At 73.7% G+C, this 57,671-nt stretch carries 40 protein-coding genes (1 of these 40 running past the window's edge); 19 read left to right on the top strand and 21 right to left on the bottom strand.

The features are described 5' to 3' along the window. Positions 1–433, top strand: the 3' portion of a protein-coding gene (locus ACZ6C1_RS19520; RefSeq protein ID WP_469242361.1) for an FAD-binding oxidoreductase. 1,205 nt of this gene lie to the left of the window's left edge; the window shows 433 of its 1,638 coding nt (coding positions 1,206–1,638); its start codon lies beyond the left edge, outside the window; its stop codon occupies positions 431–433. Between the two features lie 112 nt (positions 434–545). After that, a complete protein-coding gene (locus ACZ6C1_RS19515; protein WP_469242360.1) occupies positions 546–1,340 on the top strand; it encodes a VOC family protein in 795 nt (264 codons plus the stop codon). A 91-nt stretch (positions 1,341–1,431) separates the two neighbouring features. Here ACZ6C1_RS19515 and ACZ6C1_RS19510 read toward each other — a convergent pair whose 3' ends face one another. The 3 genes from ACZ6C1_RS19510 to bdeA all read right to left on the bottom strand — a co-directional run bounded on the left by ACZ6C1_RS19510 (position 1,432) and on the right by bdeA (position 13,102). After that, complete coding sequence (locus ACZ6C1_RS19510; RefSeq protein ID WP_469242359.1) at positions 1,432–9,060, bottom strand: SDR family NAD(P)-dependent oxidoreductase; 7,629 nt, start codon at positions 9,058–9,060, stop codon at positions 1,432–1,434. A 146-nt stretch (positions 9,061–9,206) separates the two neighbouring features. After that, positions 9,207–11,957, bottom strand: coding sequence for a LuxR C-terminal-related transcriptional regulator (locus tag ACZ6C1_RS19505; protein WP_469242358.1), 2,751 nt, complete (start codon positions 11,955–11,957; stop codon positions 9,207–9,209). Positions 11,958–12,169: 212 nt separating this feature from the next. Next, positions 12,170–13,102, bottom strand: coding sequence for a bis(hydroxyethyl) terephthalate hydrolase (bdeA, locus tag ACZ6C1_RS19500; protein ID WP_469242357.1), 933 nt, complete (start codon positions 13,100–13,102; stop codon positions 12,170–12,172). A 184-nt stretch (positions 13,103–13,286) separates the two neighbouring features. Between bdeA and ACZ6C1_RS19495 the strand changes: the two genes are divergently transcribed. The 5 genes from ACZ6C1_RS19495 (at position 13,287) to ACZ6C1_RS19475 (ending at position 22,058) form a co-directional block, all read left to right on the top strand. Continuing rightward, positions 13,287–13,952, top strand: coding sequence for a TOPRIM nucleotidyl transferase/hydrolase domain-containing protein (locus tag ACZ6C1_RS19495; protein WP_469242356.1), 666 nt, complete (start codon positions 13,287–13,289; stop codon positions 13,950–13,952). A gap of 174 nt (positions 13,953–14,126) precedes the next feature. Next, on the top strand, positions 14,127–16,463 hold the full coding sequence (locus tag ACZ6C1_RS19490) for an NACHT domain-containing protein (protein WP_469242355.1): 2,337 nt from the start codon (positions 14,127–14,129) through the stop codon (positions 16,461–16,463). A 158-nt stretch (positions 16,464–16,621) separates the two neighbouring features. Further along, positions 16,622–16,975, top strand: coding sequence for a hypothetical protein (locus tag ACZ6C1_RS19485; RefSeq protein ID WP_469242354.1), 354 nt, complete (start codon positions 16,622–16,624; stop codon positions 16,973–16,975). Positions 16,976–17,207: 232 nt separating this feature from the next. Continuing rightward, positions 17,208–21,074, top strand: coding sequence for an nSTAND1 domain-containing NTPase (locus tag ACZ6C1_RS19480; RefSeq protein ID WP_469242353.1), 3,867 nt, complete (start codon positions 17,208–17,210; stop codon positions 21,072–21,074). 138 nt (positions 21,075–21,212) lie between these two features. Then, the gene (locus tag ACZ6C1_RS19475; RefSeq protein WP_469242352.1) at positions 21,213–22,058 is read left to right on the top strand and encodes a C40 family peptidase; all 846 of its coding nucleotides are present in this window, start codon (positions 21,213–21,215) and stop codon (positions 22,056–22,058) included. 64 nt (positions 22,059–22,122) lie between these two features. On the opposite strand, the gene ACZ6C1_RS19470 is transcribed toward ACZ6C1_RS19475, so the two are convergent. The 9 genes from ACZ6C1_RS19470 to pgfA all read right to left on the bottom strand — a co-directional run bounded on the left by ACZ6C1_RS19470 (position 22,123) and on the right by pgfA (position 33,245). After that, a complete protein-coding gene (locus ACZ6C1_RS19470) occupies positions 22,123–22,509 on the bottom strand; it encodes a VOC family protein (protein ID WP_469242351.1) in 387 nt (128 codons plus the stop codon). A 9-nt stretch (positions 22,510–22,518) separates the two neighbouring features. Further along, positions 22,519–22,740 carry a Trm112 family protein gene (locus ACZ6C1_RS19465; RefSeq protein ID WP_469242350.1) on the bottom strand — a complete coding sequence of 74 codons (222 nt, stop codon included), beginning with the start codon at positions 22,738–22,740 and terminating at the stop codon, positions 22,519–22,521. After that, the gene (locus tag ACZ6C1_RS19460) at positions 22,727–23,638 is read right to left on the bottom strand and encodes a hypothetical protein (protein ID WP_469242629.1); all 912 of its coding nucleotides are present in this window, start codon (positions 23,636–23,638) and stop codon (positions 22,727–22,729) included. The genes ACZ6C1_RS19465 and ACZ6C1_RS19460 overlap by 14 nt, the downstream gene beginning before the upstream one ends. Positions 23,639–23,646: 8 nt before the next feature. Further along, positions 23,647–24,378: a class I SAM-dependent methyltransferase gene (locus ACZ6C1_RS19455; RefSeq protein ID WP_469242349.1), complete on the bottom strand. Its 732-nt coding sequence runs from the start codon at positions 24,376–24,378 to the stop codon at positions 23,647–23,649. A 29-nt stretch (positions 24,379–24,407) separates the two neighbouring features. Then, a complete protein-coding gene (locus tag ACZ6C1_RS19450; RefSeq protein ID WP_469242348.1) occupies positions 24,408–25,718 on the bottom strand; it encodes a condensation protein in 1,311 nt (436 codons plus the stop codon). Beyond that, positions 25,715–30,013, bottom strand: a complete 4,299-nt coding sequence (locus ACZ6C1_RS19445; RefSeq protein ID WP_469242628.1) for an alpha-(1->3)-arabinofuranosyltransferase domain-containing protein — start codon at positions 30,011–30,013, stop codon at positions 25,715–25,717. Before ACZ6C1_RS19445 ends, ACZ6C1_RS19450 begins: the two co-directional genes overlap by 4 nt. Beyond that, positions 30,010–30,735, bottom strand: a complete 726-nt coding sequence (locus ACZ6C1_RS19440) for a class I SAM-dependent methyltransferase (protein ID WP_469242347.1) — start codon at positions 30,733–30,735, stop codon at positions 30,010–30,012. Before ACZ6C1_RS19440 ends, ACZ6C1_RS19445 begins: the two co-directional genes overlap by 4 nt. A 4-nt stretch (positions 30,736–30,739) precedes the next feature. Next, the gene (locus tag ACZ6C1_RS19435) at positions 30,740–32,065 is read right to left on the bottom strand and encodes a glycosyltransferase family 4 protein (RefSeq protein ID WP_469242346.1); all 1,326 of its coding nucleotides are present in this window, start codon (positions 32,063–32,065) and stop codon (positions 30,740–30,742) included. A 211-nt stretch (positions 32,066–32,276) separates the two neighbouring features. Then, entirely contained in the window at positions 32,277–33,245 is a 969-nt protein-coding gene (pgfA, locus tag ACZ6C1_RS19430; protein ID WP_469242345.1) for a cell envelope lipid trafficking protein PgfA, read from the bottom strand. Between the two features lie 190 nt (positions 33,246–33,435). Between pgfA and ACZ6C1_RS19425 the strand changes: the two genes are divergently transcribed. The 4 genes from ACZ6C1_RS19425 (at position 33,436) to ACZ6C1_RS19410 (ending at position 38,657) form a co-directional block, all read left to right on the top strand. Further along, on the top strand, positions 33,436–33,588 hold the full coding sequence (locus ACZ6C1_RS19425) for a hypothetical protein (RefSeq protein WP_469242344.1): 153 nt from the start codon (positions 33,436–33,438) through the stop codon (positions 33,586–33,588). A 6-nt stretch (positions 33,589–33,594) separates the two neighbouring features. After that, a complete protein-coding gene (locus ACZ6C1_RS19420) occupies positions 33,595–34,830 on the top strand; it encodes a PucR-like N-terminal domain-containing protein (RefSeq protein ID WP_469242343.1) in 1,236 nt (411 codons plus the stop codon). Between the two features lie 660 nt (positions 34,831–35,490). After that, the gene (locus ACZ6C1_RS19415; protein ID WP_469242342.1) at positions 35,491–37,557 is read left to right on the top strand and encodes a galactose-binding domain-containing protein; all 2,067 of its coding nucleotides are present in this window, start codon (positions 35,491–35,493) and stop codon (positions 37,555–37,557) included. A 62-nt stretch (positions 37,558–37,619) separates the two neighbouring features. After that, positions 37,620–38,657: a lactonase family protein gene (locus ACZ6C1_RS19410; protein ID WP_469242341.1), complete on the top strand. Its 1,038-nt coding sequence runs from the start codon at positions 37,620–37,622 to the stop codon at positions 38,655–38,657. Positions 38,658–38,659: 2 nt separating this feature from the next. Here the strand turns inward: ACZ6C1_RS19410 and ACZ6C1_RS19405 are convergent, their stop codons facing one another. Both ACZ6C1_RS19405 and ACZ6C1_RS19400 read right to left on the bottom strand, forming a co-directional pair. After that, a complete protein-coding gene (locus tag ACZ6C1_RS19405; RefSeq protein WP_469242340.1) occupies positions 38,660–38,887 on the bottom strand; it encodes a hypothetical protein in 228 nt (75 codons plus the stop codon). A gap of 90 nt (positions 38,888–38,977) precedes the next feature. Next, a complete protein-coding gene (locus tag ACZ6C1_RS19400) occupies positions 38,978–40,819 on the bottom strand; it encodes a glycoside hydrolase family 15 protein (protein WP_469242339.1) in 1,842 nt (613 codons plus the stop codon). Between the two features lie 225 nt (positions 40,820–41,044). Between ACZ6C1_RS19400 and ACZ6C1_RS19395 the strand changes: the two genes are divergently transcribed. Continuing rightward, positions 41,045–43,312, top strand: a complete 2,268-nt coding sequence (locus tag ACZ6C1_RS19395) for an MMPL family transporter (protein WP_469242338.1) — start codon at positions 41,045–41,047, stop codon at positions 43,310–43,312. 38 nt (positions 43,313–43,350) lie between these two features. Further along, positions 43,351–43,980, top strand: coding sequence for an NIPSNAP family protein (locus ACZ6C1_RS19390; RefSeq protein WP_469242337.1), 630 nt, complete (start codon positions 43,351–43,353; stop codon positions 43,978–43,980). A gap of 60 nt (positions 43,981–44,040) precedes the next feature. Here ACZ6C1_RS19390 and ACZ6C1_RS19385 read toward each other — a convergent pair whose 3' ends face one another. Further along, positions 44,041–44,718: a hypothetical protein gene (locus tag ACZ6C1_RS19385; RefSeq protein ID WP_469242336.1), complete on the bottom strand. Its 678-nt coding sequence runs from the start codon at positions 44,716–44,718 to the stop codon at positions 44,041–44,043. Positions 44,719–44,943: 225 nt separating this feature from the next. On the opposite strand from ACZ6C1_RS19385, the gene ACZ6C1_RS19380 reads away from it, so the two are divergent. Next, positions 44,944–45,840, top strand: coding sequence for a GNAT family N-acetyltransferase (locus tag ACZ6C1_RS19380; RefSeq protein WP_469242335.1), 897 nt, complete (start codon positions 44,944–44,946; stop codon positions 45,838–45,840). 110 nt (positions 45,841–45,950) lie between these two features. Continuing rightward, the gene (locus tag ACZ6C1_RS19375; protein ID WP_469242334.1) at positions 45,951–46,745 is read left to right on the top strand and encodes a hypothetical protein; all 795 of its coding nucleotides are present in this window, start codon (positions 45,951–45,953) and stop codon (positions 46,743–46,745) included. A 75-nt stretch (positions 46,746–46,820) separates the two neighbouring features. Here ACZ6C1_RS19375 and ACZ6C1_RS19370 read toward each other — a convergent pair whose 3' ends face one another. Both ACZ6C1_RS19370 and ACZ6C1_RS19365 read right to left on the bottom strand, forming a co-directional pair. Then, the gene (locus ACZ6C1_RS19370; protein WP_469242333.1) at positions 46,821–47,702 is read right to left on the bottom strand and encodes a diacylglycerol/lipid kinase family protein; all 882 of its coding nucleotides are present in this window, start codon (positions 47,700–47,702) and stop codon (positions 46,821–46,823) included. A gap of 42 nt (positions 47,703–47,744) precedes the next feature. After that, on the bottom strand, positions 47,745–49,343 hold the full coding sequence (locus tag ACZ6C1_RS19365) for an FAD-binding oxidoreductase (RefSeq protein WP_469242332.1): 1,599 nt from the start codon (positions 49,341–49,343) through the stop codon (positions 47,745–47,747). A gap of 73 nt (positions 49,344–49,416) precedes the next feature. Between ACZ6C1_RS19365 and ACZ6C1_RS19360 the strand changes: the two genes are divergently transcribed. The 3 genes from ACZ6C1_RS19360 to ACZ6C1_RS19350 all read left to right on the top strand — a co-directional run bounded on the left by ACZ6C1_RS19360 (position 49,417) and on the right by ACZ6C1_RS19350 (position 52,427). Then, complete coding sequence (locus ACZ6C1_RS19360; protein WP_469242331.1) at positions 49,417–50,016, top strand: TetR/AcrR family transcriptional regulator; 600 nt, start codon at positions 49,417–49,419, stop codon at positions 50,014–50,016. Continuing rightward, the gene (locus tag ACZ6C1_RS19355) at positions 50,013–51,590 is read left to right on the top strand and encodes a glycerol-3-phosphate dehydrogenase/oxidase (RefSeq protein ID WP_469242330.1); all 1,578 of its coding nucleotides are present in this window, start codon (positions 50,013–50,015) and stop codon (positions 51,588–51,590) included. Before ACZ6C1_RS19360 ends, ACZ6C1_RS19355 begins: the two co-directional genes overlap by 4 nt. A gap of 330 nt (positions 51,591–51,920) precedes the next feature. Next, positions 51,921–52,427, top strand: a complete 507-nt coding sequence (locus tag ACZ6C1_RS19350) for a hypothetical protein (protein ID WP_469242329.1) — start codon at positions 51,921–51,923, stop codon at positions 52,425–52,427. 52 nt (positions 52,428–52,479) lie between these two features. On the opposite strand, the gene ACZ6C1_RS19345 is transcribed toward ACZ6C1_RS19350, so the two are convergent. The 4 genes from ACZ6C1_RS19345 to ACZ6C1_RS19330 all read right to left on the bottom strand — a co-directional run bounded on the left by ACZ6C1_RS19345 (position 52,480) and on the right by ACZ6C1_RS19330 (position 55,228). Further along, on the bottom strand, positions 52,480–53,346 hold the full coding sequence (locus ACZ6C1_RS19345) for a DMT family transporter (RefSeq protein WP_469242328.1): 867 nt from the start codon (positions 53,344–53,346) through the stop codon (positions 52,480–52,482). A gap of 180 nt (positions 53,347–53,526) precedes the next feature. Beyond that, complete coding sequence (locus tag ACZ6C1_RS19340) at positions 53,527–53,904, bottom strand: phage holin family protein (protein ID WP_469242327.1); 378 nt, start codon at positions 53,902–53,904, stop codon at positions 53,527–53,529. A gap of 244 nt (positions 53,905–54,148) precedes the next feature. Next, positions 54,149–54,568 (bottom strand): VOC family protein, encoded by a 420-nt coding sequence (locus ACZ6C1_RS19335; protein WP_469242326.1) that lies wholly within the window; start codon positions 54,566–54,568, stop codon positions 54,149–54,151. A gap of 87 nt (positions 54,569–54,655) precedes the next feature. Then, entirely contained in the window at positions 54,656–55,228 is a 573-nt protein-coding gene (locus tag ACZ6C1_RS19330) for an antibiotic biosynthesis monooxygenase (protein ID WP_469242325.1), read from the bottom strand. Between the two features lie 533 nt (positions 55,229–55,761). Between ACZ6C1_RS19330 and ACZ6C1_RS19325 the strand changes: the two genes are divergently transcribed. Further along, on the top strand, positions 55,762–57,555 hold the full coding sequence (locus ACZ6C1_RS19325) for a S8 family peptidase (protein ID WP_469242324.1): 1,794 nt from the start codon (positions 55,762–55,764) through the stop codon (positions 57,553–57,555). Positions 57,556–57,671: the final 116 nt, after the last annotated feature.

The following is a 57,671-nucleotide window of genomic DNA, read 5'->3' as shown; positions in this document are numbered from 1 at the left end:
GCGCTCCGACTTCTACACGCGCCCCATCCCCGCCGACGGCGTCAAGGCGCTGATCGCCCGTGTGGAACAGCTGGCGCGGCTCAGCGGCGGCGGGGCGGGCAGCATCGCGCTGGACGCGATGGGCGGCGCGGCGAACCGGGTACGGCCGGCCGACACCGCGTTCGTCCACCGTGACGCGCTCTTCCTGGCCCAGTACATCGTCTCCTGGCCCGACCGCGCCCCCGCGGCGACGGTCGCCCGGCACCGGGCGTGGCTGGACACCACGTACGACGTGATGCGGCCGTGGGCGAGCGGGCAGGCGTACCAGAACTACACGGACCCGGCGCTGAGGGACTGGCGCCGCGCCTACTACGGCGCCAACATCGACCGTCTGGTGAAGGTGAAGAAGACCTACGATCCCGGTCGCCTCTTCCGTCACGCCCAGACCTTCTGAGGCACGGCCACGGTCACCGGTTCGCCCCTTCCCGGGGGGCGGATGTCAGTGGTGGGTGCCACGCTTCTGCCGTACGCGATTTCCGTGTCACCCGCGAAACGAGGCATGCGCCGTGATCACCACTGACTTCGCCCCCGGTTCCCCCTGCTGGCTCGACCTCGGCGCGCCCGACGTCCCGGCGGCGGTCGATTTCTACGGCTCGGTGTTCGGCTGGGAGTTCCAGCCGTTCAGCTCCGAGGAGGGGGACTACGGCTCCTTCAAGCTGGACGGCAAGACGGTCGCCGGGCTCGGGAAGCTCACCGAGGAGGGCGCCCGTTCCGCCTGGATGATCTATTTCTGCACGCACGACGCCGATGCCACCACCGAGGCCGTGCAGCGGTCGGGCGGCACGGTCAGGGTCGCCCCGATGGACGCCGACGGCGAGGGCCGGATGGCCCAGTACACCGACCCGCAGGGGGGTCAGTTCGCCGTGTGGCAGCCGGGGTCGTACAAGGGTGTGGAGGCGGTCGACGGCCCGGGGAGCCTGGGCTGGATCGAGCTGTACACGACGGACGTGGCGGCGGCCAAGGAGTTCTACGGGAACCTGTTCGGCTGGGAGACGCAGGACATGGACCTCCCGGGCGGTGGCGGGACGTACTCGCTGATCAGCCCGTCCGGCCTGCCCCCGGAGCGTATGCACGGCGGTCTGATGCAGCTCCCGGCGGACGCCCTCACCCTCACCGGCGGCCGTCCGTACTGGCACCCGGTCTTCGGCTCCACCGACTGTGACGCGACGGTCGCCAGGGTCAGGGAGAAGGGCGGCACCATCCAGATGGGCCCAGAGGACGCGCAGGACGTCGGGCGTCTCGCCGTCTGCGTCGACCCGGCCGGAGCGGACTTCGTCGTCCTCACCCCCGTCCAGGGCTGAGCCCGTCGCCGGGCCCGGGGGCGGAAGCCCGTCCCCGGCATCCGGGGCGGGAGCCCGTCCGGAGGCCTCGGGGCGCCGCCGCCCCCGGGGCCTACTGACGGCTGGTGTTCAGCCGTTGGTGGACGAGGCGGGCGACGTCTGCCAGGGCCAGGCCGTTGCCCATGAGTTCGGCGGGTGAGATGACGAGGTCGAAGCGGTTGCGGACGGCCACGAGGAGTTCGGCGCCCATGAGGGAGTCGAGGCCGTAGTCCTCCAGACGGCGGCGGGGGTCCAGTTCCTCGCTGCTCATGTGCAGGACCCCCGCCAGCAGGCTCGCGAGGACGGAGGTGACCGCGGCCTCGGCGGCCTCGGGCGTCATCTGGGCGAGGTCCCGCAGCACATCGGCCTGGGACCGGTGGTCGCCGTCGGTGTCGTCCGGCACGAGCGGGCGGAAGCGGGGGCCCTTGAGCAGGGGGAGCAGGTCCTTGGCGCGTCCCCAGTCGCAGCGCTCCACACCGGCGACGGCGGTGCCACAGGCCAGCAGCGGGCCGGCCGCGGTGAGCGCCTCGCCCGGCGCGAGGGGGACCATTCCCAGGCGTGATACGGAGCGTTCCAGACCGTGGCGGGCCACATAACCGGTCTCCCCGATGGCACCCCAGGCGATCGTCGTGGCGGGCCGCCCGGCCGCCTCGCGGTGGCGGGCGAGCGCCTCCAGGTAGGCGTTGCCGGCCGTGTAGGGCGCCTGTGTCACGTTGCCGATCGCGGCGGTGAGGGAGGAGTAGGCGACGAAGAGGTCCACCGGCCGGTCGCGGGTGAGCAGGTCCAGCAGGGCTCCGCCCGTGGTCTTGGGGGCGAGGACGGCGTGGACGCGGTCGTCGGTGAGTTCGACCAGCGGCGCGTCGTCCAGGTGCATGGCGCAGTGCACCACTCCGCGCAGCGGGTGGCCCGTGGCGTCGATGTCCCGCAACAGCCGCCGCACGGCGTCCGGGTCGGTCACGTCCGCGGCGTACGCGGTGGCCGTCACACCCCGTTCGGCGAGGCGGGCCAGGATGTCGGCGGCTTCGGGGGCGCGGTCGCCCCGACGGCTCACCAGGGCCAGGTGCCGGGCTCCGAGGCCGGCGAGCCGGCTCGCGGTCTCGGCGCCGAAGCCGCCCAGCCCACCGGTGATCACGTACGTGCCGGAGGGGTCCGGGCGGAGCTCCCGGGCCCCCGAGGTCACCGGTACCGGTTCGTCCAGGGGGTCGAACGTGACGACGACCTTGCCCATGTGGCGGGAGTGCTGGAGGAGGCGGAAGGCCTCGTCGACGCGTGCGGCGGGGAAACCGGTGTACGGCAGGGGCCGGTACGTCCCCGCCGTCACCCGGTCCGCCACGTCGGCGAACAGGCCGTCGTTGCCCGGCGTGTCGGGCGGGAGGGTGTTGAGGTCGACGCCGAAGAAGGCGATGTTGCGGCTGAAGGGGCGCAGCGACAGCGGCTTGTTCTCGTAGATGTCGCGTTTGCCGAGTTCGATGAAACGCCCGCCCGGCCGCAACAGGTCCATGCTCCGGGCGATGGCCTCACCGGCGAGGGAGTTCACCACGACGTCGACCCCGGCTCCGTCGGTGATGCGGTGCACCTCGGGCGCGAAGTCCAGGCTGCGGGAGTCCAGGACGTGGTCGACGCCCTGGGCGCGCAGCCAGTCCCGCTTGGCCTCGGTGCCGGCGGTGGCGATGACCCGGGCGCCGTGGGCTTGGGCGTACTGGAGGGTGGCGAGGCCGATGCCGCCGGCACCGCCGTGGACGAGGACCGTCTCGCCGGGTGCGAGGCGGGCGAGCCGGTGCAGGCTGTGGTGGATCGTGGAGTGGACGACGGGGAGGGTCGCCGCCTCGGCGAAGCTCATCCGGTCGGGGACGCGGCCCAGGCACTTCGCGCTGGTGACGGTGTGTGAGGCGAGCGCGGCGGGAGCGAGCCCGTAGACCCTGTCCCCCACCGCCCATCCGGTCACCTCGGGGCCGACCTCGGTGACGACACCGGCGCACTCCATGCCGGCTCCCCGGGAGGTGGGGGTGCCTTCGACCGCCTCCTGCGGCAGCAGGCCGTTCGCCTCCAGCGTGTCGCGGTAGTTGAGTCCGGCGGCACGTACGGCGACGGTCACCTGTCCGGTTCCCGGCCGCGGCACGGTGGTGGCTTCCCAGGTGAGGCGGTAGGTGAGGCCGGGGTCGCAGACGCGGAGCGTGAAGGCGGCGGCCGGCGTGGTGAGCGGGGTGAGTCCGGGGCGGGTGTACGTCTCGCGCGGTACGAAGCGGCCGTTGCGGGTGAGCACGATCTCGTCCTCGTCGCCGGGGGCGAGGAGTTCGCCGGCCAGGCGCCGGGCGTCGGCCTCGGTGTCGCCGCGGCGCTCCTGGCTGATCCGGCGGACGGAGAGCCGGGGCTGCTCGTTGGCCAGGGTCCGGGCCACGCCCCAGACCGGGGCGTCGCCGGGGAAAGCGGGGTTCTCGGGAGCGGGGAACAGCCCGCTCGGCCGGGTGACCAGCCACAGCCGGGCGGTGACGCCTTCGGGCAGGCCGTTCTGGCAGGCCGAGGCGATGGCACGCAGGAGGGCGGTCCTGCGGGTGGTACGGGCGGTCAGGCGGGCCGGGCCGCCGTCCGGTCCCCTCTCCGGGCCGGCGTCCGGTTCCCCCTCCGGGCGGCTCTCCGGGCCGGTCCCCGGATCGGTCCCCAGGCCGGTCCGTGGGCGGCTCTCGGGGCCGGTCTCCGGATCGGTCCCCGGGCCGGTCTCCGGTTCGGCGAACAGGACGGTGAGGGCGACCTCCCTGGTGCCGGCCGCCAGCAAGCGGGCGAAGGTCTCGGCGGCGTCGTCGACGCCGACGACGACGGGGTCCGGGCTCTCGGTGGCCCGGCCCAGCCGGTCGGCGAGCGCACGGCCCGTCGCGGTCTCCCGTTCGCTCTCGACGGCGACGACCCAGGCGGTGGGCCCGTTCGTGGCGCGGTTCGTGGCGCGCGGCGGCTCCACGGCGGCGGGACCCTGGGCGGCCGGTGTGGCGGCCAGCAGGACGGAGCAGTCGTCCCGGGCGGGGTGCCGGTCGTCGCCGGTCCGTACGACGTCGGTGAAGCCGCACTCCTCCAGGAGCGGCGGCCACTCGTCGCGGGCCAGGAGGATCGAGTGCGGGCGCAGGTGAAGGTCGCCGCGCTGCCAGAAGCTCTCCAGGGTGCCGAAGACGCCGCTCAGTTGCTCCGTGTCGTGCGGTTCCAGGGCGAGCAGCAGCCCGCCCGGTGCGAGGAGGGCGCGGACCCGGCGCAGCGCGGCGGCCACGTCGGTGGTGGTGTGCAGGGCGTGCGCGGACACGACCAGGTCGAAGGCTCCCTCGGGGAAGCCCTGCGCACCCGGGTCGGCGTCGAGGTCGAGGGTGCGGTACTCGAGGAAGTCGTAGGCGGCGAAGCGGTGTTCGGCGCGGGTGAGGAAGGCCGGGGAGACGTCGGTGTACGTGTAGTGGGTGCGTTCCGGCGGCAGGTACGGCAGCAGGGCGGCCGTGGTGCCGCCGGTGCCCGCGCCGATCTCCAGGACCCGCAGTTCCCGGTCGGCGGGCCAGGCCTCCGCGAGGGCGCGCACGATGCTCCGGGCGACGCGGTTGTGGAACCGGGCCACCGGTGCGAGGTCGTAGAACTGTTCGTAGACGGAGCCGTCGGAGGCCATCAGCTCCAAGGGGTCCTCCGTGTCCCGCAGGAGCGCGTCGAGGTGCTGACCGCGCCGGGCGATGAGGGCCGCCTCGGCGCAGAAGGCCGGGTGGTCCGCCACGAACGCGCGCAGCAGCTCCTGGGTGGGGAGGTCGCCGTTCGTGAGGCGCCACCGCTCGTCGGGGAGGGACGCCAGCAGACCGTGCCGTTCCATCAGGGGCAGCATCAGGGCGGCCAGCGGCCGGTGCCGGGGGTGCATGCCGTTCTCCGTGAGCGTCGCCATGGTGAACGGCCGGGCCGGGTCGGGCAGGAAGCCGCGCAGTGTCCCGGCCCAGAGGTGGGCGAGGACGTTCTTCGAGGCGGTCACGAACCGGTCGTAGGGCGTGTCCCGCCAGGCGGTGCGCAGCGCGGCGATCGGTTCGGCGGCCGCCGCCAGGATGCCGGACGGGGTGGGCGGCGGCGGCAGGGACGGGAGCGGGGGGTTGTCGGGGCGCGGGGCGGCGCGCAGCACGGTGTGCCGGAGCATGACCGGGGCGGGCTCCGCCTCGGTGAGGCGGCGCAGGCGGCATCCCTCCATCTCCACGGTGACGGTGCCGTCCTCGTCGGTGACGGTGATGTCCCAGCAGACCTCCGCCGCGGCGCGGGACCGCTCCCGTACGTGCACCAGGCCGGTCGGGGAGGGGGTGCGCCAGAGGCGTACGGCCGCGATGGACGACGGCAGGTGGGCCGCCGTGACCGCCGGGTCGTCGTACAGCAGGGGTGCTCCCGCTTGCAGGGCGCCGTCCAGCAGGGCCGGGTGGGCTTCGTACGACCGTTCCGCGGGATCGGCGCCGTCGTCGTGCCGGTAGCCGGCCAGCACTTCGCCGTGGCCCACCCGCAGTTCGGTCAGGACCTGGAACGCGGGCCCGTAGGCCAGGCCCGCCCGGTTGCAGGTCCGGTAGTGCTCGGCCGCCTCGACGGTGCGCGGGCAGCGGTCGCGTACGGCCGCGGTGTCCAGGGGGCCGGGGCGTGCGTCGAGCAGGGCGCGCACCCGGGCCCGTACGTGGGTGCGGGGTTCGTCGCCTCGGGCGTCGGTGCTGGTGACCGTGAGCACTCCGTCGTCCGGTGTCACCGCCACCTGCGTCCGCAGGGCCTCGGGGTCGGGCCAGGGCACCGCCAGGGGCCGGTGGATCTGTACGTGGGTGACGTCGGCCGGGGAGCCGAGGGTGCGCCGTGCGGCGGCCAGGGCCATCTCTACGTAGCCGGTGGCGGGCATGACGACGGTGCCGGCCACCCGGTGGCCGGCCAGCCACGGGACGAGGGCGGGGTCGACCGCGCCGGACCACAGGGGGTGCGGTGCGGGGATCCGCTCGCCGAGCAGCGGGTGGTCGATCCGGCCGTCGCCGCCGGTGCGCAGCACCCAGTCCTGGGGGGCGCCGTTCCAGTGGCGTTCGCGCTGCCAGGGGTACGCCGGCAGGTCGGCGGGCCGCCCCGGCTGCGGGAAGTGGCGCTCCCAGTCCACGGCGGCACCGGCCGCGAGCAGTGCGGCCAGTGCGGTCTCCACGGCGGCCACGCCGTCGGTGTCGCGGTGCAGCGTCGGGACGTACGCGGCGGGTGGGTGCGCCGGGCCGGCAGCGCCGCGCCGCAGGTAGGAACGCAGTACCGGGTGGGGGCCGATCTCGAGGAGGATGCCGGTGCCGTCGGAGAGGGCGCGGTCGACGGCCGGGGCGAACCGTACGGGTTCGCGGACGTTGCGCCACCAGTAGTCGGCGTTGAGTTCCTCGCCCGGCACGGGGGCGCCGGTGACGGTGGAGATCATCGGCAGCCGGGTGGGGGCCGGTGCCAGACCGGTGAGGGCGCGTGCGAGGGGTTCGCGGAGCCCGTCCATGGCGGCGCTGTGGAAGGCGTGGTCCAGTCCCAGGTCGCGGAAGAAGACCTGGCGGCGGCCGAGTTCCTCCCCGAGGGCGGTGAGCGCGTCCGGGTCTCCGGCGACGGTGACGTCCCGGCCGCTGTTGATCCCGGCGATCTCCAGCCGACCTGCGTACGGGGCGAGGGCCTCGCGCGCGTCGCCCTCGCTCAGGCCCACCGCGGCCATCCGTCCGCTGCCGGCGGTGGCGGCCTGGGCGCGGCTGCGTTCGGCGACCACCCGTGCGGCGGACGGCAGGTCCAGGGCCCCCGCGGCGTGGGCGGCGGCGACTTCACCGACGCTGTGCCCGATGACGGCGGAGGGTCGCACGCCGCGCTCGGCCAGCAGGGCCACGAGGGCGGCCTGCACGGTGAACAGCATGGGCTGGGCGATCTCCGTGCGCTCCCACTGGGGGTGTTCGCCGCTCTCCAGCCGCTTGGCCACCGACCAGCCCAGGTGGGGGGCGAGGGCGGTGTCGACCTCGTCGACGGCAGCCCTGAAGACCGGCTCGTGCGCCATCAGGTCGGCGGCCATGCCGGGCCACTGCGAGCCGTTGCCGGAGAAGACGAACGTCACCGCCCCGGACCCGGCCCTCTCCCCCACCGCCCGTGCGGTGGCGGTGTGTTGGGGGTCGCCGTCGCTCCCGAACAGCTGTCGCAGCCCCGCCGCCGCATCCCGTGAACCGCCCGCGAGGACGACCGCGCGGTGCGGGTGGGCCTCGCGGCGCAGGCACGCGGTGCGGGCCAGGTCGTAGAACTCCCCCTGATCGGCGGTGGCGAGACGCTCCGACACCCGGGCCGCCGCTTCGCGCAGCGCCTGCGCCGACCGTGCGGAGACGAGCACCGGCAAGGGCCGGCCGCCCGGTCCCGTGGCCTGCCGGGGCAGCGGGGCGACGGCGGGCGGGGCGGTCAGGACGACGTGGGCGTTGGCACCGCCGAACCCGAAGGAGTTCACGCCCACGGCGGACCGCTCGGTCACCGTGACGGGGACGGGCTCGACGGCCGGGGCCAGGCCGAGGCCCGGGAAGTCGATGTCCGGGTGGAGCGGCGCGGCGTGCAGGGTCGCGGGGACGTGCCCGTGGCGGAGGACGAGCAGGGCCTTGAGCAGGCCGGCCATCCCTGACGCGGGTTCCAGGTGGCCGAGGTTCGACTTGACCGAGCCGAGCGGCAGTGCGCCGGTACCGCGGTGCCGCCCCAGCGCCCGGCCCACGGCGCGGGCCTCGACGGGGTCGCCCGCCTGGGTGCCCGTGCCGTGTGCCTCGAAGTACACGAGGTCGTCGGGGTCCACTCCGGCCTCCGCGTAGACGGAGCGCAGCAGTTCCTCCTGCGCCGTCGCGCTGGGCAGGGCCACCCCCTGTGTCCGTCCGTCGCAGTTGGTGCCGGAGCCGCTGATCACCGCGTGGACGCGGTCGCCGTCGACCAGCGCGTCGGTGAGGCGCTTGAGGACGACCACTCCCCCGCCTTCGGCGCGTACGAATCCGTCGGCCTCCGCGGAGAACGCCGCGCACCGTCCGCGTCGTGACAGCATGGCCGCCTGGGAGAACCCCACGTAACCGAGGGGGCTGGTCAGGACGTTGACGCCGCCCGCGAGGACGGTCCGGCCACCGCCCTCCACCAGGAAGCGGTACGCCCGGTCCAGTGCCACCAGGGAGGAGGAACAGGCCGTGTCGATCACCATGCTGGGTCCGCGCAGATCGAGGAAGTGCGACAGGCGGTTCGCCCCGAGGGAGCTCGCGGCACCGAGCATGGTGTAGGGATTGACGTCGGAGATGCGCGAGAGCTGCAGAGTCCCATAGGAGTGGTCGGACATTCCGATGAACACGCCGGTGTCCGAGCCCGCCAGGGAAGAAGCTGGAATTCCCGCGTCGTCCAGCGCCTCGACCGCCATTTCCAGCAGCAGTCGGTGCTGGGGGTCCATCTGTGCCGCTTCCCTGGGAGAGATGCCGAAATAGGAGGCGTCGAATCCGGCGACGTCGGAGAGGAACCCGCCCGCGGCCGTGTACGACTTGCCGGAGCGGGGCTCGGCCCGGTCCACGAACCGCCGCGCGTCGAAACGGTCGTCCGGCACCGCACCCACCAGATGCCGGCCCTCGTCCAGGGCGGACCACAGCGCCCCCAAGTCGGCGATGTCGCCGGGGAGTCGGCACCCGACGCCGGTCACGGCAACGGCGGTCTCACAACCATCGACGTCGACAGATCCCATGAGCATGCCTTCCGTAGGAATCAACGGCCGTGGGGCATCACAGTCCTCGGACCTGCAACCTACGGCCGACGCCGGAAGACATTCGGCGCACACGCCGGGCTCACCCGGATCGGGGGACTACCCCTCTTTTGGAGGGAGAGCGGTGCTCAGCCGGCGGTGACGGACTCCTCCCGGGCCACCAGCCGGGACAGTTCGACGCGGGAGCGGACCCCGAGGGCCGCGAAGACGTTGCGCAGGTGGTGGTCGACGGTACGGGGGCTGATGGAGAGCCGCAGCGCCACTTCCCGGTTGGTCGCCCCCTCGGCGACACACCGGGCGATCCGCAGTTGCTGCGGGGTGAGACACGCCAGCGGACCGGCCGTTCCGGTCGCGGCAGCCTCGCCGGTGGCCCGCAGTTCGGCCCGGGTCTGCTCGGCCCACACGGCGGCACCGGAGCGTTCGAAGGCGTAGAGGGCGTCCTTGAGGCGGCCCCGGGCCTCGCGCGGTCTGCGCCGGCGCCTCAGCCACTTGCCGTACAGCAGCAGGGTGCGGGCACGCTCGAAGTCGCCGCCCGCCCGTTCGTGCCGGGTCAGCGCGTACGCGTACAGCGCCTCGGTCTCCGCCGCCGGGGCCAGCAGGGCGCGGCAGCGGGCGAGCTGCGCGGGGGCCTGCGGGTCGACGCCACGGGACGCCCAGAGGGCGAACTCCTCGACGGCGGTCCCGGTGTCGGCCCCCCGCCGGCCCGCGAGCACGGCGGCCTCGACGAAACAGGGCGCCATGAGCATCCGTACGGCGAAGTGGCCGCGCCGGTGGCCCGGCCGTACCAGGGGCCCCAGCCGCGCAGCGGCGTCGAGGACCATCCCCCGACCCAGGTCGGCGCGGGCGCGGGCCCATTCGGCGAGGCTGGCGGCCTGGGCGAGGCCGTGGGGGCCGGCGACCGCCAGGGCGGCGTCGGCGTGCGCGGTGAGCGCGCCGCGGTCGCCCTCGATCGAGGCCACCAGGGCGAGGACGGCGTGGTGGTGGGCCACGACGTTGCGCTGGCCCGCGAGGTGCGCGGCACGCAGGCCCTCTTCGGCGTGGACGCGTGCGCGGGCGTGCCGTCCGGCCCGCAGCTCCGCGTAGGCGAGGTGTTCGAGGGCCTGCGGGACAAGGGTGGTGAGGTCGCGCGCCCGGGCCGCCGCCAGTGCCCGGGCGTTGACCCGGCACGCGGCGGCGATGTCGCCGAGGACGAGCGCCGCGGCTCCGGCGCGCAGCAGCCGCACCGGGTCGTCGTCGCCTTCCGCCCGTTCGAGCACACGCCGCAGCGGCCCGCCCGCCTCGCCGAACCGGCCGCTCAGCGCGGCCAGCATCCCGGCCCGGAAGTCGTCGTGACCGGGTGCCGTGGCGCGGGGGCCCCGGTCGAGGGCGACCAGGCAGGAGGGGACGTCACCGGCGGCCCACGCCGCCTCCATGGCGGCGAACCGGGCCCCGTCGGCGCTCTCCGGGTCGTAGGGACCGAGCAGGGCGGCCGCCAGCAACAGCGCCTCGTGGGCGTCGCCCACCGGTCCGTCGCGCAGGGCGAGGGTGCCGCGCACGAGTTCGGCGCCGCCCCGCACCGCGTCGTGGCCGGCCGCCCCCTCCCGGGCCGCGGCCAGCAGCTCCCGCGCCCGGCGTGGGCGGCCGCCCAGCCTGGCGTACTCCGCGGCGGCCGTCAGCCGGGCCGCGCGGGTGCCGTCACCGGCCGTCAGGTCGGCGGCGCGGGCGAACGCCCAGGACCGCTGGAGGGGCTCGGCCCGTACCTCCGGGGCGGCCGCCGCGGACGCGAGCTCGGCGGCGAGCAGCGTGTCGGGACCGTCGGCGGCCATGGCCCGGTGCGACAGGTGGGCCAGCCGGTGGCCTTCCCCGTCGAGGGCGGCGGCGAGCAGCGCGTGGGCCGCGCGCCGGCGGGCGAGCGGGGCTCCCCGGTGGACGGCACGGCGCACCAGCGGGTCGTCGAACCGGACGCGGTTCCCCGTGCTGCGCGCCACGCCCGCCAGTTCGGCGGGGTCCAGCGCGGCCGGATCGAGGCCGGCGGCGCGGGCGGCGCGCAGCACCAGGGCCGCGTCGGCGCCGCAGCCGTCCGGGTGGTGCTCGTGGGCCGCGGCCACCAGGAGCAGCAGGTCGCGGGTGGCGGGCGGCAGTTCGGTCAGGCGGCCGCCCACGACCCGCGTCAGGGTGGGTCCGTCCGCGAGCGGCCGGGGCAGTGGGGCGTGCCCGGAGAGCTGGGCGGGCGACAGCCGGGCGGTGAGGGCGGTGAGGAGGGCGGGGTTGCCCTCGGCCTCGCGCAGGAGCTCCTCGCGCACGGGCGGGTCGGCGGCCCGGTCGGTCAGCTCGTCCAGCAGGGCGCCCGCCGCGTGGTCGGGAAGCGGGCGGAGGCGGAGGAGGGGAAGCCCGGCGAAGTCGGGTGCGGAGGCCCGGTGCGCCGCCACCGACAGCAGCAGGCCGACACCCGGCAGTGAGTCGATGCGGCGGGCGGCGAAGCCCAGGGCCGCACGCGAGGGCGGGTCCCACAGGTGTGCGTCGTCGACGCAGACGAGGAGGGGCCGTTGTGCGGCCGTGTGCCGCAGCAGGTCGAGGAGGCCGGTGGGCGGCAGGGCGGTGTGCAGGAGGGTGGGGGGCGGGACGGCCGTGCCGGGGGCGGAGCTGAGCAGCGCGTGCACGCCGCTGTGGGCGAGGTGGCGCTCGGCGGGTGCGGCCCGGGTGTGCAGGACGGGCCCCGCGGTGAAGTCGTGTACCGCCCGGTCGAGGAGGGCGGTTCGTCCCAGGCCGGGTTCCCCGGTGACGAGCAGCACTCCCGGCCGGCCGGCGGGCAGGTGTTCCGACAGGGCGGCCGCGGCGTCCAGTTCGGCGTCGCGGCCGAACAGTCGCGGCGGGGTCCGGGTGGTCGTCTTCGTGGGCACACCGTCACGTTACTTGCGCGTAACGAGCGCCGGAAGCCTTGCGTCCACCGGGTGGGCGGGGCCTCTGTAGCCGCTTTGACCTGCGGAGAGGCCCGCCGGATGGGCGCGCTCCCAAAGGCGGCGGCGCAACTCTGTGCCCGTGCACAACGCTCGCCGGTGGCGGCCGCGCGTGGGCCGCGACCGCCACCGGCCCCGAGGGAAAGGGGCGTCCGTCAGGAGGTGTGCGGGCAATTGCCGCGGTACTCCTCGATGGTGAGGCTCGGACGCGGGAGCGGGCACAGGAACTGCTCGTAGCGGGTGTCATTGTCGATGAACCGCTTGAGCCACGAAACGCTGTACTTGGCGATGGTGGTGTCCGAGGTGTTGGGCGTGAAGTGGGACGCGTTGTTCAGTTCCAGGTACGCCTTGTCGAGCGTCGACGGCAGCGACTCGTAGAACGGCTCGGAGTGAGAGGAGACCGGTGCCACCGTGTCGCCGTCCGCTCCGACGATCAGCGTGGGCGTTCTGAGTTCCGGCCACGTCTTGTCGGTGTTCCAGCCGGTGAGCGGTATCGCGGCCTGGAGGGACGGCCGGCTCTTCGCCGCCTCCAGCGAACCACCGCCACCCATCGAGTGCCCCATGACGCCGAGCCGGGTGCTGTCGACACGGCTCCTGACCGTGCTGCGCTGCGTCAGGTGGTCCAGCGCGGCGAGCAGCTGGCGGCCCCGGCTGTCGGGCTGGTCGAGGGTGGTGATCGTGTCGATGGTGAAGACGACGAACCCCTGCGAGGCCAGGCGCGGTCCGAGCCAGGCGATGGACGACTGGGTGCCGGTGAAGCCGGGGGAGATCGCCACCGCCCCGAACGTACCGTCGCTGGTGGTGGTCGGGTAGTAGATCGTGCCGCCGCCGAAGCCGCCGGCGCTCAGCGACGAGACGGTGGTCTGTGACACCGCGTAGGGACCGCGCACGGCCTCGATGCTCGCGGTGGTGGGGGCGGGGCCCCGCTCGTAGGGGTTGTCCGCCGCCCGGGCGCCCGTGGTCATGGCGCTGCTGAGACCGGCGACGGCCAGGAGCGCCACCGCGCCGGCGGTGAACGGCCGGTGGCGGCGCGTGCGCACCGCCGCGGGGGCGGGGGTGGGGGGTGCGCTGCTGCTGTGCTGGGACACGACGGAGTCGTCCTCTCTGTCGCCGGCGGACGCGTCCCGGTGCGGCCGGGTCCACGCCCGCCGTGGCGGGTGGGGGTGCCCACTGTCACGGCGTCCTCGGCGGTCCGGCATCGGTGTAATCACCGGCCTCGGCCGAGGAAAAATCCAGGCGCGGAGCCCGCGCGGATTTGCGAAAATGACCGGGATGAACAATGTGGAGCGTTTCCGGTCGGCGACGATCGCCTGGGCGGCGGGCGGTGCCGACGCACGCGCGGCCGCGGCCCACGCGCGGGAACTGGCCGCGCGCGTCCGGCCGGAGAAGGTCGTCCTCGTCGAGGGCCCCAGCGACCGGGTCGCGGTCGAGGCCCTGGCCGCGCGCCTGGGCCGGAACCTGGACGCGGAGGGGTTCCCGGTCGTTCCGCTCGGCGGCGTGACGAGCATCGGACGGTTCCTGGAGGTGCTCGGGCCGCAGGGGCTCGGCCTCGGGGTGGCCGGGCTGTGCGACGCGGCGGAAGAGCGCTGGTTCCAGCGCGGGTTGGAGCGGGCCGGGCTCGGGAGCGCCCTCGACCGGTCCGCGATGGAGCGGTGCGGCTTCCATGTGTGCGTCGCCGACCTGGAGGACGAGCTGATACGGGCCCTGGGCGCCGAGACGGTCCGCCAGGTCATCGCCGACGAGGGTGAGTGGCGCCCCTTCCGGACCTTCCAGAACCAGCCCGCGCAGCGGGAGTGGACCGTCGAGCGGCAGTTGCACCGCTTCATGGGGACCCACAGCGGCCGCAAGGCGCAGTACGCGCGGGCACTCGTCCGGCGACTGGATCCTGCGGAAATCCCCCGCCCACTGGCACGTCTCCTCACGGACACGGCGGCCTGACCGAAACCGCCTCCAGGGCCTGATCACCCCCGCGTCCACGGCCGTCGCCGCCACGGGCCGTCACCGCTCTCGCCGGCCCCGCCGCCGACCGTGCGGACGGGCGGACACACCGCCGTTTCCCGTGCCCTCCCCTGTCGTTGGTCTATGACAGCGGCACGAGACGGAGGGGCGCACGTGCGCGGACGTTGGGCGTTGGTGTGGGCACTGTGCGGGGTGGTGACCGTCGTACTGGTCACGGTGTGGGGAGGAGTGAGCAACGACACCATGTCGACGGGCAGTTCCGTCCTGTCGGCCGTCATCACTCTCTTCGGCGTGCTGTCCGTCTGGGCATGGCGCCGTGACCCCGCGCGAGGCCGTTCCCGTACGGAGCAGCTCACCGAGGCGCAGGATGCGCTGGCGCGGCTGGTGGAGCGCCAGTGGCGCCAGGAGGCCCGGCTGCGGCGGCTGTTCGATCCGGCGCCGCTGCCCGTGGTCTGGTCGGACGCCACGACCGACGGGATCGGTGACCCCGCGCATACGATCGGCGGGACGGTCTCCTGCCGTGCCGACCGGATGGACGAGCCGGCGTCGGCGTTCCGCCGGCTGCCCACCCGCCGTCTGGTGGTGCTGGGCGGGGCCGGGTCCGGCAAGTCCACGTTCACGGTGGTGCTCGCGTTGGGCCTGCTGCGGTCCCGGCAGGGCGACGAGGCCGTACCGGTGCTGCTGTCCGCGGCCGGCTTCGACCCCGAGCACGAGAGCGCAGACCGCTGGCTGTGCCGCCGCATCGCCGCCGACTATCCGGCCCTGACCGATCCGGAGACGTACGGCCCGAGCGCCATCGAGGACCTCCTCGCCGGACGCCGGGTGCTGCCGGTCGTCGACGGCCTGGACGAACTCCCCGACACCACCCGGGCCGCCGTCGTCAAGGCCCTCGACGACGATCTCGACGCCGATGCGCCGGTGGTCCTGACCAGTCGCACCGACGCGTACACGGCCGCCGTGGCCGCCGGCGAGGCACTGACCGGAGCGGCGGTGGTCGAACCCGCTCCGGTGAACGCGGCCGACGCCCTCGAACTGCTGCGGGCGGCACGGCCGGCCCACTGGAGCGGCCTGGCCGACCATGTGGCGCAAGCGCCCCGGGGGCCGGTCGCCCAGGCCCTGTCCAGTCCCCTGATGGTGGCTCTCGCCCGGACGGTGTACGCCGACGCCGATCCGGCCGGGCTCCAACGGCTCACGACCACGGAGGCCGTCGAGGACCATCTGCTGGACGCCCTCATCCCCACCGTCTACGCCCGGGCCCGGCGCCGGGGCACCCGCGGGGCGCGCCCGTGGAGCCCGGAGTGCGCCCACCGCTACCTCGCCCACCTGGCGGCCGGTCTGGAACGCCAGGGCACCTACGACCTCTCGTGGTGGCGGCTCCACCGCTGGGTACCGGCACTGGCCCACACCTGGTCCCGCGCCCTCCTGTGGACGGTCGCGCTGCTCGGCCTCACGCTGCTGGGCTACGCGCTGAGCGGCCTCGTGCCCGGGCTCCCGCCGCGCGATCCCGCTGCGGCGTCCGGGTACGCGCTGGGCGCGGCGGCCGCCGTGCCGGTCATGTGCGGGTTCGCGGCGTGGTGGGCCGGCCACCGGGGCGCCGCGGCGCACGGGCTGCCCGGCCTCGTCCTGACGGCGGTGTGCGGGGGTACCGCCTTCGCGGTTCCCGATGTGGTGCTCGGCCGGACGGCCGATCCGCCGGGGTGGTACGTCGTCGGGTCCGTCGCCGTCGTGGGGTTCGCCTTCCTCCTGGTCCTTCGCACCACGGGGCTCCCGGTGCCACCGCACCTGCCCAGCCGCGGCACGCTCACCACCCGGCACTGGCGGCACCGTCTGCCGCGTGCGGTGGGCGTGTTCGCCGGCACCACCGTCCTCACCGGAGCCGCGCTCCGTCTCTACACCCTCGTGGTGCCGCCGGCGTCGCCCTCCCCCGGCCACCCGGCCGGGGCACCGGAGCTGCCCTGGGCGTACGGGCTGACCATGGGCGCCGTCCTCGGCGCGGTGCAGGCCGTGCTCTACTGGATGCGCGGCACGACGGCCGCCGACGACCTCATCACCCCGGCCTCCGCCGTCCGGGCCGACCGGCTGGTCACTCTCGTCGGCGCGGGCCTCGGGATTCTCCTCGTCACCCTTCCGCTGGATCTCGTGCTGATCCTGGAGGCGGGTTCCCCGTCCCCCGGGACGGTTGCCGTCGACGTGCTCCTGCCGGCGGTCGTCCTCGTCGTGTTCGTCGGCCCGACCGGGCTGGTGCTCGCACTGGCCTCGTCCTCGTGGCCGCACTACACCGCCGCGCGTCTGGTGCTGGCCGCGCGCGGGCGGCTTCCGTGGCGGCTCCAGGCCTTCCTTGCAGACGCCCACCGCCTGGGGGTCCTGCGCCAGGTCGGTCCCGTCCACCAGTTCCGCCACGCCCGCCTGCAGCAGCGCGTCGCCCGGCACGGCGGGCTGCCCCGGCCGCGCACGGCTCCGTGGGAGTCCGGTGCTCCGTCCCGCCGTTGACTCGCCGGTCCCAACCGGCTGGTCACCGGCGGTTTCCCGGGGCGCGGCGCGAAGGGCAACAGGAAACCCGTTCACCCCGCCGGGCGTCGTGGACAGTCTGGACTCGTCAGCACGACCGCAAGACCCAGCAAGGGGGAAACGTGCGCAAGGTGAAGATCATGAGGACCGTCGCGGCTCTCGCGCTCGCCGCCGGGACGATGACCACGGTCACCGCCACCCAGGCCACGGCCGCGGAGGCCGCCGCCAGCCACGGCTGCCCGTCCGGGAACGTCTGCCTGTACCCGGGTGCCGGCTGGAACAACGACCGGCCGACCCACCGGTACTACACGTACGGGGCCCACAACCTCAGCAACATGTACGGCACCTACCGCATCTACAACAATCAGACCGGCGGTGCCACCATGCGCACCTGCACCGGCTACAACGGCACCGGCTGTCAGGGCTACCTCCCGGCCGGCTACTACATCGACAAGGACATGACGCCGATCAACTCCATCACCCTCCAGCCGTAACCCCGGGCCTCCCGGCCTCGTGGACAGCTTCCGGAGTCGCCCCCCAGGCGGCTCCGGAAGTCTTGTTTCCGCCACAGAGGGCGAACGACTTGGTCGGCTGTCGGACCCCGGCTGTAGCCTGGGCCCCTGTCATCTCACAATCTGGGCGCACCTTGCCATGGGGGATGCTTTGGGGGATCCGGACCGCGGACGGAAGACCGACCGTCCGCACGAGTTGCCCGACGACGCCGCGGTGTCCTTTTCCGCGCGGTTGAGACGTCTGCGGCTGCAACGCGGGCTGTCGCTGGCCGATCTGGCACGACAGACGCATTACAGCAAGGGCTATCTGAGCAAGATCGAGACCGGCGCGAAGCGGGTGACCATCGATGTCGCACGCCGTTGCGACCAGGTTCTGCGGGCGGACGGTGAGCTGGTGCGCCTGGTACAAGAGGCACCGGCGCGCCGACCACCGCACGAGGAGCGGCCGGACGCCCATTGCCCCTACCGGGGCCTGTCGGCGTTCACCGCGCAGGACGCGGGGTGGTTCTTCGGCCGGGAGCGGGCGACGGCCGCACTCGTCGAGCGGGTTTTCGAACGGATCGGCAGTGGACCCCTGTTGCTGGTGGCTCCCTCGGGCGCCGGGAAGTCGTCGCTGCTCAACGCCGGTCTGGTACCGGCTCTCCGGCGCAGTGGCGGGTTCCCGATGCCGGGGGCCGACGGGTGGCCGGTGGTGATGTTCACGCCCACCGCGCAGCCGCTGCAGGAGTTGCTGGACTGCACCGCGAAAGTCGTGGGGAGTGACCTCGGGCTCGACGCGCGGCAGTTGTGCGACCGGCCGGAGGCGTTGCTCGAAGCGGTCCACCGGCTGACCGGCGGGCGGGTGCCCGACGGCCCGGGGGCGGTGGACGGCCGGCCGGCGCCGGAGCCCGGGGACCGGCGGCAACCGCCGGTCCGTCCGGTACTGATCGTCGACCAGTTCGAGGAGCTGTTCACCCTCTGCCCCGACGAGGACGAGCGGCGCGCGTTCGTACGGGTGCTCACCAAGGTCGCCACGTCCCGGCCGCAGTCCACCGGGTACGACGCCGCGGTCGTGGTGATCGGCGTGCGGGCCGACTTCACCGGGCGGTGCCTGGACCTCCCCGAGCCGGCCTCGCTCTTCACGGAGGGGCTGTTCGTGCTGCCCCCGATGTCCGTGGCGGAAATGCGCGAGTCCATCACCCGCCCGGCCCGACTCGCGGGAGTCACGCTCGAACCGGGACTGGTGCAACTGCTGCTGCGGGACGCGGGTCTGCGGGACGAGACGGGTGCGGCGGGGCCCGGACACACCCCCGAGCGGGCGCCGTCCGGTGCCCTGCCCCTGGTGTCGCACGCGCTGATGGCCACGTGGCAGCGGCGCGAGGGCGCCACGCTGACCGTCGCCGGGTACGAGGACACCGGCGGTATCCAGGGTGCCGTCGCGCGTACCGCCGAGGATGTGTTCGCCCGCCTCTATCCGGCCGAGCAGCGGACCATTCGCCGCATCCTGGTGCGGCTGGTCCACGTCACGGACGGTACGGGAGCGACTCGGCGCCGGATGAGCCGGACCGCGCTGCTGGAGCAACTGGCGGACGCGGAGGGCGCGGACGCCGCGCTGGACGCCTTCGTACGGGCGCGGCTGATCACCATGGACAGCAACACGGTCGAGATCACGCACGAGGCCCTGCTGCACGCCTGGCCCCGGCTGCACGGCTGGATCCACGCCGACCGGGCCGGGCTGCTCATCCACCAGCAGTTGGCGCACGCCGCCGAGGACTGGGAGCGCGAGGGGCGCGACCCGTCCGCCCTCTACCGCGGGACCCGGCTGGCCACCGTGCGCTCCTGGGCCGACGAGCTGGACGGCGCGAGCCGGCTCGGCCCCCGCGAAGCGGCCTTCCTGCGCGCCAGCCTCGCGGAGGAGGACGGCCGGGTCGCCCAGGCCCGGCGTCAGGTCCGATGGCAGCAGCGGATGCTGGCCACGCTCGTGGTCCTGCTGGCCGTCGCCCTGACCGCCGGGGGTGTGGCGTACCAGCAGCGGGCGGGCGCCCTCGACCAGGAGCGGGTGGCCCGCTCTCAGGCACTCGCCGTGCGGTCCACGTCCCTGGCCGCCGGTCAGCCGGAGGCCTCCATGCTGCTGGCCGAGGAGGCCTACCGTACGGAGGCCACGACCGAGGCGCGCGGGGCGCTGCTGAGCACCCAGTCGCAGCCCTTCTCCGCCCGGCTCGCCGGGCACGGCGGACCGGTCAACGCGGTGGCTTTCGCGCCGGGTGGCGGGCTGCTGGCGTCGGCGAGTTCGGACGGCACGGTGCGGCTGTGGAGTGTGGCGGACCGCCGGACGACCGCGACCTTCGCGGTCCCGGGGCGGGTACGCGCGGTCGCGTTCGGCGCGGGCGGGCGAACGCTCGCGGTGACGTCCACGGACGGGCCCGTACGGCTCTGGAACACGACCGGCCGGCGGGCGGGGGCGGGGGTTTCGCTGCCCGCGTCCACCAAGGGCGCGCGGGCCGTGGCGTTCGCGCCGCGCGGGCGGACGCTGGCGGTCGCGGCGGCCGACGGCACCGTCCAGCTCTGGGACGTCTCGTGGGGCGCCTCCGGGGACGCGGCCGGTGCCCGGCCCCGGCTCGTCGCGTCCCTGACCGGCCACGACGGCAGGGTCAACACCCTGGCCTACGCCCCCGACGGGCAAACGCTCGTGTCGGCCGGCGCCGACCGGACCGTACGGCTGTGGGACACGGACCGCGGCCGTGCGCTGGCCGTTCTGAGCGGGCACACGGACGAGGTGCTGGGAGCCGCGTTCGCCCCGGACGGGCGGACGGTCTCCACCGGGGGCGTGGACCGGACGGTGCGGATGTGGGACGTCGCCGCCCGCCGCTCCGTGCGGGCGCTGACGGGGCACGACGACGACATCAACGCGGTCGCCTACACGCCCGACGGCACGATGGTGGTCAGTGCGGGCGGTGACGGGACGACCCGGTTGTGGGACGTGCGCAGCGGCCGGCCGACGGCGACGCTGACCGGACACACCGACTATGTGCAGGGGGTGGCGGTGGACCCGGGCGGGGCGGTGCTCGCCACGGCCGGGTTCGACCAGTCCGTGGTGCTCTGGGACCTCCGGGGTTCGGTGCTGACGTCGCGTCCGTTCACGGAGGTCTGGCAGGCGGCGTACAGCCCGGACGGGAAGCTGCTGGCGACCGCCGACGCCGATCACACGGTGCGGTTGTGGGACGTGGCGGGGCGCCGGGTGCTGGCGACGTTCACCGGTCACCGCGAGAGGGTGTTCTCGGTGGCGTTCGCGCCCGACGGCCGGACGCTGGCGTCGGCCGGTTCCGACGGTGCGGTGCGGCTGTGGGACGTGGCCGCGCGCCGTCCCCTGGCGACGCTCACCGGTACGAACGGGGACGTGTTCTCGGTGGCGTTCGCCCCGGACGGGCGGACGCTGGCGTCGGCGGGTTCCGACCGTACGGTCCGCCTGTGGGACGTCGCCGCGCGCCGCCAGCTTGCGGTGCTGTCCGGTCACAGCGACTTCGCCAATGACGTCGCGTTCAGTCCCGACGGGCGGGTACTGGCGAGCGCCGGTGACGACCTGGCCGTACGGCTGTGGGACGTGGCCGCGCGCCGGTCGCTGGCGACGCTCAGGGGCCATACGGGCGCGGTGCGGGGCGTGGCGTTCGGGCCGGACGGGCGGATGCTCGCGAGCAGCGGCAACGACGGGACGGTACGGCTGTGGGACACCCGGCTGCGCCGCTCCGTGGGGACCCTGACCGGTCACACGGGCTCCGCGCGGGGCATCGCCTTCTCCCCGGACGGGCGGACGCTGGCGAGCAGCGGCAACGACCGGACGGTCCGGTTGTGGGACGTGGCCGAGCGCCGGTTGTGGGCGGCTCTGACGGGTCATACGAACGCGGTGTGGGGCATCGCGTTCTCCCACGACGGGCGGACGGTGGCCAGCAGCAGCAACGACGGCACGGTGCGCCTGTGGAACCTGGACGTCGGGGCCCGGCTGGCGGAGATCTGCCGGGTGCGGCAGCGGATCGGCCCCAAGGAGCGGGAGACGCTGATGCCGGGTCTCCCCGTGTCCCCGGGCCGTGCGTGTGCCGGGCGCTGACGCGCCGGCCGCCAGGGGTTTCCCGGGGGGTTTCCCGTTTCCCGTCCGGGTGGGGTGACGCGGGAGTCTCGACGCGCGGCCGCCACCGCCAGCAGGCTGCTGTCCCGCAGGCACGTCCAGAGAGAACGAGGGTCCCGCATGCTTCGCCGCTCCCGTCTCATCGGCACACTCATCGGATTGCTCGCCCTCCTCCTCTGGGCCCCGCCGCCCTCTTCGGCGGCCGCCGACGGCACCTGTGCCGTGCGCGCTCCGGGAGCCTCCCCGGCGGCGGAGCGCGCCGTGGCCGCCGCGTGCGCGCAGGTGGCCGCGGGCGTCTGGTACACGTGGGGCGGCGGGCACGGCCCGAAGCCCGGTCCCACGTACGGGCAGGTCGACCCGACCGACCCGGCCAGCGAACACGACCCGGAGCGGCTGGGCTTCGACTGCTCGGGTCTGGTCCGTCACGCCTACGCGGAGGCCACCGGATCGGACATCCTCAACGGGGTGGCCGCCGGCCAGTACTACACGCACCGTGCCGCCGAGCGCTTCACCGCCGCGCAGGGCCTCGCGCCGCTGGTACCCGGGGACCTGCTGGTGTGGGGCACCTCCCAGAAGCTGCACCACATCGCCATCTACCTGGGTGACGGCACGATGGTGGAGGCGAGGCAGTCGGGCACCAGGCTCATGGTCGGCGACGTCCGGCTGGGCGGCGACTATTACGGTGCCGTGCGCGTCGACACCGGCCCGGTGAAGGGCCATGTCTTCCGGACATGGGGCTCCGGTGTGTGGACCAAGGCCGAGCCGTCCACCAAGGCCGCGCGCGTCTACGCCTTCCCCGGGCCGACGACGATCCGCATCCAGTGCCAGAAGCGCGCGGAGACGGTCACCTCCGAGGGCTACACCAACGACGCCTGGTCCTACCTGCCCGACTACAAGGCCTGGATGACCAATATCTACATCCAGGGACCCGCGTGGCTGAAGGACGTCCCCACCTGCGCCTCCTGAGGCCCCGGCCCGCTGTCCGCACCAGTGACCGTCACGGGGGTCGGCCACTGGTGCGGACGGTGTTTCAGGGGCGGTAGCGCAGGGGGTGATCGGCGGGGACCTCGGTGAGCACGATGCGATGGCCGTCCGGGTCGGCGATCCACATCTCGATCAGGCCCCAGGGCTCCCGCACCGGTGGCCTCAGCACCCGCACACCGCGCTCGGTCAACTCCGTGTGGGCCCCTGCGCAGTCGGCCACCTGCATCCACAGCTGCAGGGTGTTCGCCGGCGGCTCCTCCGAGCGCCCGGACACCTCGAGGAACCCGCCGCCCAGGAAGTAGACGGTTCCCCGCTCCGGGCCGGTTCCGAATTCCCGGTAGACGGCGAGGCCGAGGGTCTCACCGTAGAAGACGCGTGAGGCGTGCGGATCACGGGGACGCAGCAGGACCCTGCTGCTCAATACGTGCACCATACCCGGACCTTACGCCCGGTGACCGGCTCCGGAGGCTTCGTCGAGTCGGTCGTGCTCGTCGTCCGTGACCTGCCTGCCGGAGGACGGCAGCAGGTGCGGGATGCCGTCGATGAGGGGGTACAGGCGGCGCAGACGCGGGTTGTACAGGGCGTCGCCGCCGTGGACGAGGGTGAGCGGGCCCTTGTCCAGGGGGCAGACCAGGATCTTCAGCAGCGGGTCATCGGGCTTCATGGCGCGCCTCTTTCGGTTCTGGGGTGGTCTGGAACGACAGCGCGAGGAGTACGGACACCGCCAGAAGGGCCCCCGCCAGGAGCAGGGCCAGACGCAGTGGTTCCCCGGGCAGCGACTCGCCGAACGCGAGGGTGCCCAGGGTCGCGGTGTACAGGCATGAGGTCGTGGTGCAGACCGGCACGACCAGTGAGGCGCGGCAGCGTTGCAGGGCCGTCTGGGACAGCACCAGCCCACCGGCGCCCGTGATCAGCAGCAGGTACGGGTACGGGGTGGCCGCGAGCGAGAGGGCGGAGGCGAGCGGCGCGTCCGGGGCGAGCCGCGCGGAGATGCCCTTGATCGCCAGGGAGCTCACTCCGTAGATCAGGCCGACGGCGACGGCGTACGCGATGCCCGTGGGGGGTGCGGCGTGACGGCGACGGCCCATGCGGCGCTCGGCGCCCGCGTACAGCCAGAAACCGGCGACGAGGGAGACGCCGCCGAGGGCGAGGACGGACCCGGTGGACGCCGTGTCGCCCACCGTGTCCGCGTCGGGGCGCAGTGAGGCGACCACCATGAGCAGTGCGGCGAGGATCCCGGCCGTGGCGTACCGCTCACGTGGGGACAGGCGTTCACCGAGGACGAGGGAGGACAGCAGGAGCAGCAGGACGAGACCCGACACGAACAGCCCTTGCGCGGCGGCCATCGGCAGCGTCCGGTACACCACGAGCTGGGCGGCGAATCCGGCCGCCAGGGCCAGGGAGCCGCCGATCCACAGGGGGCTGCCGAGCAGCAGCCGCACCAGGCGCAGGGGGCGGCGCAGGTCGAGCGAGGGGATCCCGGACAGGGCGCGCTTCTCCAGGACGAATCCGGAGCTGTAGAGGACGTTCGCGGACAACGCGGCCGCGACGCCCCACCACATCGCGCTCATCACCGGGCGCGCCGGGCGTGCGCCAGCAGGATCGAGGCGGCGCCCGGCATCGCGCAGGCCACCCGGTCCAGGGGGCGCAGCGGCCGGGGTACGCCGTGGAAGGGGGCGCCGGCGAGGCGGACGACCTGGAACCCGGACGCGGTGAGGAATTCCTTGAGGGCGCGGGCGGTGTAGAGGCGCAGGTGGCCCACCACCTCCGAGCCGGGCCGGCCGTGGATGCCGCGCAGGCTGACCTCGGAGAACACCGGCTGGACGCCGGCGAGGAGGAGGGCCCGGTTGTACCAGGCGGCGAGGTTCGGCGTGGAGAGCATCAGATGGCCGCCGGGGGCCAGGACGCGGCGCAGTTCGTCGAGAGCGCCGTCCGGGTCGACGAGGTGCTCGACGACCTCGCTGAACAGGACCGCGTCCGCCGACCCGTCGGCGAACGGCAGTCGGCCGCTGCCGAGTTCGGCGCGCACGACGGTACCGATGCGGGGCGCCGCCCGGCGCAGCGCGTCGTGCGACCAGTCGACGCCGATGATCCGGTGGCCGGGCAGCAGGCGGGCGGCGACGGCGGCCGCGGTGCCGTCGCCGCAGCCGACGTCGAGGACCGTGGCGCCGGTCCGGCCGTGCAGCGCGTCGGCGAGCATCCGTGCCTGACGGAGGCTGCGGGCGTTTCCGGAGGCGACGGGGACGGCGGGGTTCTCGTAGAAGTCACGCAGGCCGCCCGGGGGCCGCACGGTGGTGGTCATGGGGGTGGCTCCCTCGTCCGGTGGAACGTTCACGCGTCTGAGCCGGTCGGGCCGGTGGCGTCGAGGTGCTCGGCGAACAGGTCGCGCAGCCGGGTGCCATCGTCCGGGCCGAGCAGTGCGGCCGACCAGCGCAGTGCGAGGTGGAGCCGGCCCCCGGTGCTGGCCGTGGTGACCGTCAGCCCGCGCGGCATGCGCGCCGGGGCGGAGAACCAGACGGCTTGTGCGGCGCCCGCGCCTTCACCGAAGTCGAGCGGGTAGGGGATCCGGCCGATGTTGCTGAGCAGGGTGGTGGACGTCCAGGGGGCCAGGGCGCGGCGGGCCGCGCGTGCCATCGTGGCGCGGACGGCCACCGGCAGGACGGGCGCGGTCAGCAGCGTGGCGCCACGGCCGAGCTGGGGGCGGTGCAGGGCCTTGAGGGCACGGGTACGGGCGGCGGTCAGCCGGAGCAGGTCGGCGGTGGGCAGGTTCAACTCGTCGGGGGTGAACGGGACTTCCACCAGGCGGGTGCCGTTGCCGATGGGCATGTCCATCCCGCGCGGCCGGTCGTCCACGGGCATGGTGATCCGCAGCGGGCGCGGCGGTGTGCCCCGTCCCCGGTTCCACCGGGCGATGGTGCGCGCGGTGGCCACCATGAGCTGGTCGTTGACGGTGTACGGGGCGCTCTTGGGACGCCCCGGTACGGCGAGTTCGGCGACCAGCATGCCGTTGGCGTGCCCGGCTCCCGGGGTGCCCCGGGCGACCCTCGCCACCCTGGCGAACCCGGTGCCGCCGGTCTCGGTGAACAGGCCGCGCGGTGCCCCGTCGGCCGGTGGGCGCACGGGAGGGGCCTGGGGCGAGTTGTCCCGGCCGCCGTAGAGTTCCGCCGCGGTCGCGAGTACCCGCAGGCAGGCGGGGCCGTCCAGTGCCGTGTGGTTGACGGTGAGCAGCAGGACGCGGTCGATGATCTCCAGGCGGACCGGTGGGGACGAGGTGAGGGGTGGTGCCTCGCTCAGGGCCCGTCGCCGCGCCCGGTCCAGCGCGCCGGGGTCCGATCCCGGTACGGAGACGACCTCCGTGCCCGGGTCGGGGCCGGTGGTGAGCTCCCATTCGTACCGCCTCCGGTACCAGGGGCCGGGGGCCTCGCGCATCAGGATGCGCGGGTGGCGCCGGAGTGCCTCGGTGAACGCGGTGCGCAGCCGTGTGGCGTCGGGGCGGCCCGGGAGGTGCACCTCGATGTGGACGGTCTCCGGCTCCTGGGGGGTCAGGCAGTGCCGGGTCACCTCGTCGACCGTGGAGAAGGGCACCCGGGGCCGCGGCTCGGCCCCGCCCTGCCGGGCCGGGTGGTGGTGCAGTGCCGTCATCGGCCGTTCCCCTCTGTGCGTGGGTGTCCGGCGGGAGGGCGTCGTCGCCGTGGCAGCGGGGCGGTGGGCGGATCGGGTTGCGGGACCGGCGCGTTCGGGGGCGCCGTGTCCGGAGCCGGTCGCGGGACCGGCGCGGTCCGGGGCGCCGTGTCCGGACCCGGTCGCGGGACCGGCGCGGTCCGGGGCGTCCGCCCGGCTTTCCGGGTGGTCACCACGGCGGCCACCACCGCCGTCACGGCGAGGAATTGGGCCACCGGCCCGAACGCCCCCTCCCGTGCCGACGGCAGGGCACCGGCTTCCCAGGCGGCCACGAGCCCCGCCCCGCCCATCGCGAGCAGTGCCACGGGCACCAGCAACGAGCGCCGCAGGTGCGCGGCCACGGCCAGGACCGGTACGACGAGCGCCGCCCATCCGGCGACGAGCGCGACCACCACCGTCAGCGCCGCCACCCCCAGCACGGCGCCCGGCGCGGGGGGCTCGTCCGGCTCGACGGCACCGCTCCGGCCCCGCCCGAGGACCAGCACCAGCCCCACGAGCAGCAGGACGCCGGCCGCGCCGCCGACCAGACCCACGACGTACCACCGTGCCGGGGCGAACTCCAGCCGGACCGTGCCGCCTTCTCCCTCGGGGACGAGGAAGCCCTGCTGCCAGCCGTCGATGCGTACCGGTGTCAGTTCACGCCCTTCCAGGGTGGCCCGCCAGCCGTCGTTGTGGTTCTCGAAGAGCTGGAGGTACGAGGCCGGGCCGGCGCCCACCTCCACGCTGCGCCGGTCGCCGGACCAGTCGCCGGTGGTCAGGGTGCGCCGGTCCGCCGGTCCGGCCGGCCGGGGTGCGGTGCCACGGACGAGGCTGAGGTCGGTGATGGCGAGGGGCCCGGTGTCGCCCGCCTCCACGCGGTGCGTGCCCGCGGTCAGCCGGGCGGTGCCGTCGCGTTCGGCGCCCGCGCACAGGGACACGTCGACCGGGCGGCGCTGCGTGAGGTCGCGGACCTTGCCGCGGGCGGCCGTCGCGTGGAGCGTGCCGTCGAGGGACAGGACGGGCCCCTGGCCGCAGGGCAGCGCGAAGGTGGTGTCGGGGTCGGGTTGCGGCACCCGGTACGCGTCGAGTGCCGGTACGTAGACCTCGCTGAGCCCGACCGGGAGTTGCAGCCGGCCGTCGGCGACCGGGTTGTGCAGGGTCAGGGGTGCGGTCCGCGTCACGGTGATGTCGAGCCGGTCGGTCCTGATCGGCTGGAAGCGGGCGAGGCCGTTCTCGTCCACGGAGGCGGTCGCCGCGCCGTCCGGTGAGCTGATCTCCACCTGCTGGGCGCGGGTCGACAGACCTCCGGCGGGTGCGAAGACGATCTCCCCGACCGCACGCTTCTCCGGCCACCGCAGGTGGATCACCGCCCGTTCCCCGGCGATCCACGCCGTGGTGAGGTCGCCGTCGACGAGGTTGCGCGGGCTGAGGGAGGAGCCGAGCCTGGCCGTCGAGTCGGCGGTGGCGGTGAGCTTCCTGCGCTGCTCGGGCGCCAGCCGGTACAGCAGTCGGTCCAGCGCTTCGCCCGGTACGGGCAGCGCGGTCGCCCGCAGGGCGTACGCGCCGTCCGTCCGCGTCAGGAACTGCCGGTGCAGCCCGACTTCGGCGGACGCGGGTGACAGCCCACCGGGGTCGCTCCCCCGGTGCAGGGAGTAGACCTCCTGCGGCGCACTGTCCTCCGCCGCGGCGTCCTCCGGGAGTGCCAGCAGCCGTGTGACGGTGACACCGGGGATGTCGACGGACGAGAAGCCCGCTCCGATCAGGCCGGGTGCGCCCTGCTGGGCGCCCTCAATGGTGATCTTCAGGTAGCCGCTCTCCCCCGCTGGTATCCGTAGCGTCTGCGCTCCGCCGCCCGGCCGGAGCGCGCTGACCTCACTGCCGCGCTCGGTCTCCACGCGTACGGAGGTGGCCGCCGCGCGCAGTCCGCCGGAGGGAAGCGGCGTCAGCCGTATCGACCCGGGCAGGGACAGGTCGCGTTCGAAGTCGATACGGAGCCACTGCCCGACCGGGGAGTCGGCGCTGCCCTCGGTCCAGGCGGTGTCGGGGTTGCCGTCGAAGGCGTTCACCGGGTCGTACTGCGGGAGGTGGAACAGCCAGTTGCCGCTGCTGGACGCGGTGACCGAGGCCGCTCCGCGCAGCACGGCCGTCGTCTGGTGGCGGGGGTCGTCGCCGGGCAGGATCTGCCGGGGCGGGCGGCCCGGATCCTGTGCGCTGCCGGAGGGGTTCCGCTCCGTCGCCGTGTAGGTGTACGAGGTGTTGGTGTTGACGAGCCCGAATCGGGTGTCGGCCCGCCGCAGTCCGTCCGCCACGGCCCGCACGGGCGGTGTGCCCAGCCCCGGTGTCGCGTCCCCGGCGAGTACGGTGGGCCGGTCCTTCATCAGGGGGTCGGCGGACAGCCGTAGCAGGGCCTCGGGCCCGCCGCTGACGACGGCCGTGTCCGCGGCGGGTTTGAGGGCGGCCCGGCCGGGCCGTTCGGTGGCCTTCGGCGGCTCGTAGATCTCCACGGCCTGCTGGCGGGGGTAGAGGCCTTCGATCTGTACGGGAGTGTCGTCCGGGATCCGCCCTCCGGTGAGGACCGGCCCGAAGCCGGTGACACGCCGGTAGCCGGACGCCTCCAGGGTGCGTTTGACGGTCTGCGGCGGGACGTAGCCGATCTGGTCGGGGTCGAGGTCGTTGCGTACGACGACGTAGTGGAGCCCGGCGCGGTGCACGAAGTCGCTCAGGCCCGGCACTTCGCCGCCGGACAGCAGCGCCTGCTCGACGGCGTCCATCGCCCGCCGGTTGCCGGGGGTGCCGAACGGCACGTAGTCACGCTGGGCCCAGGGGGACTCGGCGAGGACGTCGAGGGGCTGGTCGACGGTGGTGCCCCAGGTGTGTATGCCGTGGGCCGTCGCGGGGACGACCAGGGCCCGGGTGGCCGGCGAGTTCTCCTTGAGCCAGTCGGCGGCGCGTTCCCAGTGGGTGGGCAGCTCCCGGAACGCACCGGGCTGGAGGATGCTGCCGTTGACGTACGGCAGGAGCAGGCCGGGCAGGACGAGCGCGGCCGCGACGAGGGGGACGTACGGCCGTGGCCTCGGCCTGCCGAGGACGGCGGTGAGGTGGGCGAGCCCGAGCATGAGGGCGAGTGCCAGGCCGGGCTGGAACTTGTAGATGTTGCGGAACGGCACGAGCCAGCCGTTCAGCCAGTCCTGCACCGTCGCGTGGAGGAGTCCGCCGAGCGGCCCGCCGTACCCGGCGAGTGTCACCAGGGCGACCGACAGCACCACGAGCAGCAGCCAGCGGCGTTCGGGGACATCGCGCCGGGCGAGCCCGGCGAGCCCCAGTGCGGCGGCGAACGCGGAGCCGAGCACCGCGAGGACGGAGGTCGCCACCGTCCAGCCGGCGGGCAGCCATGCCTCGCCGAAGTGCAGGTAGGCCACCCAGTTCCCGGCCCCGCGCAGCAGTTCGGTGGCGGACATGGTGGCCGTCGTGGTCCCGGACTGCTCGACGTACGGCAGGAAGTTCTCGCCGTGCAGGCCGAGCAGGAGCAGTGGGACGACCCACCAGGCGGTGGCGAGGAGGACTCCGGGGATCCACCAGGCGAACAGGGTCCGGCGGCGTGGGCCCGCCGGCCGGCTGAGCAGGTACAGGCCGACGGGCAGCAGGGAGGCGAGTGTCGAGGCCGCGTTGACGCCGCCCATGAAGGGGATCAGCAGGGCGGAACGGAGGGCCGCCGCCCTCGCCGGGACACGCGGGTCGGTGAGCGGCAGGAGCACCCAGGGCAGCATCGCGCCCGGCAGCGCGGCGGCGGAGGTGGAGCCGATCACGACGGTGAAGACGGGCCACAGCGCGTAGCCCGCGGCGGCGAGCAGGCGGGTGCGGGCGGTGCCGACGCCGAGACGCTCGGCGAGCCGCAGCGCGCCCCAGAACGCGGCCGTCACGACGAGGGAGAACCACAGCCGCTCGGCGAGCCACACCGGGAGCCGCACCAGGTCCGTCAGGGCGTAGAACGGCAGCATCGGGAAGGCGTATCCGACGTACTGGTCGAAGATGCCGCCGAATCCGCCGCGGCTGTGCCAGAGCTCGCCGAGGTCCCCGAGGAACCGGAAGGGGTCGAGGGCGACGCCCAGCTTGGTGTCGAACGTCATCCGGCCCGGCGCCACGGCCAGGAACGCCGTCAGCACGGCGGCCCAGAAGCCCCACAGCCAGCGGCGGGAGCGCGGCCCGTCGGCCGGGCCCGGGGCGGGCGGCGTCCCGGGCGCCGGGGAGCGGGGAGGCGCGGGCATGGTGGTGGTCATGGGCACCGCCGGAGGATGAGGAGGAGGTTCCAGGTGGCGAACTCGCGCAGCAGCGGCACCCTGGTGACCAGGTCCGGCAGGAACGGCCAGTAGCGGGCGCGGGCGGACACCACGGCCACGTCGTCACGGGCCCGGACCTGGCGCAGGGTGGCGCCGACGTGGACGGGGAAGAGGTTCTCGCCGAGGACGTGCTTGGCCGGGCGGCCGGTCCGGCGCTCGTAGCGGCGGCGCGCCCGTTCGGCGCCCAGGTAGTGCCAGGGCGCCCACTCGTGGCCGCCCCAGGGGGAGAGCCAGTTGGTGAAGGACACGTAGATCAGTCCGCCGGGGCGGGTGACGCGGATGAGTTCGCTGAGGAAGGTCCTCGGGTCCTCCACGTGTTCCAGCACGTTGGAGCAGAAGCAGATGTCGGCGGTGCCGTCGGCCAGCGGCAGCAGGTACCCGTCGGCGACGACGGCCCCCTCGGGCGGCCGCCCGGACCCGGTCAGTTCGCCCGGGTCCGGTTCGAAGAGGAAGCCCTGGGCGCCGCGGCGCCGGAACTCCTCGGTGAAGTGGCCGCCTCCGCCGCCCACGTCGACGACGACCCGTCCGGCGAGCGGCTCGTACCGCTCCACCTGGTCGGCCGCGTCACGGGCGAGGAGCTCGTAGAAGCCCTTGGGGTCGGACGGTTCACGCAGGAATCCGCGGAAGAGAGTCACGGAGCGGCGCAGCGAGGGGTCCTTCATGGGCTCAGCCCCGGCGCGGGGCGGTCGGGGCGGCCGTCCAGGGCACCCCGTCCAGAACCCCGTCCGGCGCGGCGGAGGCGCCGGGGAGGTACGGCACGGGGGCGAGCGCTCCGATGTCATGGCCGGCTTCGTGGCCGCCCGCGGCGCCGGTGCCGATGCCGACGGGGGCGGTGACGCCGGAGTGCCCGGGGCCGTGGTGGCGGGCAACCGCCTCCGTCGCGACGGTCCGGAAGCGGCGTACGGTCGTGGCCCACCGGTAGCGCTCGGCCCGCAGGGCGGCTGCACGGCCCATGGCCTCACGCCGCTCGTGGTCGAGGGCGAGCGCGCACCAGGCGGCGGCGAAGGCGCTCTCGCCGCGTACCAGCGCCCCGGTCACGCCGTCCTCCACGGAGTCCCGGAGTCCGGGAACGTCGAAGCCGATCGACGGGGTGCCGCGCTTGGCCGCCTCGGTGACGACGAGGCCCCACCCCTCGACCGCCGAGGGGTGCAGCAGCAGCCAGGAGGCGCACAGCAGCCGGTGCTTCTCCTCCTCCGTGACGTGTCCGGCGAAGACGACTCCCGGGCCGGCGAGGGCTTCGAGCCTCCGGCTCTCGGGGCCGTCCCCGACGATCACCAGCTTCCCCCCGGTGACCGGCCGCACCCGCTCCCAGAGCCGCAGCAGCAGGTCGATGCGCTTGTACTCGACGAGCCGGCCGACGGCCAGGAACAGCGGCTCCGCCGATCGCGGGGTGCTGGGCCCCGGGTCCTCGACCCCGTTGTGCACGATGCGGATCCTGCCCGGGTCGACGCCCAGCGCGCCGAGCGCCGACGCGGTCGACTCCGAGACGGCGACCAACAGGTTGTCCCGCTGGGCACCGGACAGGGCCCAGCGCTCCAGTCGGCGCCCGATCCCGGCGGCGGGGCGGGGGTAGCGCATGCCCCACAGCTCGGTGTGCACATGGTTGACCAGGCAGAGCGTGGGTCCCCGGTGCCACAGCGGGGCCAAGTAGGGCAGGCCGTTGCACACCTCGACCAGCAGGTCGCACTCGCCCACCTGGCGGGTGAACGCGGCGGGTGCCCTGAGGAAGTGGCCGAGGTCCCCGCCCGCCGAGACGACCCGGTAGTCCCGGTACACGGCCGGGCCTCCGCACAACAGGGTGACCTCGTGGCCCAGTGCCGTCAGGCCCTCCGCGAGCCGGTCGACGAGGAGTTCGGAGCCGCCCGCGGCGGGGTTGCCGAGGTCGCGGCGGGAGAGGAAGACGATGCGGCGAGGGGGGCGGACAGCGCCCTGGGACGACCGAGCGGCACGGGGAGCGGCCGCGGTCAGCGTGGGGGGTACGTGCTGGGGCATACGAGCTCCAACTCGTTCGGGTCGGGAACCGGATGGCGATGCTCCGGGCCGGAGAGCGGTCGCCGGCACCGGTGGGGGGATGGAGCAGGTCATGGAGCGCCCGGGGGGGGTGGACGTGGCGGTGCGGTGGGCTGGTCAGTTTTCGCCAAGTCCGCCGGTTCAGCTACTCACCCGGGTGACAAATTCGGCCCGTACAGCCGGTGACGTTGTGTCACATCGCTTCGGTGGAGGGGGAGTCACGGCGCGGACGTGTCCCGCGCACGAGCAGCACGGTGCCCGCCGCCGCCAGCAGGGTGCCGAGGACGGCCGCGCCGAGGGGCACCGTCTCCCCCAGCATCCGGAGCTTGCGGTTGTCCGCCGAGGCCAGCGCCACCTGGGCGCGCTGGGTGGCCGGGGTGAACTCCAGGCGCCTGCTGTCCAGCAGCACCACGGCGTCCTTGGCCGAACCCGGTGCGCGCAGCACCTTCCTCGGCCCGATCGCCGCGTTCACGATGCGGCCCGTGCGCCGGTCGACGACGAGTTCGATGCCGTGGTTGGAGTACCACTCCTCGGCGAGGACCTGGGGCCGGCCGGGTTGTCCCACGAGCCGGCCGGGGACCAGCCGGGTGCCCGTCTTCGCCGGTTCGACCCGGCCGGTGAAGCGGTAGCCCTCGTACCCCTGCACCTTCTGGGTCCCGTCGAAGCGGAGGGTTACGGTCGACCCGAGGGTGCCGTCCCACCAGCGGTAGGACCGCTTCTCCACGTCGAAGGGGAACTTCAGGTAGGCCTCGCCGTCGAAGGCGGGCGTCTCCTGGCAGCAGTGCACGGGCTCGTTGGTGCGCCGGTCGGTGACCCAGCGTTCCAGCGTCCACTGGAGCGAGTCGTGGGTGGCGGCGGCGGGCAGGGTGTGCTCGGTGTCCACGGAGGTGGAGACGTCCCAGACGGCCCGCCCGCTGCGGACGCTGTCGGCCACGTCCCCGCGCACCTGGCGGGTGATGGTGAGCGGGCGGCCGGTCGCGGTCTCGATCCGGCGGGTGTCGAAGTAACTGCCCGTACCGGTGAAGACGGTGACGGTGTCGACGTCGATGGGGGTCACTTTGGCACGTGGCTGGACGTACTGGACGAGTAAGGGGGCGAGGACCAGCAGGAACACGCCGGTCCCGAGCAGGATCAGCAACAGGGGGGAAGCGGTGCGACGCATTGCGGACACTCCGTGGGGGCCGGGACGACGTTGCTCGGCGTATACGTGCACTCCGTAGGGGACTGCGTATGGGCCGGGAACCGTAGGGTGCCTCTTGACGGACTGTCAATGCACTGGTGCGATGGGTTGGTCGCCGTCCGGGGTGGCGGGCTCGTGGTGGGGTCCCAGCGTCAGAAAGGCTGACCCGACCATGCCCAGACTGCTCGCCGCCGCCCTCACCGTGGCGGTCGCCGCGGCGCTCGCCGTGGGAGCGGCCCTCGCGATCGTGGCCCTGCTCGAGACCACTCCGGAACAGCCCAATGTGCCACTGATCAGCCATCAGACGGCTCTGCCCCGGGGGTGAACCGAGTTGACCGACGTCGACACACGGACGCCGGCCGGTGAACGCGCGGCCTGGGCGGACCTGCCCCGCCGGCAGGTGCGCGAGTTCGCCGACCGCGCCATGCACGAGGTACCCGCCCTCGCCCAGGAGATCCTCGACACGATCTGCCGCGAGCATCCCCGGATGCCGCTCCTGGTGGACGACTCGGGGGAGTTGGTCGCCCTGGTCGGTATCCGGCGCGCCCTGGAGGAGTTCCTCCAGCACCTGGTGTGCGGTTCCGGAAGGCCGCAGCTCCACTTGGAGGTCTTCCAGGACTTCGGCCGCGGGGAGGGACAGCAGGGTCGCACCCTGGATTCGCTCCAGGCCGTCTACCGGCTCGGGGTGCGCCTCGCCTGGCGACGGCTGGCGGAGATCGGCCACGAGGCCCGGATCCCGCCTCCGGCGATGTACGACCTGGCCGAGGCGGGGTTCGCCTTCCTCGACGGCCTGGTGGACCAGACCGTACGGGGCTACGCGGAGGCCGCCGCGCGGCAGGCGGGCGAACGGCTCCGGTTGCAGCGGAAGCTGACGCAGGCGCTGTTGGGCGAGCACCGCCCGGGCCGGTCCAGCCCGCTGGAGGAGTACGCCGCCCACGCCGCCCGCATCGGCTGGACTCTGCCCCAGCGGGTGGCCGTGGGGGTGTTGGCACGTCCGGCACGCGACTGTGTGGCACCGGCGGTGGGGGCGGAGGTCCTGCTGGACATGGAGCGCGAACAGCCCCTGCTGTTCATCCCGGACCCGGCCGTGCCGGGGCGGCGCGAGCAGGTGCACCGGGCGCTGCGGGGCTGGACGGGCGCGATCGGCCCGGCCGTTCCTCCGGCGGACGCGGCGGCCTCGCTGCGCTGGGCCACGGAGGCGATGGGCCTGATCCAGCGCGGCCTGCTGCCGTCGGGGGACCTGCTGTACTGCACGGAACACATCGACGCCCTGGTCCTGCTGCCGCCCGAGGAGCTGATCGAGGCGCTGACCGACCGGTGTCTGGCTCCGCTCGCCGACCGTGGACCCACGCAGCGCCGCCGCCTGGCGGAGACCATGCTGGCCTGGCTGGAGACCCGGGGCGGCGCCCCGGAGATCGCCGCACGGCTCGGTGTGCACCCGCAGACGGTCCGCTACCGGATGCGGCAGATCAAGGAGCTGTGGGGCGACGACGTGGAGGACCCGGACCGTCGGTTCGAACTGGAACTGGTCCTGCGCGCCCAGCGCTTACAAGGCCGGCTGGCGTGAGGGTCTCATAGGAGTCATGGAGCAGGTCGTTGGCGAACGCCCGGCGACGGGCGGCGCTCCGTCCGGACGGGCCGGAGTCCCGTGCTCGGCCGGCGGCGATGTGGGCGACGTCCATGCCCGACCCCGACTTCACGGTTCCGGCGTCGGCGTCGGCGTCGGCGTCGGCGTCGGCGTCGTACGAGAACGAGGACCCACCGCCGAGGGCGCACCGGGATTCGTCGGCCGGCGCCGGAGCGCCGAGGCCGTCCTCGAGGGCAACGGCCACGGGCGCCCGGGCCTCGGCACGAGCGGCGAGCGGCGAGCGGCGAGCGGCGAGCGGCGAGCGGCCGGTTGCCGGCGGGGGCCGCCGTAACGGTGCCCGGGGACAGGAGAACGGTGGTGGTGGCGACGACGGCCGTGCGGGGTCCGAGCGTGATCGCGGGCGAAGGTCCAGCGGTCCGCGGCGGGGGGGCGAGACGCCGGGCCACGGCCGTCACCCATGCGGACGGCACCGTTGACCGCAGAAACCATCCGACATGACCGTGGGCGCTCTTGACTGCTCACGCGGCAGCGGCGATCCTCGTCGCGCGCGATTTATGAGGACATGACAATCACTGCGGGGTGCCGGCCCGGCATGCGCCCGGCTCCTCGACGGTGCCTTCTCCGGCAGGAACATGGGTGATGACCTTGTCTCTACGCTCGCACGGCAGGCTCGGGGTTCTCGCGCTGCTCTCCCTGGTCCTCACCCTGGTGACCCTGGGACCGGCCCCGGCGGGCACCGGCTCCCCGGCCGCGGCCGGCTGGTGGGATCCGGTCGCCCGGCCCTCCCCCGATTCCCGGGTGGACGTCGCCGGGGAACCGTTCAAGGGCACCGACGCCCAGGGCCGGGTACGGGGCTTCGTCGACGCGCACGACCACATCATGTCCAACGAGGCCTTCGGCGGCCGGCTGATCTGCGGCAAGCCCTTCTCGGAGCTCGGCGTCGCCGACGCGCTCAAGGACTGCCCGGAGCACTACCCCGACGGCTCCCTCGCGGTCTTCGACTTCATCACCAAGGGCGGCGACGGCAGGCACGACCCGCACGGCTGGCCCACGTTCAAGGACTGGCCCGCCCATGACTCGCTGACCCACCAGCAGAACTACTACGCCTGGGTGGAACGCGCCTGGCGCGGTGGTCAGCGCGTGCTCGTCAACGACCTCGTCACCAACGGGGTCATCTGCTCGGTCTACTTCTTCAAGGACCGCGGCTGCGACGAGATGACCTCCATCCGCCTGCAGGCACGCAAGACGTACGAGATGCAGGCCTACGTCGACCGGATGTTCGGAGGCCCCGGCAAGGGATGGTTCCGGATCGTCACCGACTCGGCGCAGGCCCGCTCGGTGATCGAACAGGGCAAGATGGCCGTGGTGCTGGGCGTGGAGACCTCCGAACCGTTCGGGTGCAAGCAGATCCTCGACATCCCGCAGTGCGACCGGGAGGACATCGACCGGGGCCTGGACGAGCTCCACGCGCTCGGCGTCCGCAGCATGTTCCTCTGCCACAAGTTCGACAACGCCCTGTGCGGGGTGCGGTTCGACTCGGGCACCCTCGGAACGGCGATCAACGTGGGCCAGTTCCTGTCGACGGGGACCTTCTGGAAGACCGAGAAGTGCACCGGGCCGCAGGCCGACAACCCCATCGGCAACGCGGCGGCGGCCGGGGCCGAGAAGAAGCTCCCGCCGGGCGTGGCGGTCCCCTCGTACGCCGCCGACGCGCGCTGCAACACCCGTGGGCTGTCGTCGCTCGGGGAGTACGCCCTGCGCGGGATGATGCAGCGGGGCATGATGATCGAGATCGACCACATGAGTGTGAAGGCCACCGGCCGCGTCCTGGACGTGCTGGAGTCCGAGTCGTACCCCGGCGTGCTCTCCTCGCACAGCTGGATGGACATCGACTGGACGGAGCGGGTCTACCGCCTCGGCGGCTTCATCGCCCAGTACATGCACGGCGCCGAGGGGTTCACCGCCGAGGCGCGGCGCACGGACGCCCTGCGCGAGAAGTACGGGATCGGCTACGGGTACGGCACCGACATGAACGGTGTCGGCGGCTGGCCGGCACCCCGCGGCGCGGACACCCCCAACCCGGTGCGCTACCCGTTCCGCAGCGCCGACGGCGGCTCGCTCATCGACCGGCAGACCACCGGTGAACGCGCCTGGGACATCAACACCGACGGCGCCGCCCACTACGGCCTGGTGCCGGACTGGCTGGAGGACATCAGGGTGACCGGCGGCCAGGACGTCATCGACGACCTGTTCCGGGGCGCCGAGTCCTACCTCACCACCTGGGGCGCCTCGGAGAGCCACCGCTCGGACGACAACCTCGCGGCCGGCTCCGCCGTCTCGGCCAGTACGTCGGAGTGGAACCCCTTCACGAGCTACGCGCCCGGCCGCGCCGTGGACGGCGACCGCCGCACCCGGTGGGCGAGCGACTGGCGCGACCCCCAGTGGCTCCGGATCGACCTCGGGGCCGCGCGCACGGTCGGGTGGGTCACGCTCGACTGGGAGCGCGCGTACGGCAAGGCGTACCGGATCGAGGTGTCCGCGGACGGGAACGACTGGCGGACCGTCTGGTCCACCGCCGCCGGTGACGGCGGCCTGGACACCGCGCGGTTCACCGCCGTACCGGCCCGTTTCGTCCGCGTCATGGGGCTCGCCCGCGGGACCGGATGGGGCTACTCGCTCCACGAGGTCGGCGTGTACGGCCGCTGACGCCGGCCGGCCGTGCTTACAGTGCCGAGCCAGTCGTTCGGTACGGCAGAGAGGGCATCGGCGTGCAGTGGGCGTACATCGGCTCGTTCACCTCGGGGGGCGGCCCGGGCATCACCGTCGCGGCCGTCGACCCCGCGACCGGGACGCTGGTCCCGCGCACGAGTGTCGGCACCGTCGTCAACCCCTCGTGTCTCGCCCTCGCTCCGGAGACCGGGGTCCTCTACGCGGTGAGTGACGCGGAAGCGGGTGCGGTCGCGGCCTTCCGGACCGGAAACGACGGGGAACTCAGCCCGCTCGGTCCGGCGGTCGGCGTGGCCGGCTCCGGCCCCACCCACCTCAGCGTGGCCGGGGACAGGCTGTTCACCGCCAACTACGGTTCGGGCAGCGTCAGCAGCCTCGCGCTGGGGCCCGACGGGAGCCTCACCGGTGCCCCTGTCGTGCTGGCGCACCACGGTTCGGGCCCCGACGCCGACCGGCAGCGGGGCCCGCACGCCCACCAGGTGCTCCCGGTGCCCGGTGGGCGATGGCTGCTCGGTGTGGACCTGGGCACGGATTCGGTACGGGTGTACGCGCCGGACCGGGCCACCGGGGAGCTCCGGGTGCACGGCGAGACGGTCCTCCGGGCCGGATCGGGGCCGCGTCACCTCGCCTTCCACCCCGACGGCGAGGTCGTGTACGTCCTGCACGAGCTGGAACCGCAGATGACCGTCTGCCGGTGGGATCCGGCGGCCGGGCGCCTGGAGCCCCTGGCGGAGGTGGCGATCGATCCGGAGGGCGCCCCCGAGGGGGAGCGGGTGTACCCCTCCGTGGTCTGTGTCGCGTCCGACGGGCGCTTCGTACGGGCCGCGGTGCGGGGCTCCAACACGGTCCTGACGTACTCCCTCGCCGACGGAGCCGAGAAGCCACGGCTCACCGGCAGCGTGGACTGCGGTGGTGTGTGGCCGCGCGATCTGGTGGCCGACCCCTCGGGGCACCGGCTGTACGTGGCCAACGAGTGGTCGGGTGACGTCACCTGGTTCGACGTGGACGCCGACAGCGGCCGGCTCCGCCGCGCCGGTGCGGTGGAGGTTCCGGCCGCCGCGTGTGTGGTCTTCGGCTGACCTCAGGTTCCCGTCCCGCCTCCCGGCTGGATCGAGGCCTTCGACTGGACCGTGTCGACCGCGTCCACGGCCTTGTCCAGCACGTGCTGTCCGAGCCTGCCGTCGACTCCGACGTGGACCTTGTCGATCAGTCCCTCGTTGAGGGATTCGGCGTGCGCGGTCCCGCAGACCGTCAGGGCCACGCCGGTGAGGGCGAGCGTGGTCAGGGCGCGCGTGGTGATACGTGACATGCCGGGCCAACGACCCCCGACCGCCCCGGTCACCCCTCCTGTCGCCCGTCCGGCGGAACAGGGTGGCCGGGCGGGCAGCCGACGCGCGGCTCAGTCGCCCGCGCGGTCCAGCTCCTCGTCCAGGGCGAGCGCCGCCATGATGAGCGCCACGTGGGTGAACGCCTGTGGGAAGTTGCCGAGTTGCTCTCCGGTCGGGCCGATCTCCTCGGCGAAGAGGCCGACGTGGTTGGCGTAGGTGAGCATCTTGTCGAACGCGTACCGTGCCGTCTCGAGCCGGCCGGCGCGGGCGAGGGCGCCGGCGTACAGGAAGCTGCACAGGGAGAAGGTGCCCTCGTCACCACGGAGGCCGTCGGGTGAGGCGAGCGGATCGTAACGGTGGACGAGGCTGTCGGAGACGAGTTCGGCCTCCATCGCGTCCAGCGTCGACAGCCAGCGCCGGTCCTTCGGCGAGAGGAACCCCACCACCGGCATCAGCAACAGGGCCGCGTCGAGGACCTCGGAATCGTAGTGCTGGACGAACGCCCCTCGGCGCGGGCTCCAGCCGCGCTCCATCACCTGCTCGAAGACGGCGTCGCGGGCCGCGGTCCAGCCGGCGACGTCGGCGGGACGGGCCAGCTCCCCGGCGAGCCGGATGCCCCGGTCGAAGGCCGTCCAGCACATGAGGCGGCTGAAGGTGAAGTCGCGGCGCCCGCCGCGGGTCTCCCAGATGCCCTCGTCGGGGCGGTCCCAGGTACGGGCCAGCCAGTCGAGGAGCGCGGCGAGGTTGCGCCAGCCGTCGTACCCGGCGAGCTGCGCCACGTCGGGGGCGTGGGTCAGCGCGTACGCCACCTCGCCGTAGATGTCGAGCTGGAGCTGACCGGCCGCGTCGTTGCCGACCCGTACCGGGGCGGAGCCCCGGTACCCCTCCAGGTGGCCGAGGAGCTCCTCGCGCAGGTGCGGGTCGCCGTCGACGCGGTACATGATCTGGAGTGGTTCGCCCGTCACTGTTCCGCCTGCCGCGACACGGGCTCCGAGCCAGCGCCGGAAGGCGTCCGCCTCCTCCTCGTACCCGAGGTCGAGCAGTGCCTTCACGGACAGGGACGCGTCGCGCACCCACGTGTAGCGGTAGTCCCAGTTGCGTTCCCCGCCGAGGCGTTCCGGCAGCCCGGTGGTGACGGCGGCGACGGGCGCGCCGCTGGGGGCGTACGTCATCAGCTTCAGGGTGATCGCGGAACGGTTGACCACCTGCTGCCAGCGGCCCCGGTACCGGCTGTGGCGCACCCAGCGGTGCCAGTGGTCGCAGGTGGCGCGGAACGCCTGCCGGACGGCCGCCTCCGTGGGCCGGGGCGGTGGCTGCGCGTCGGCGCGGGGGCACACGGTCAGCACGGCGACCGCTCGCTGCCCCTGGCGCAGCGTCAGGTCGGCGCGTACGTCATTTTCGTCGCGCAGCAGTTCCACGGGCCGTGCCGTGTCACTGCCGAGGTGCAGGAAGGCGGTCTGTCCCGGCCCGGTGAACCGGGCCGTGTCCCGGTCCATGTCGAGGCGGTGGGCGGCCCGTCCGTAGTCGAAGCGTGGCCGGCACTCCAGCCGGAAGCGGACGGAGCCCCGGGTGACGCGCATGACCCGGATGACGCGCTGGGGATCCGGTGCGTCTCCGGCGTCGGCCGGCGGCATGAAGTCGACGACCTCTCCGACGCCCTCCTCGGTCATGAACCGGGTGATCAGTACGGCGGTGTCCGCGAGGTAGAGCTGACGTGTCGTCGCGCCCTCGGCATCCGCCGGTGCGATGGCGAAATGCCCGCCGCGGTCATGGTCGAGGAGCGCCGCGAAGAGGCTGGGCGAGTCGAAGCGGGGTGCGCAGAACCAGTCGAGCACCCCCTCGGACGAGATGAGCGCGGCCGTCCGCAGGTCGCCGATGAGGCCGTGGTCGGCGATCGGTGGGTAACGGCGCATGGCGGCCCCTTCGCGATCACGCCCTCCACCGCACGCTAAGCCCTGCCGCCCCGCCCCGCACGCGGGGAGGGGCGGCAGGGCCGGGTCACCCGCAGGGCGGCGTGGGAGATGCCGGTTCGTGCGCGGCCTCGTTGAATGGCGTCATCAGGTGCGCCGCCCGCCCGTGGGCGGCGCGCGTCGTTGTGCCCGCGCTTTCCCCGGGCGGGCCGGTGGTCGGGAGGGCGCATGGCGTCTCCGCGGCAGGGTGCTCTCCGGCGCGTCGGCGCGTGGTGCGCCCGCCATTGCGTGACCGTGATTCTGCTGTGGTTGGCGGCTCTGGTGGGGCTTCAGGTACTGGAGAGGGCGCACGGGGGCGACTACTCGGACGACTTCACCCTGCCCGGGTCCCAGTCCCAGGACGGCCTCGACGTGCTGAAGGCGCACGAGCCCGCCGCGGGCGGTTACAGCGCCCAGATCGTGCTGCACGACGCCTCGAAACCGCTGACCGATGTGAGCGGGCCGGTCGGCACGGCGGTGAGCGACCTGCAGAAGCTGCCCCATGTGCTCAGCGCGCAGAACCCGCTGCCCGCGCCCGGTGCCCCGCCGCCCGCGCAAGGCGCCACGAACGTGGGCCCCCTGTCGTCGGACGGGAGGACCGCGTACATCACCGTACGGTTCGACGTGCAGCCGTCCACGCTCGGTTCGTCCTACCTGGACGGTGTCGACACGGCGGTGGAGCCGCTGCGCGCGGCCGACGTGCAGGTGGAGTACGGCGGCTCGCTGGGCGAGCTGGCCCGGCCGGAGCCCGACGACCGCACCAGCGAGGCCATCGGCTTCGGGGTGGCGATCCTGGTCCTGCTGCTCGGCTTCGGCAGCGTCGTGGCGGCCGTGATGCCCCTGGTGACCGCACTGGTCGCGGTGGTCTGCGGGCTCGCTCTGCTGGGGCTGCTGGCGGCGGCGTTCACCTTCGCGACCGTCTCCCCCACGCTCGCCACGATGATCGGCCTGGGGGTCGGCATCGACTACGCCCTCTTCCTGATCACCCGGCACCGGCAGAACCTCAAGGACGGAAGGGATCCGGCAACGGCGGCCGGACTCGCGGCGGCGACCAGCGGACGGGCCGTGCTGGTCTCCGGCTGCACGGTGATCATCGCCTTGTCCGGGCTGTGGGTGTCGGGCATCAGCTTCATCGGCAAGCTGGGGCTCGCCGCCGCCGTCACCGTCATCACCGCCGTCCTCGGGGCGCTCACCCTGGTGCCGGCGATGCTGGGCCTGGCCGGGAGACGGATCGACCGGCTCCACGTACGGCCGCCCGTCGCGGAGACGGACGCCGGCCCAGGCGAGGCGGCACAAGGGACCTGGCACCGCTACGCCCAGCGCGTGGAGCACCGCCCCTGGTGGTTCCTGGTCTCCGGGATCGTGACCCTCGCGGTCCTTGCCGTGCCGCTGCTGTTCATCCAGCTCGGGCACATCGGTGACGGGGCGGACCCGAAGTCGTTCACGGACCGGCGCGCCTTCGACCTGATGTCCTCGGCCTTCGGACCGGGTTCGAACGGCCCGCTGACGCTGGTGGTCGACCAGACGGACGTGCCCGCCGCCGATCGCTCGTCCTTGGCGTCGAAGGCGCAGAGCGCGCTGGTCGGCGTCCCGGACGCGGCGGTGATCACCCCGCTGACGCCGACGCCGGACGGCGACGTGCTGATCGCGACGGCCTACTCCGTCGCCGCCCCCCAGGACGAGAAGACCACCGGCCTCGTCAACCGCCTCGTGGACGACGTCCTCCCGCAGGCCGTGTCGGGCACGGACGCCCGCACGTACGTCACGGGGACGACCGCCGCCCAGGTGGACTTCCTGGACATCGTCTCCAGCAGGCTTCCGTTGATCATCGCCGTTGTCGTCGGTCTCGCCTTCCTCGTCATCCTCGTCGTCTTCCGCGGGGTGCTCGTCGCGGTCAAGGCGGCCGTGCTGAACGTGCTGTCGATCGCCGCCTCCTACGGGGTGGTGGTGGCGGTGTTCCAGTGGGGCTGGGGCGGGCCGGCGCTCGGGGTCTCGGGCGAGGTGCCCATCGAGAGTTACGTACCGATGATGATGTTCGCCATCGTCTTCGGGCTGAGCATGGACTACGAGATCTTCCTGCTGTCCCGCGTCCACGAGGCCTGGCTGCGCACCGGGGACCCGAGGGCGAGCGTCGCGCACGCCCTGGAGATCACGGCGCGGGTGATCACGTGTGCGGCGCTCATCATGGTCAGCGTCTTCGCCGCCTTCATCCTGAGCGACAACATCGTCGTCAAGATGCTGGGCCTGGGTCTCGCCGCCAGCGTGCTCATCGACGCCACGATCGTCCGTCTGCTGCTCGTACCGGCCGCCATGACCCTGCTCGGCGGATCGGCGTGGTGGACCCCGAAGTGGCTGGACCGGCTGCTGCCCCACATCGACGCGGAAGGCGAAGCCGCGGCCGCGCCGTCACCGCAAAGCACGTCGCGTCTGCCGGAGTCCGGCAAGGCCGTTCACTGACAGGAGGTGTCAGGGAAGCGGACCTAGCATCCGGCCCCATGGACCTCATCGTCGAACTCCGGCAGTACACCCTCCGCCCGGGCGCCCGGGACACCCTGGTCGACCTCTTCGAGCGGCAATTCGTCACCGGGCAGGAGGCGGCCGGAATCACCGTGGGCGGCCGGTTCCGGGACCTGGACGACCCGGACCGATTCGTCTGGCTGCGCGGCTTCCCGGACATGGAGGCGCGGGCCCGGGCCCTGCACACCTTCTACGACGGCCCGGTCTGGCAGGCCCATCGCGAGAGGGCCAACGCGACCATGCTGGACTCGGACGACGTGCTTCTGCTGCGCGGACCCGGCTTCGCCGGCCCGGACACCGCGGGACCGGTCGTGGTGACCATCTGCCACCCCCTGAACGCCGGGGCCTTCGCGGACCACTTCGAGCAGCGGCTGCGCCCCGCGCTGGCCGCCGCCGGGACCCCGGCGCGGGCGGTGCACCGCTCCGAGCACGCGGAGAACACCTTCCCCGCGCTGCCGGTCCGGACCGGTGAGGACGTCCTGCTCTGGTTCACCGAGGGTCCGGCACCGTGCCTGCCGGACCTCTCGGCGCAGCTGAGGTGGGCCCCGCGGCAGCTCCGGCTGCAGCCCGTTCACGGCCGGCGCACCCAGGGCCCGCCGTCGATGTGACCCTGGCCGGTGCACATGGCCGGGTCCCTCGGCGTCCGGGACCCGGCCCGGCGAGGCGGGCTAGCGCGCCGCGCCGACGGCGGGGGTCAGACCGGCGCGCAGCACCAGGTCCATGGCCGCCTCCAGCCGCTCGGGAGGTACGCCGTCCGGGAGCGCGGCGGCGAGGAGGGCCGCCACGGCGGCCTCGTCGACGGTGCGTGCCTCCGCGCGCTCACGGAACCGGCCGATGGCTTCCTCGAGTACCTGCTGCTGGTCCCGCGTCAGGTCGTCGCCGTACGCGAGGCCGACCGCGAGGGTGATGAACTCCTCTTCGGATCCCACCCAGGGGGCGGCGCCTTCGAGGCCGTCCTCCGTCAGCTGCTCCGGGTAGGGGATGCGGTGCCAGGCACCGTCCTCCCACCAGTAGACGAAGCCGAAGAGGTTGCCCCTGGCGTCGTCGCGCAACTGCTCCCAGGGCAGCCAGTCGGGGCCGCCGGCCAGGAAGTCGATCTGCTCGCCGTCGATGTGGGTGTGGCTGCCGTCAGGGTCCTGGCCGACGAAGACGGCGTGCCCGCCGTCGACCACGGTCAGCCGCCACCAGCCGCACGCGCCGGTGGAGTGGCACCACAGCCCGTGCCCGTCGAGGACGTGCTCCGGCCGGCCGTCATCACAAGCCCCCTCCACCAGGGCGAAGGTGACGGCCCGCGCCCACAGGCGGGCGGGGTGGTCGAGGTCCCCGGGAAGGCTCGGTGCGTGCATGGTGGTGTTCCCCCTTCGAGCGGTGTGTGCGGGAGCCAGCCTCACACGGAAACCGGTGGACATTCGCGCCGGGGGCCGCCTAACGTGTGCGGTGACGCCCACGACAGCGGAAGGGAGGCGAGCGCCGTGCACAAGTCATGTTCCCCGCGCTCCCGTTGCCTTTCCCCGGCGTCCTTGGTCTGACCGGGAGCGCTCCACCACGCTTCGTCCCGGAGGACACCTCTCATGACCGATACGGTCATCCGCGTACTCGACTCGAGCGACGCCTCTCTCTTCGACACCCTGCCCGATCCCCTCGGGGCCCGCGCCGCGCACGCGCGCAACACCCACCGGCCCGAATGGAAGCGGGTGGCGCTCCGCGACGGTGAAGTCGTCGCCCGGGGCGCCTGGTGGGGCGGTCCCGACGACAACACCCCCATCAACATCAACTGGTTCGACGTCGCCGAGGGCGAGGAGGAGGCCGGCGCCCACCTGCTGCGCACCGCCCCGTACCAGGTGGAGCTCGAGCTCAACCTGCCCGCCGGGTGGCGTGACGACGCCACCGCCCGTGCCGCCGGTGAGGCCCGGCTCAGGGCCGCGCGGGCGGCCGGTTACGAGCTGCTGGTCGAGCGGTTCATGTACCGCTGGACTCCGGCGTGCGGTCTGCCGGAGCGGCCCGGGCGTCTGACGTTCGCGGCGGAACCGGACGACGCCGTGTTCTTCGACGCGCTGCGCCGCATCCACTCGGTGACACTGGACGCGCACGCCCTGCGCGCGATCGCCGACGGCGGCCTCGACCAGGCGGCGCGGGAAGAGCTGGACTTCTTCCACTGGTGCCCGTCGCCGCGCGAGTGGTGGCAGGTGGCGTACGCGCCTGACGGTGACCTGGCCGGTATCCACATCCCCGCGCACAATCCCTCCGGCCCCTGCGTCGGTTTCATCGGCGTCGTGCCGGAACAGCGCGGGCGGGGCTACGCCTACGACCTGCTGGCCGAGTGCACCCACTTCCTGGTGGAGCGCGGTGCCGACTTCATCGCCGGTGCCACGGACCAGGGCAACGTCCCGATGGCCGCCAACTTCGCGAAGGCGGGCTACCCGGTGGTGCGGGAGCGCATCAACCTGGTTCCCGGCGACCGGGGTTGAGGAGGAGGCCCCCGGGGGCGTGCGCGCCGCGCGCTCCCGGGCGGCCCCGTTCTGTAACCGCGCACGCGAATCCCTGCGCCGACGCACCGGGGGCGGCTAGCGTCGCCGCCATGTCACCCGAACGCCCGGGGCCCGCCGTCACGGGCCACTACGACGTCCGCCGGGGCGCGGCCGCGTACGCGCCGATCGTGGGCTCCTTCGGCGCGCTGTCCGTACCCGCGACCATCGTCCTGTTCACGACCAGCCGGTCGGGCGACACCACGCTCGTGAGCCTGGCGGCGGGGCTCCTGGTCATCGCGATGATCGGGAGCCTGACCGGTTCGATCGCGCTCTCGGCGATAGGCGCCGAGGTGGACGAGACGGCGAACCTCCCCGCCGCCGTGATGTTCGTGGCGGTGCCGGTGGTGGTGTCACTGGTCTCGGTGCTGTCGGCGTTCGCGGTGCTGGCCGCCATCCATCTGCCCACGCAGAAGACCTTGTTCGCCGTGATCGCCGGCGTCGGCGGGCTGGCCGGCTCCTACTTCACGTCGTTCGCCGTCGGCGACAGCTGGCACCCCGGGCCGCAGGACCCCGCCGTCCGTGAGGAGTGGCGGAAGCGCCAGTGGATCAGCTCGCAGAAGGTCGCCTACCGGCAGTGCGGCATCCTCGCCGCCGTCAGCAGCGTTCCCCCGGTCGCCGGGCTCGTGCTGCGCCTGCTCGGTGTCCATGCCGAGCCCACGGAGACGAGCGTGTACGCCCTCGTGGGGACGGGTCTGACGCTCGCCATGATCGGGACCTTCCTCGGGGTCCAGCGCACGAAGCACCCGCTGGACGGCGAGCAGCGGGGGGTGCGCCGGTACGAGGCGTACGGCACGGCCTTCGCGCCGGGCCTCTACACCCTCGCCGTGCTGGTCCTGGTGCCCTGAGACGACGCCGCCTCCCCGCCCGACAGCGAGCCCTGTGTCACACCGGGCCACGGGCACGTGCGGCCCGGCGCCCGTTCAGGACAGTACGCGCAGGGCGCCCGGCTGGACCCGTACCGTGACCGGCAGCGTCGCGTCGACCTCGCCGTCGGCGCCGTAGGGGAGCTCGCGGTCGGCCTCGATGCGGATCTCCCTGCCGCGCAGGACCTCCACCTGTGGGCGCCGCATGTGCGCGCCGGTCTTGAGTTCGTTCATCATCGCGAAGAACAGCCGCTTCGGGGCGTGCCGGATCACGACGACGTCGAGCGTGCCGTCGTCGACGCGGGCGTCGGGTGCGATGCGGCGGCCGAAGCCGTAGAAGCCGGAGTTGGCGGCGACGACCGTGAAGCCGCGCCGTTCGTGCACCGTGCCGTCGACGGTGACGCGGTACGCCGCGGGCCGCCAGCCGGCCACCGCGCGCGCTCCGCCCGCGTAGTAGGAGGCGGAGCCGCGCAGCAGCCGGGACTGGTTGGCGTACCGGTTGGCGACCGCGTCGACACCGGCGTACACGCTGCCGAGCACCGAGACGCCGGCGTGGAGGGCCGAGTCGACCCGGATGGTGTCGACCGCGCGTGGCGTGCCGTGCAGCAGCAGGTCCGCCAGGGCCGGGGGGTCGGTGGGCAGATCGAGTGCCCTGGCGAAGTCGTTCCCGCGGCCGGACGGTACGAGGCCGAGGACGGCGTCGGTGCCGCTGAGGACACCGCCGACGGCACCGGCCATGCCGTCACCGCCGACCGCGAGGACCGTGTGGCCCTGTGCGGCGGCCTGCCGCGCCAGCTCACGGGCGTGTTCGAGACTGCGGCTGTAGCGGGTTTCCAGCCCGGCTCCGGCCTCCCGCAGGAGCCGGGCCACGGGCAGCAGGGCCGCCGTGCCGCTGGAACTTCCCGCGGCCGGGTTGACGACGGCGGTGAACTGTCGCATGTGCGCGCCTCCGTAGGGCAGGGCAGGGCGGGTCGGGTCGTGTCAGGGGTGGCGGACGGGCACGAGGATGCCGGGATTGAGCACCCCCGCCGGGTCGAGCTCCGCCTTGACGGCCTGGAGGACGCGGACGCCGAGGGGCCCCGCTTCCCGTGCGTACCAGTCACGGTGGTCGGTGCCCACACCGTGGTGGTGGCTGATGGTTCCGCCGGCGGCCAGGATCGCCTCGTTGGCGGCGTGCTTGGCGGGCGCCCAGTGGGCGACCGGGTCGTCGCCCTGGGCGGACACCACGGTGAAGTAGAGCGAGGCGCCGTTCTCGTACACGTGCGAGATGTGGCACATGACGAGCGGGGGCGTGCCCGCGTCGGTGAGGGTGGTGGTGAGGGCCAGGCGGACGCCCTGGTAGAGCTCCGGGAGCGCGGACCAGAAGGCGGCGGTCTCCAGGGTCTCGGCGAAGGCGCCGGCGTCGAGGAGCGCGTCGCGCAGGTAGGGGGCGTCGTAGCGGCCGTGGGCCCAGCGGTCGCCCGGTTCGGTGCCGACGCACTCGCCGCCCTCGGCGAGGAGCACCCGGTGGACGCCCGCCCGGCACTGTTCGGTGTCGGCGGCCGTTCCCTCGTATCCGACGATGGCCATGCAGCCGGCCGACCCCATGGTGTCGGCGCTGCCGATGCGGTCCGGCTGGGCGAGGCCGATGAAGGTCTCGGTCTCGTCCGACAGGCGCAGCACGGTGGGGCGCGGTCCGTCCTGGGCGAGCTTGCGGAGTGCGGCGGCACCCGCCTCGAAGGAGGCGAAGCGCCAGCCCTCGTAGGAGCGCTCCTGGGGCAGGGGACGGATCCGCACGGTCACCGAGGTGATCACGCCGAGGGCGCCTTCGGAACCGAGTACGAGCTGGCGAAGGTCGGGACCGGCCGCCGAGCGGGGCGCGCGTCCGGCTTCCCAGGTGCCCTCGGGAGTGGCGACGGTGACGCCCAGCACCATCTCGTCGAACCGGCCGTAGCCCGCGGAGGCCTGGCCGCTGGAGCGGGCCGCGGCGAAGCCGCCGATGGTGGCCCATTCGTACGACTGGGGGAAGTGGCCGAGGGTGAAGCCGCGTTCGTTGAGGAGGGCCTCGGCGCGGGGCGCGCGCAGTCCGGGCTGGAGGGTCGCGGTGCGGGAGACCTCGTCCACGTCGAGCAGGGCGTCCATGCGGCGCAGGTCGAGGGCGACGAAGGTGGAGCGTTCGGGGGCGAGGCCGCCGACGACCGAGGTCCCTCCGCCGAACGGTACGGCGCCCACCTGGTGTTCGGTGCATACGCGCAGGGCGGCGAGGACCTCGTCGTGACTGCCCGGCAGCAGGACGGCGGCGGGGATGTCGTCGACCTCGCCGGCGCGGATGCGCAGCAGGTCGGGGGTCGACTTGCCGCGGGTGTGGCGGATGCGGGCCTCGGCGTCGGTGCGCAGGTGGGCCCGGTCGCCGAGGCAGTCGGCGAGGGCGTGGCACGCCTCGGGGGTGAGCGGGGACTCGGGGACGGCGATGTCCTCCAGCGCGGTGGGGCCCTGCTCGCGCGGGGTGACGCCGAGCAGGTCGCGCAGCAGGCCGATCACGGTGTCGGGCAGGGGTGCCGCCTTGGCCGGGTCGCCCCAGCCGCTCCACAACATGTCCACGGGGTCGGTTTCCTCACCGTCGGTTCGGGATCGGGGCGTGCTCCGCGGCCCGCCTGGCGGTACACTGTGACAGATGACGCCCATTCGTCACAACCATTCGGACGGGGAAACCGTCCTCGACGCGGCCCGCGACTGCGTCCTCGCCGTCGGGGTACGCCGTACGACGCTGACCGACGTGGCCCGCCGCGCCGGGGTCTCCCGCATGACGCTCTACCGCCGCTGGCCGGATGTCCGCACTCTCGTCGGGGATGTGATGACCCGTGAGTGGGTCGCCCTGGCCGTCGCGGCCATGCCCGAGCGCGAACCCGGTATCCCCGCCCGGCGGAGGCTGGTCGACGGGCTGGTCGCCGGGATCGAGGCGTTCCGCGCGCACCCGCTCTTCCACAAGATCCTCGACGTGGACCCCGAGCTCCTGCTGCCCTATGTGCTCGACCGGCGAGGCGCCAGCCAGGACGCGCTGCTGGGCCTCATCACCGGCGCGCTCGAGGAGGGGCACACCGACGGGTCCGTACGGGCCGCCCACCCCGACCTCCAGGCCCGCTCCGTGCTGCTGATCGTCCAGTCCTTCACGCTCTCGCTGCGCACCATGACCGACGACTCGGACCCCGAGCTCGACGAAGCGGCCTTCCTCGGTGAGCTGCGGACCCTTCTGGAAAGGACCCTCGCCCCATGAGCCACCCGCGCACCACACGCGTTTCTTCGTCGCTGACCGCGGCGCGCCGCCGCCGCGAACTGGCCGAGCTGGCCGACGGCACGCAGGTCGACGTCCTGGTCGTGGGCCTCGGGGCCACCGGCGCGGGCATCGCCCTGGACGCGGCCTCCCGGGGCCTGACAGTCGCGGCGATCGACGCCCACGACCTGGCCTTCGGCACCTCGCGGTGGAGCTCCAAGCTCATCCACGGCGGTCTGCGCTACCTGGCCTCCGGGCAACTGGACGTCGCTCACGAGAGCGCCGTGGAGCGCGGCATCCTGATGGAGCGGACGGCGCCGCACCTGGTGGCCGCCCAGCCGTTCGTCCTGCCGCTCACCCCGCTCGTCTCACGGTCGCAGGCGGCGCTGGCCCGGGCCGGGCTACGGGCCGGGGACCTGCTGCGCGCCTCCGCGCGTACGTCGCGGTCCACCCTGCCCGCACCCCGCGCCCTGTCGCCCGTGGAGACCCGGCACATGGCGCCCGCGCTGCGCCCGGCCGGGCTGCGCGGGGGGCTGCTCTCCTGGGACGGCCGGCTCAGCGACGACGCCCGGCTGGTGACCGCGGTGGCCCGCACCGCCGCCGCGCACGGCGCGCGCGTCCTGACCCGCACCCGGGCCCTGTCGCTGGACGGCGGCGGCGCGCTGGTACGGGACGAGGTCACCGGCGAGGAGACGCGGATCAGGGCCCGCGCCGTCGTCAACGCCACCGGGGTCTGGGCGGGCGGCCTGATCGACGACATCCGGCTGCGCCCCTCACGGGGCACCCACCTGGTGCTCCGCTCCGAGGACCTCGGTTCGCTCACCGCGGGCCTGCACATACCGATCCCCGGCGAGGCGAACCGCTTCGTCCTGGTCCTGCCGCAGGGTGACGGGCGGGTGTACGTGGGACTGACGGACGAACCCGTCGACGGTGACGTCCCCGACGTGCCCGAGGTGCCGGAGACGGACATCGGCTTCCTGCTCGACGTCCTCGGTTCGGCCCTGGACGTGTCGTTCGGCCGGGACGACGTGATCGGCGCCTTCGCCGGGCTGCGGCCGCTGCTCGACACGTCGGGCGCGCCGGGCTCCTCCCGCACGGCCGACATCTCCCGCAAGCACGCCGTGCTGACGTCACGGGAGGGGGTCGTGACCGTCGTGGGCGGCAAGCTCACGACGTACCGGCGCATGGCGCAGGACGCCCTGGACGCCGTCGTCTTCGCGCGAGGCCTCGCCGCGGGGCCCTGCCGCACGGCCGGTCTGCCCCTGGTGGGCGCCGCCGCTCCGGGCAGGCTCGCCGCCCTCGACGCTCCCCGTCGCCTGGTCCGCCGCTACGGCACCGAAGCCCCTGCCGTGCAGGCGCTGGGGCTTGCGGACCCGGCCCTTGCGCGCCCCGTCGTACCGGGCCACCCGGTCACCGTGGCGGAACTCGTCTGGGCGGTACGCCATGAGGGCGCCCTCGACGAGTCCGACCTGCTCGACCGCCGCACCCGGATCGGCGTCGTGCCGCACGACCGGGAGGCGGCGCTGGAAACGGCCCGTGAGGTGCTGCGCCACGAGGACGGGCGGGTCGCGCCGTAGGGGCCGTCGGGGTCAGTTGCTGCGCCTGGCCAGACTGTAGAAGAGGATGAGCACCGCTACGGCCATCACGGTCACGTGCAGCCATGCGGGTGCGGCCGATGCGTCCTGCGAAGCGGTCACGATGTTGTTCACGGGTGCCTCCGTGTCATGTCGTTGTCGTCTTCGTGGTGTTGTCGTGTCAGCCCCGCGCGTACCCCGAGGGGCGGGGCTGACGCGCCGGCACGGACCGCTTCACGCTTCGCGGCGATCGTCTCGAGACGATTGTCAGTGCGACCGCCTAGGCTTCACGACGGATGGCCCGTACGGGCCGGTTCGGGGGGAGGTCGACGCATGAGCTTCGAACAGGTCTTCACCTACGCGTGGCAGCACGGCGGGGCGGAGAAGGGCACGTCGGTCCTGTCCGTCGCCCACGAACCCGCCCACGGGCCGGAGGAGGCGGGGGCCGGGACGCGGCGCTGGCTGCTGCTGGCCGGGCTGCCCGTCTTCAGCGAGCTGCTGGCCTTCGACGACGCCGCACACGTGCGGGAGTTCGCCCGGGCGGTGCTCGACCTGCCGGCGACGCCCTCCTTCTACGAGCGTCTGCTCCACCTCGGCGAGTCCGGTACGCGGATGCTGGCGTCCGGGCCGGCCGAGGAGGAGCGTTACGCCACGCTGTGGGTCGGCCGCGACCCGGACGAGGAGCTGCGCGCCTACTTCGCGTACCAGTCCTCCTACGCCTTTCCCGGTATGCCGGGCTGGACGTCCCTGGGCCTGGAGGTGATATGCGACGACGTCGACGTGGACCGGGCGCACGCCGAGGCGCGGGCCCTGCTCGCGGTGCTGGACGAGTGCGGCTGATTCCCTGGCCCGGGCGGAAGGGTGGCTGAGCCCTCCCCGGGTGCACGGCCCATCAGACGGGGGCGGTCCGGGTCTCGGTCTCGGCCCGCGCCAATGCGAGTACCCCGATGACCACGAGGCAGATGCCGAGCAGTTCCGGCACCAGCCACCAGTGGCCACGCAGGTGCTCCTGGTAGAGCAGCACACCCAGTGCCAGGCTCACCGTCGCGTCGCCGAGGGTGAGCGCCGGCTGGGACGCCACGAGGGGCCCGCCCTGGAGGGCGTGTTCGAGGAGGAGCAGCGCGCAGACACCGCACGCGGCGAAGGCGTAGGTGTGCCACGTGGTGAAGAACGCGGCGACACCCTCGTCGTCGAGGATGTGCATGGACGTCTTCATCAGGGAGGCCGTCAGCGCGTAACAGATGGCGGTGGCCGCCCCGAGGCATCCGGCGCGCGCCTTGCCCGGGGGTCTGCGCAGCGCGGTGGCCGTCAGCGCGAGGACGACCACGGCGCACACCGCCAGGGTGACCACCCACTCGTCCAGCGGCACGCGGGTGCGGTTGCCCTCGGGCGAGGCCGCGAGCATGGCGACGACCAGCCCGGTGACCACGGCGGCCACGGCCGCCCACTGGCCCGGGGGCATGCGCTGACGGTCCGCCAGGGAGCCGAACAGCAGGGCGAGCGGCAGTTCCAGGATGAACAACGGCTGTACGAGGGCGAGCGGGCCGGTCGCCAGCGCGGCGGCCTGCCCCACGCCCGCGACGATCACGGCCAGGATGCCGGCCAGCCAGAGAGGCCGGCGCAACAGGTCGATCAGCATGCCGGGGCGGAAGCCCTGAGTCTGGGGGACGGTCAGCGTGGCACGACGCTGGAGGACGGTGGCGACCCCGTTGGCGGTCGCCGCGCACAGCGCGAAGAGGGTGGGGAGGAGGAGGCCCATCCGTCGATCCTCGCCGCGGGGGCGGGGCGTGCGGTGCCGACACGGCCAGGTCCCGGCCGGTGGAGTGCGGTGGTTACGGCGGGTGGCCCGACGCCGGCACCGGAAGAGGCACGCCGCCGGACTGGCGCCCGCCGCCGGACGGGGCGCGGCGGTGAGGGTGCGGCCGTCAGGACCCGGCGGTCAGCCGTCCTTCAGTTCGTCCACCACGTGGCGGACCACGTCCACCGAGGAGTGCAGTGCCTCACGCGACGCGGCTCGCGCCACCCGCATGCGCTTCGCGCCGTAGTGGACGAGGACGGAAGCGCCCGACGCGTAGACGACGGTGAGCGCGCCCGTGACCCGTTGGGGTGCCCAGACCCGTTCCAGTGCGCGCACCAGTGTCGAGTGCCCCGACCACAGGGCGAGCAGCCCGCACGCCCCGCCGGCGGCCAGCGCCACGACGCCGTTGCGCGCCTCCGACAGCCCGAGTGCCGCCTCCTCCCGCGCGGTGTCGATGTCCTCGCGGACCGTGGTTTCCTCGCGAACCCTGGTGTGAACGTCCTGGACCGACTGCTCCATGGGGCGCGCGTACCCGTTGCGCCCCGGAGCACACCGCCGCTCGTGCGGTACCGCAGGGAACGCACCGTGTCGCGGCGCGGCCCCGCACCGACCGGGCCGGGCCGGGCGGGCCGGGACCGGGGCCGGACGGGCCGGGGCCGGGGCCGGGCGGGGCCTGGACCGGGGCCGGGCGGGGCCTGGCCCGGGCGGGGCGGGACGACGGGCCGCACGGCGGCACGGGTGGTGCTCCGTGCGGCCGGGCCGTTCAGCTCTGCGGTTGCCCGATGTTCACCATCCACGCGATGCCGAACCGGTCCACGCACATGCCGAACTCGTCGCCCCACATCTGGGTCTCCAGGGGGACGGACACGGTGCCTCCGTCGGACAGCTTCTCCCAGTAGCCCCGCAGCGTCCCCGCGTCGGTGCTGTCGCCGCTGAGACTGACGGCGATGTTGTTCCCCGGCCGGTGTTCCGAGCCGGGCGGGTGGTCGGCCCCCATCAGGGTGAAGCCACGGTCCGTCTCGAGCATGCCGTGCATGATCTTGTCGGCCTGACCGTGGTCGTCGGTGCCGAAGTCACCGAAGGTGTTGAGGCTGAGGTTGCCGCCGAAGACCTGCTGGTAGAACTCCAAGGCCTGGCGGGCGTCGCCATTGAAGCTGATATACGGATTGAGGCGAGATGCCACGATTTACCCCTTTCTGTGCGGACCCATCCTCGCGGATGGGCGGCACACCGCAACGGCACGCGCACGGTCGCGGTGGGTCCGCGCGCCCTACCGGCGGAGCCAGCCACGCAGGAGACGGCTCACGGCCGGCATCGCCGCGTACGTCATGAGGACGTTGAAGACGCAGGCGATCACGGCGCTGCTGACCACCGGATGCAGGCCCACCAGGTGCGGGACCAGGAAGTAGCTGCCGAGCAGGGAGATCGGGTAGATGGCCAGGGTGGCGCTGATCGCCATCTTCCACCGCGGGGGCGCGGGGGTCACCGATCCCGGCTCGGCGAACCACGTCTCCATCCCGGTGAGTTCGCGCCGCGCGACCTCGGTGTGATGGTGCCCCTCACAGCAGTCGAACCACGCCGCCCTCTCCGGTGACTCCTGCCACGCACGGCACGCCTCCGCGTCCCGGAAGCGATGGATCAGGAACCAGGGGGCACCGTCGGCGGACGGGCGGAACAGGCCGTGGCCCAGGTGCCCGGGGAACTGTGCCGCGCTGGCGAGTATGCCCCGCGCCCACCGTTCGAACGCGGCCTCGTGTCCGGGCTCGACCTGCCGGGCGATCAACAAGGTCACCTCGCCGGTGTCGGCGGGCACGGTCGAGTGCTCAAGGCTCACCGCAGTCACATGCTCTCCTGATGCTCGTACCGCGCCCAGCAGCACTTTACGGTGCCGCTCCGCCCGGGCACAGGGCCACCGCCGCGAGCCACGGACCGGCACGGGCCGCCGTCTCGCCGACTATGGGCCGCCGTCTCGCCAACTGCCGCGCAACGAGCCGGTGGAGGGGCCGGCGGCGGGCGCGCGCCGAATGCCCTGCGCAAGCACCGAGCACACCGAACACACGCCGAACACGCACCAGCCGCGCACCGGACAAACGCCGAACACCCACGGGACGCCCCTTGGGCACGCGCCAGGTGCCGGTGATGAATCGCGGTGAATCAGGGCGAATCACTTATCCGGTGAGCCACTTCGCGAACCCTCGTGTCCCACGCCGGGGGCAGCAAGGGTTTCCCCTCCTTCTCAGCGATTCGAACGTCTGACATCTTGCGTTCACCCCCTACTCATTCGGCCCGGCGGCCCGACCAGCACGCCGGGACTCGGAGGACGCGTTGATACGTCACATATCCAGTTGGCTCCCGGCGAAGTCGATGACGGTCGCCATGGCCGCACTCGGTACCACTCTCGCCCTCGGCACCACGGCCACGGCCGTCGGCACGGCGCCGCAGGGGGTGACCCCCGTTCCCGCCCCGGCAGCCGCCGCACCTGCCGCCGCCCCCGTCAGCGCCGCGGCCTCCATCGCCTCCACCGGCTCATGGGCCGCGGGCACCCGGGCCCACCTCGTGATCACCACACCCGGTGACACCTCCGCCGTGCGGGCGGCCGTGGCCGCCAACGGCGGGTCGGTGTTCGCCTCCTACGACGCGATCGGTGTGATCGTCGCCCATTCCGCCTCGGCCGGCTTCGCCTCCGCCATGCGTGGCGTTCCCGGAGTCCAGCAGGTGGGCGCGACGCGTACCTCGGACGTGCCGGCCGACGCGTACAACCCGGCCCTCCCGGCGAACCCCGCCCAGTCGCCGACGACGCTGACGGAGAGCCTGACGCGCTGGGACATGACCCAGATCAAGGCCGACCAGGCCTGGGGCGTGACCACCGGTTCCGCGGCGGTCAAGGTCGGTGTGCTCGACACCGGCGTGGACGACCGGCACCAGGACATCGCGCCGAACTTCAACGCGGCGGACTCCGTCTCCTGCGCGTACGGCAAGGCGGACACCCGCGCCGGGGCCTGGCGTGACGTCGGCACGCACGGGACGCACGTCGCCGGCACGATCGCGGCGGCCAAGAACGGCAAGGGCGTCGTCGGGGTGGCACCCGGGGTGACGATCTCGTCGGTCCGCATCGCCGAACCGGGCACCAGCCTGTTCTTCGCGGAGAACACCATCTGCGGCTTCATGTGGGCCGGTGACCACGGCTTCAAGGTCACCAACAACAGCTATTACACGGACCCCTGGCAGTTCAACTGCCCGGACAACGCCGACCAGGCCGCCATCATCGAGGGTGTCCGGCGGGCCCAGGAGTACGCCGAGCGACGGGGCTCGCTGCAGATCGCCGCCGCCGGCAACTCCAACCTCGACCTCGCGAACAAGACGGTCGACACGGAGAGCCCCAACGACTCCACGCCGGTCAGGCGCACCATCACCAACGCCTGCCTGGACATTCCCACCGAGCTGCCCGGCGTCGTGACGGTCGCCGCGATGGGCAAGGGCAACGTGAAGGCGTCGTACTCCAACTACGGCAACGGCGTCATCGACATCGCGGCACCTGGCGGTGACGGCACGTCCGGCGTCTACTCCACGCTGCCTGGCGGCAAGTACGGCAACATGAACGGTACGTCGATGGCGTCGCCGCACGTCGCCGGTGTCGCCGCGCTGATGGCGAGCGCCGACCCCGCCGCCACCCCGGCCGACATCCGGTCCCGGCTCGGTGTGCAGGCCGTGGACGTGGCCTGCCCCTCGGACAGCCGGTGCACGGGGACGACCGCCAAGAACGGTTTCTTCGGCGAGGGACAGACCGACGCCCTGAAGGCGGTCAGCGGTACGACGCCTCCCCCCGGCCCGTACTTCGAGACCACCACGGACGTCGCCATCACGGACAACGCGACCGTGGAGAGCCCCCTCACCGTCTCGGGCGTGAGCGGCAACGCGCCGGCCACGCTGAAGGTGGGCGTGAACATCGCCCACACCTACCGCGGTGACCTGATCCTCTCCCTGGTCGCACCGGACGGGACGGTGTACCCGCTGGAGGACTTCGCCGACAACGACGGTACGGACAACGTGAGCAAGACCTACACGGTCAACGCCTCCGCCGAAGTCGCGGGCGGAATCTGGAAACTGCGGGTCCGTGACATCGCCAACCAGGACACCGGGAAGATCGACGCCTGGAACCTGACCTTCTGAGCACCGTCGGCCCACGGCCGTGGGGGGGGGGGGGGGGGGGGGGGGGGGGGGGGGGGGGGGGGGGGGGGGGGGGGGGGGGGGGGGGGGGGGGGGGGGGGGGAGGGGGGGGGGGGGGG

Source organism: Streptomyces sp. NPDC041796, from assembly GCF_055590785.1.
Note: the sequence above shows the minus strand (reverse complement) of the source record. Positions and strands in the feature narration are given on the sequence as shown.

Bases quoted from the DNA above. Each gene is read 5' to 3' on its own strand.
- ACZ6C1_RS19510 (WP_469242359.1), bottom strand. From the start codon at position 9,060: ATGGGATCTGTCGACGTCGATGGTTGTGAGACCGCCGTTGCCGTGACC.
- ACZ6C1_RS19495 (WP_469242356.1), top strand. From the start codon at position 13,287: ATGAACAATGTGGAGCGTTTCCGGTCGGCGACGATCGCCTGGGCGGCG.
- ACZ6C1_RS19485 (WP_469242354.1), top strand. From the start codon at position 16,622: ATGAGGACCGTCGCGGCTCTCGCGCTCGCCGCCGGGACGATGACCACG.
- ACZ6C1_RS19475 (WP_469242352.1), top strand. From the start codon at position 21,213: ATGCTTCGCCGCTCCCGTCTCATCGGCACACTCATCGGATTGCTCGCC.
- ACZ6C1_RS19470 (WP_469242351.1), bottom strand. From the start codon at position 22,509: ATGGTGCACGTATTGAGCAGCAGGGTCCTGCTGCGTCCCCGTGATCCG.
- ACZ6C1_RS19465 (WP_469242350.1), bottom strand. From the start codon at position 22,740: ATGAAGCCCGATGACCCGCTGCTGAAGATCCTGGTCTGCCCCCTGGAC.
- ACZ6C1_RS19460 (WP_469242629.1), bottom strand. From the start codon at position 23,638: ATGTGGTGGGGCGTCGCGGCCGCGTTGTCCGCGAACGTCCTCTACAGC.
- ACZ6C1_RS19455 (WP_469242349.1), bottom strand. From the start codon at position 24,378: ATGACCACCACCGTGCGGCCCCCGGGCGGCCTGCGTGACTTCTACGAG.
- ACZ6C1_RS19450 (WP_469242348.1), bottom strand. From the start codon at position 25,718: ATGACGGCACTGCACCACCACCCGGCCCGGCAGGGCGGGGCCGAGCCG.
- ACZ6C1_RS19445 (WP_469242628.1), bottom strand. From the start codon at position 30,013: ATGACCACCACCATGCCCGCGCCTCCCCGCTCCCCGGCGCCCGGGACG.
- ACZ6C1_RS19440 (WP_469242347.1), bottom strand. From the start codon at position 30,735: ATGAAGGACCCCTCGCTGCGCCGCTCCGTGACTCTCTTCCGCGGATTC.
- ACZ6C1_RS19435 (WP_469242346.1), bottom strand. From the start codon at position 32,065: ATGCCCCAGCACGTACCCCCCACGCTGACCGCGGCCGCTCCCCGTGCC.
- pgfA (WP_469242345.1), bottom strand. From the start codon at position 33,245: ATGCGTCGCACCGCTTCCCCCCTGTTGCTGATCCTGCTCGGGACCGGC.
- ACZ6C1_RS19425 (WP_469242344.1), top strand. From the start codon at position 33,436: ATGCCCAGACTGCTCGCCGCCGCCCTCACCGTGGCGGTCGCCGCGGCG.
- ACZ6C1_RS19415 (WP_469242342.1), top strand. From the start codon at position 35,491: ATGACCTTGTCTCTACGCTCGCACGGCAGGCTCGGGGTTCTCGCGCTG.
- ACZ6C1_RS19405 (WP_469242340.1), bottom strand. From the start codon at position 38,887: ATGTCACGTATCACCACGCGCGCCCTGACCACGCTCGCCCTCACCGGC.
- ACZ6C1_RS19400 (WP_469242339.1), bottom strand. From the start codon at position 40,819: ATGCGCCGTTACCCACCGATCGCCGACCACGGCCTCATCGGCGACCTG.
- ACZ6C1_RS19395 (WP_469242338.1), top strand. From the start codon at position 41,045: ATGGCGTCTCCGCGGCAGGGTGCTCTCCGGCGCGTCGGCGCGTGGTGC.
- ACZ6C1_RS19390 (WP_469242337.1), top strand. From the start codon at position 43,351: ATGGACCTCATCGTCGAACTCCGGCAGTACACCCTCCGCCCGGGCGCC.
- ACZ6C1_RS19385 (WP_469242336.1), bottom strand. From the start codon at position 44,718: ATGCACGCACCGAGCCTTCCCGGGGACCTCGACCACCCCGCCCGCCTG.
- ACZ6C1_RS19380 (WP_469242335.1), top strand. From the start codon at position 44,944: ATGACCGATACGGTCATCCGCGTACTCGACTCGAGCGACGCCTCTCTC.
- ACZ6C1_RS19375 (WP_469242334.1), top strand. From the start codon at position 45,951: ATGTCACCCGAACGCCCGGGGCCCGCCGTCACGGGCCACTACGACGTC.
- ACZ6C1_RS19370 (WP_469242333.1), bottom strand. From the start codon at position 47,702: ATGCGACAGTTCACCGCCGTCGTCAACCCGGCCGCGGGAAGTTCCAGC.
- ACZ6C1_RS19360 (WP_469242331.1), top strand. From the start codon at position 49,417: ATGACGCCCATTCGTCACAACCATTCGGACGGGGAAACCGTCCTCGAC.
- ACZ6C1_RS19355 (WP_469242330.1), top strand. From the start codon at position 50,013: ATGAGCCACCCGCGCACCACACGCGTTTCTTCGTCGCTGACCGCGGCG.
- ACZ6C1_RS19350 (WP_469242329.1), top strand. From the start codon at position 51,921: ATGAGCTTCGAACAGGTCTTCACCTACGCGTGGCAGCACGGCGGGGCG.
- ACZ6C1_RS19345 (WP_469242328.1), bottom strand. From the start codon at position 53,346: ATGGGCCTCCTCCTCCCCACCCTCTTCGCGCTGTGCGCGGCGACCGCC.
- ACZ6C1_RS19340 (WP_469242327.1), bottom strand. From the start codon at position 53,904: ATGGAGCAGTCGGTCCAGGACGTTCACACCAGGGTTCGCGAGGAAACC.
- ACZ6C1_RS19325 (WP_469242324.1), top strand. From the start codon at position 55,762: ATGGCCGCACTCGGTACCACTCTCGCCCTCGGCACCACGGCCACGGCC.